Here is a 50,459-nt window from a genome sequence, read left to right on the forward strand (position 1 = left end):
CCCGCCGCCACGGAAAGCGCCGCGCCCCCGCGCCGCTGGCGCCCCGGCCGCCAGCACCTGGCGTGGCTGCTGGCGTGGCCGGTGCCGCTGGCGCTGCTGCTGGGCTGGTACGTGGCGGCGCGCTTCGAGTGGATCCCGCCGCAGGTGCTGCCCGCGCCCGACGCGGTATGGCACACGCTCTCCGACCTCTACCAGAGCGGCGAGCTGCAGGCCAACCTCGCCGTCAGCGCGATGCGCGTGGCCGGCGGTTTTGCCGTGGGCCTGGCCGGCGGCCTCGCGCTCGGCGTGGGCATGGGCCTGTCGCCGAATTTCCGCGACTACGTCTACCCCACCTTCAAGGCCTTCAGCCAGGTGCCGGTGCTGGGCTGGCTGCCGCTGCTGATGCTGCTGGTGGGCATCGACGAAGCGCTCAAGATCATCCTGATCGCCAAGGCCTCGCTGGTGCCGATCGCGCTCAACACCTACAAGGGCATCCAGAACGTGCCCACGCGCTACATCGAGGTGGCGCGCGTGCTGCGCTTCACGCGCTGGCAGATGCTGTCGCGCGTGGTGTTCCCGGCCGCCGCCGCGCCGATCTGGAACGGCATCCGCTACGGCCTCACGCATGCGTGGCTGGCGCTGGTGGTGGTGGAGCTGCTGGCCTCGTCGGAGGGGCTGGGCTACATGATCGTGTACGGCCGCCAGCTGTTCCAGCTCGACATGGTGATCGCCGCGGTGATCGTGGTCGGCGCGGTCGGCTTCGCGCTGGACAAGGCGCTGGCGCTGGCCGAGGCGGCGGTGCTGCGCTGGCGCAAGCCCGGCCTGTGATCGCCCTTCCTGGCCGCACGACGAACCGATAGCGAAGGAACCAAGATGGCGGAATCATCCAAACGCGCCCTGCGCATTCCCCGGTCGCTGCGCGGCTGGGTCCTGCCGATCGCCCTGGTGGTGCTGTGGTGGGCCGCGGTGCGCTTCGGCTGGAGCACCTCGCCGCTGCTGGTGCCGGTCTCCAAGGTGTGGGACACGGCGGTGCAGCAGGTGCGCAGCGGCGCCCTGTTCGAGGCGCTGCGCGCCAGCCTGTGGCGCGACCTGGCCGGCTTCGCGCTGGGCGCCAGCGTGGGGCTGGCGTTCGGCGCGGCGCTGGGGCTGTCGCGCCTGTTCGAGCAGCTGGCCGGGCCCACTTTCCACACCATCAAGCAGATCTCGCTGTTCGCGTGGATCCCGCTGATCTCGGTGTGGTTCGGCCTCGGCGACACCGCCAAGGTGGTGTTCCTCTCGCTGGCGGCGTTCTTCCCGGTGGTGCTCAACACCTTCGAGGGCATCCGCGGCGTGCCGGCCGACCTGCTGGAGGTCGCGCGCGTGCTGAAGTATTCGCGCTGGCAGGTGCTGCTGCGCGTGGTACTGCCGGCGGCCTCGCCGTCGATCTTCGCCGGCATCCACCTGGCGCTGATCTATGCGTGGCTGGCCACGCTCGGCGCCGAATACCTGCTGGTGGCCGGCAAGGGCATCGGCAACACCATGATCGACGGCCGCGAGAATTTCTGGATGGACCTGGTGATCTTCGGCGTGATCGTGGTCGGGCTGGTCGGCTTCACGCTGAACTGGATCGCCAGCCGCATCGAAGGCCGCCTGCTGGCCTGGCGCGGCCGCTCGGTCGCCGCCTTCTAGGATGCCAGGAGGCACGATCAAAGAGATCCTGGCGTCGTCGCGCGGCCTTGCCGTACCGCTTGTACTGTCTGCGGCCGCGCGCCTGGCCAGGACCGCTTCGCTTCTCTTTGACCGCACCTCCCTTTCCCTTTTCTTCGCACTGCCTCATCTTTTCCGGAGAACCACATGGCGCACGCCGGCACGCTCAGCATCGAGCACCTGCGCAAGCAATACCAGGTCAAGGGCGCGGCCCTGCCTGTGCTGGAGGACATCACGCTGTCGATCGCCCCGGGCGAGTTCGTCAGCATCGTCGGCGCCAGCGGCTGCGGCAAGTCCACCCTGCTGCGGCTGGTGGTCGGGCTGGAAGAAGACTACAAGGGCGAGATCCTGCTCGACGGCAAGCGCGTGGCGGGCACCAGCCTGGACCGCGGCATCGTGTTCCAGGAGCACCGGCTGTTCCCGTGGCTGACGGTGGAGCAGAACATCCGCATGGCGCTGCTCAACGCCAACATCACCGAGACCGACAAGCGCCGCACGGTGCGCGAGCACATCGAGCTGGTCGGGCTGGCCGGCTTCGAGACCGCGTTTCCGCACCAGTTGTCCGGCGGCATGTCGCAGCGCGTGGCGATCGCGCGCGCGCTGGTCACGCGCCCGGAAATCCTGCTGCTCGACGAGCCGTTCGGCGCGCTCGACGCGCTCACGCGCGCCTACCTGCAGCAGGAGCTGCACCGCATCTGGCAGGCCGAGGGCATCACCATGATCCTGGTCACGCACGACGTGGAGGAAGCCGTCTACCTGGGCGACCGCGTGGTGGTGATGGAGCCGCGCCCGGGCCGCATCCGCCGCATCCTGCCGGTGCCGCTGCCGCACCCGCGCGAGCGCGCCTCGGCCGCCTTCGCGCGCGTCAAGGACGACGTGCTGCAGGAATTCACCGGGCGCCTGGCCGAGCTGGCCGAGGCGCCGGTCAAGCGCGAGCCGGACGCGGACGCCACGCGGCTGCCGCCCAATATCCGCTTCGCCATCTGAAATCTGAAGCGCGCCGGCAGGCGCCGGACACCAACGCAGGACTAGACCCACGGGAGAACGCCATGACCCAGCAGCACGCCGCATCGCAAGTCGAACTCGACATCCACCCGGTAGCCGGGCGCATCGGCGCGGAGATCCGCGGCGTGCGGCTCTCGCCGCAGCTCGACGCCGCCACCTTTGCCGCCGTGCGCGCGGCGCTGCTGCGCCACAAGGTGCTGTTCTTCCGCGGCCAGGACCATCTCGACGACGCCGCGCAGGAAGGCTTCGCCAGCCTGTTCGGCACGCCGGTGCCCCACCCCACCGTGCCCTCGCGCGACGGCACGCGCTTCCTGCTGGAGCTCGACTCCGAGCACGGCGGGCGCGCCAACTCCTGGCATACCGACGTCACCTTCGACCTGGCCTACCCGCAGGTCTCGGTGCTGCGCGGCGTGACCATCCCGGCCGCCGGCGGCGACACCGTGTGGGCCAACACCGCCACCGCCTACCAGGACCTGCCCGAGGGCCTGCGCGAGCTGGCCGACCGCCTGTGGGCGCTGCACACCAACGACTACGACTACGCCGCCACGCGCGCCACGGTCAGCACCGACGCCATCAAGCGCTACCGCGAGGTCTTCACCTCGGCCATCTACGAGACCGAGCACCCGGTGGTGCGCGTGCACCCGGAAACCGGCGAGCGCACGCTGGTGCTCGGGCATTTCGTCAAGAAGCTGCTCGGCTATTCGGGCTCGGACTCGCAGCACCTCGTGGCCGTGCTGCAGGACCACGTGCACCGCCTGGAGAACACCGTGCGCTGGCGCTGGCGCGCCGGCGACGTGGCGATCTGGGACAACCGCGCCACCCAGCACTACGCCATCAACGACTACGGCGACGCCAAGCGTGTGGTGCGGCGCGTGACCATCGCCGGCGACGTGCCGGTCGGCGTGGACGGCCGGCGCAGCGTCGCGGTCAAGTCCGGCGCGCCCAAGGCGGGCGAGCCGGCCAACCACGCGGCGCACGCGCGCGCGGCGGCATAGGCAGCCGGACTCCGGAAACGACAAAGGCGGCCCGCGGGCCGCCTTTGTCGTTACGCCGGAGGAAGATCCTCAGTGCACCATCATGTTCTGGTTCATGTTGTGCATGATCCACAGCGAACCTGCGATCACGATCAGCAGGATCAGCGCGGTGAAGGCCAGCGCCATCACGTTCCAGCGCTGCTCCGAGGAACGGTCCATGTGCAGGAAGTACACCAGGTGCACCACGATCTGCACCACGGCCAGGCCGAGGATGACGGCCAGCGTGGTGCCGGCGGCGACCGTGCCGCCGCCGCCCATCACCAGGCGGAACGGGATGACGGTCAGGATGACCGCCAGCACGAAGCCAATCACGTAGTTCTTGACGCTGCTGTGGCTGGCGCCGCCGGCGCTGGTGCCGTGCGCGCCGTGGCCGGCGGTCGAGACGTTGCTGTGTTCCATTACATCGCTCCCATCAGGTAGACCACGGTGAACACGCCGATCCAGACGATGTCCAGAAAGTGCCAGAACAGCGCGAAGCACGCCAGGCGCTTGCCCACGGTCGGCGTCAGGCCCTTGCGGGCGATCTGCCAGATCAGCACGGCCATCCACAGCAGGCCGCTGGCCACGTGCAGGCCGTGGGTGCCGACCAGCGTGAAGAACGACGACAGGAAGGCGCTGCGGTTCGGGCCCGCGCCTTCGGCGATCATGTGATGGAACTCGTTGATTTCCATGCCGATGAAGGCCACGCCGAACAGGAAGGTGATGGCCAGCCAGAACTGCAGGCGGGACTTCTGGCCGTTGTGCAGGGCCACCATCGCCATGCCCGAGGTCAGGCTCGAGAACAGCAGCAGGAAGGTCTCGACCAGGACGTAGTTCAGTTCGAACAGTTCCTTGCCCGAGGGGCCGCCCGCCACTTCGCCGCGCAGCACCGCGAAAGCGGCGAACAGACCGGCGAAGATGATGCAGTCGCTCATCAGGTAGACCCAGAAGCCGAACACGGTGTTGGCGCTGGTGTCGTGATGGGCGTGGTCGTGCGAATGGTCATGGGCATGCCCTGCGGCATGCGCGGAATGACGGTCTAGGACTTGTGTGGACATAGGTTTCAGGCCTGCGACGCGACGCGCTGGAAGTGGGTCTTTTCGACTGCCTCGACTTCGCGTGCGGGCACGTAGTAGTCGATGTGGTCGTCGTTGCTGCGGAAGATGAAGGACACGATCATGCCCACCAGGCCCACGATCGCCAGCCACCAGATGTGCCAGGTCGCGGCGAAGCCCAGCACGAAGCTGAACGCGCCCATGTAGAAGCCGGCGCCGGTGTTCTTCGGCATGTGGATCTGCTCGTAGTGCGCTTCCTGCTTGGGCGCTTCGCCGCGGGCCTTCATGTCGGCGAAGGCGTCCAGGTCACGCACCACCGGGGTGTGCGCGAAGTTGTAGAACGGCGGCGGCGACGAGGTGGACCACTCCAGCGTGCGGCCGTTCCACGGATCGCCCGTGACGTCGGCCAGCGCCTTGCGGTTGCGCACGCTCACCACGATCTGCAGCACCTGGAACACCACGCCCAGGCCGATCAGCGCGGCGCCGCACACGGCCACGTACAGGAACGGGTTCCAGGCCGGGTTGTCGGTGTGGTTCAGGCGGCGGGTCATGCCCATGAAGCCGAGCACGTACAGCGGCATGAAGGCCAGGTAGAAGCCGACCAGCCAGCACCAGAAGGCGCACTTGCCCAGGCGCTCGTCGAGCTTGAAGCCGAACGCCTTCGGGAACCAGTAGGTGATGCCGGCCAGGTAGCCGAACAGCACGCCGCCGATGATCACGTTGTGGAAGTGGGCGATCAGGAACAGGCTGTTGTGCAGCACGAAGTCAGCGGCGGGCACGGCCATCAGCACGCCGGTCATGCCGCCGATCACGAACGTGACCATGAAGCCCAGCGTCCACATCACCGGCGTGGTCATGCGCACGCGGCCGCGGTACATGGTGAACAGCCAGTTGAAGATCTTCACCCCGGTCGGGATGGAGATGATCATGGTGGTGATGCCGAAGAACGCGTTCACGCTGGCGCCGGAGCCCATCGTGAAGAAGTGGTGCAGCCAGACCAGGAACGACAGCACCATGATGGCGCAGGTCGCGTAGACCATGCCCTTGTAGCCGAACAGCTTCTTGCCCGAGAAGGTCGAGATGACTTCGGAGAAGATGCCGAATGCCGGCAGCACCAGGATGTACACCTCGGGGTGGCCCCAGATCCAGATCAGGTTCACGTACATCATGGCGTTGCCGCCCATTTCGTTCGTGAAGAAGTGCATGTCGAAGTAGCGGTCCAGGCCCAGCAGCGCCAGCGAGACCGTCAGCACCGGGAACGAGGCGATGATCAGCACGTTGGTGCACAGCGCGGTCCAGGTAAACACCGGCATGCGCATCAGGGTCATGCCCGGAGCGCGCATCTTGAGGATGGTGACCAGGAAGTTCACGCCGGTGAGCAAGGTGCCCAGGCCGGAGATCTGCAGGCTCCACAGGTAGTAGTCCACGCCCACGCCGGGGCTGAACTGCAGGCCCGACAGCGGCGGGTAGGCCAGCCAGCCGGTGCGCGCGAACTCGCCGACGCCCAGCGAGACGTTGACCAGCATCGCGCCGGCCACGAACAGCCAGAAGCTCAGCGTGTTGAGGAACGGGAAGGCCACGTCGCGCGCGCCGATCTGCAGCGGCACGACCAGGTTCATCAGGCCCGTCATCAGCGGCATCGCCACGAAGAAGATCATGATCACGCCGTGGGCGGTGAAGATCTGGTCGTAGTGCTCGGGCGGCAGGATGCCCGGCGAGCCGTTGGTGGACAGCGCCAGCTGCGTGCGCATCATGATCGCGTCGGCGAAGCCGCGCAGCAGCATGACCATCGCCACGGCCGAATACATGATGCCGATCTTCTTGTGGTCGACCGAGGTGAACCACTCATTCCACAGCCAGCCCCACTTGCGGGTGTAGGTGATCAGCGCGAACACCGCCAGCGCGCCCAGGGCCACCACCGACAACGTGCCCATGACGATGGGCTCGTGGAACGGGATGGCATCCAAACTCAATTTGCCAAACATCATTACTCCTAGGAATTCGAGCCCGGCGCCGACTTAGCGGGCGCGGCCAGGGACACCTGGCTCTCGCCGAGGGTGTTGCGCGAGGTGCAGACAGGACCGAACGAGGTGCCGTTGCCGGCGATCGCGCCGCCGGCGCCGTCCATGTACTTGTGCAGGATGCCGTGGTACAGCTGCGGATCGACCTTGGCGAACAGCGTCACGGGTTCCTTCTCGCTGGGCTTGGCCAGTTGTTCGTAGTCGGCCAGGTTCAGCTCGCGCGACGAGGCGCGGACCTGCTTGACCCACTGTTCGAAGTCGAAGTTCGACACGGCCTTGGCCTTGAACTTCATGCCCGAGAAGCCGCCGCCGCTGTAGTTCGCCGACATGCCGTCATAGCTGCCGGCTTCGTTGGCGATCAGGTGCAGCTTGGTCTCCATCCCCGCCATCGCGTAGATCTGGCTGCCCAGCTGCGGGATGAAGAAGGAGTTCATGATCGAATCGGACGTGATCTTGAAGTTCACCGGCGTGTTGACCGGGAACGCGATCTCGTTGACGGTGGCGATGTGCAGTTCGGGATAGATGAACAGCCACTTCCAGTTCAGCGCCACGGCCTCGATCGTGATCGGCTTGACGTCCGACTCGATGGGCTTGTACGGGTCCAGGTCGTGCGAGGACTTCCAGGTGATGATGCCCAGCACCAGGATGATCAGGCACGGGATCAGCCACACCACCACCTCGATCCCGGTCGAGTGCGACCAGTCCGGCTCGTAGCGGGCGTTCTTGTTGCTTGCGCGGTACTTCCAGGCAAAGGTGAACACCAGGATGATCACCGGCACCACCACCAGCAGCATCAGCCAGGTCGCGATCAGGATGATGTTCTTTTCGTCGGCGCCGATCTGGCCCTTCGGATCTAGCACGGTCATGTTGCAGCCGGCCAGCAGCAGCAGGGCGCCACCGGGCAGGAACCGCGTCCAACGCGGAAGTTCGGGTATCTTCATGTCACGACTGGTTGAGTAAGCCACGGAACGACGGCGCGGCGTGGTTTTGCCGCCCGATGCGCAAGCAAGAGGCAGACGACTTAAGGCTTGGGGGAAACTCGGTTCAGGCGGCCTGCCGGCCCGGAGAAGCGCCAATCAGCGGCGGACTGGCCTGGTCCTTGTGGGACGGGTTGGGCAGGATGGCCCGGTCCTTGCTGGACAGAGCGTTGCGGGACTGCGGCGGTCCACACAGGAGGATGTTGCGGTGACGATGCTCGACACGCCTGCCGGTGCGGCAAACGTGGTTTATTGATGAGAATCGGGGGCCGTCAGACATCGTGGCGCGAATCTACCGCATCGCAACAACGAGGGTAAACCCGGTAACAGGAACACACTGTCCGCCAAACAGGACAATACGGCATCTCGCGCGATCGTGCGGTGAACGGTGCGCTTGTTCAGAAACATCCTGACTGCGGCAAGGTGTCGCAGGGTGCGCACCCTTGAAAGCAGTTGCACAAATTGCAACGCGCAGGCGCGGCCCGCGCGGCGGTCTTCCGCCGTCCGCGCATCGCCTGCGCGCCGCGCCGGCGGCCTCCGGTCTGACCTCGGGCAGCCCGCCCGGTTCTATCCAAATGCGATAAGCTTCCTTCCCCTGCCACCGCGATTTCGCAACCATAGGGCCCAGCCGGATCTTCCCGATCCCCGCCACCCTTCCGGAGAAATCGCATGACCCTGTTGCGCAACTGGCCCCGCCGCCTCGGCCTTGCCCTGTCCTTCGCCGTGCTGGCCTGGTCCGCCAGCGCCGCCGCCGCCGACCAGGCCGTGCGCGTGGGCTACCAGAAGGCCGGCCTGCTCGCCGTGCTCAAGGCCCAGGGCTCGCTCGAGAAGAAGCTCGCGCCGCTGGGCTTCAAGGTCGAGTGGAAGGAATTCCCGGCCGGCCCGCAACTGCTGGAGGCGCTCAACGCCGGCAGCATCGACTTCGGCTACACCGGCGCGCCGCCGGCCGTGTTCGCCCAGGCCGCGCGCGCCAGCTTCGTCTACGTCGGCGCCGAGCCCGGCGGCAAGGCCAACGAGGCCCTGTTCGTGCTCGACAAGTCCCCGGTGCGCGCGGTGGCCGACCTCAAGGGCAGGCGCGTCGCGCTGCAAAAGGGCTCCAGCTCCAACTACCTGCTGGTGCAACTGCTCAAGAAAAACGGCCTGAGCCTGCAGGACATCCAGCCGATCTACCTGCCGCCGGCCGACGCCCGCGCCGCCTTCGAGAGCGGCAACGTGGACGCCTGGGTGGTGTGGGACCCCTACTACGCGCTGGCGCAGAAGGCCCTCAAGGTGCGCACCATCGCCGACTACGAAAACGTGCCCTCGCCGTTCAACTTCTACGAAGCCGCCGGCGCCTTCGTCAAGGCGCACCCGCAGGCGGTCAACGCCATCCTCGAGCAACTGCGCGCCAGCGGCCTGTGGGTGGTGAAGAACCCCGGCGAGACCGCCGCCCTGCTCGCGCCCGCGGTCGGCCTCGAAGTGCAGGTGGTGGAAGCCTGGCTCCGGCGCGTGCCCTACGGCGCCACCCCGGTCACGCCAGACGTGGTGGCCGCCCAGCAGCAGGTGGCCGACCTGTTTTACCAGCAGAAGCTGATCCCGGCCCCGATCCAGGTCAAGGACAACGTCTGGCAGGCCAGTTTCCCGCTCGCCAGCCAGTGACCGGGCGGCGGGCAGCGCCGGTCAGCGCCGGTCAGCGCCGGCACGGGCCGCGCGCGGCCCGGTGCGATCACCGGCCACCGCCTTGGCGGGCGCCGGCCCGCGCTGCTACCATGCCCGCTCCCGGCAGGCTTCCCATCACCATAGATCCAGCAACCACAACATGAAACTCGAGACGATTGCAGTCCACGGCGGCTACTCCCCCGATCCCACCACCCGCGCGGTGGCCGTGCCGATCTACCAGACCGTGGCCTACGCCTTCGACAACGCGCAGCACGGCGCCGACCTGTTCGACCTCAAGGTGCCCGGCAATATCTACAGCCGCATCATGAACCCGACCAACGACGTGCTCGAGCAGCGCCTGGCCGCGCTCGAGGGCGGCGTGGGCGCGCTGGCGCTGGCGTCCGGCATGGCGGCCATCACCTACGCGATCCAGACCATCGCCGAGGCCGGCGACAACATCGTCTCGGCCAGCCAGCTCTACGGCGGCACCTACAACCTGTTCGCGCACACGCTGCCGCTGTCCGGCATCGAGACGCGCTTCGCCGACGGCCGCAACCCGGCCGCCTTCGGCGACCTGATCGACGAGCGCACCAAGGCCATCTTCGTCGAGTCGGTCGGCAACCCGCTCGGCAACATCGTCGACATCGCCGCCATCGCCAAGGTCGCGCACAGCCACGGCATCCCGCTGATCGTCGACAACACCGTGCCCTCGCCCTACCTGTGCCGGCCGTTCGAGCACGGCGCGGACATCGTGGTGCACTCGCTGACCAAGTACCTGGGCGGCCACGGCAACAGCGTGGGCGGCGCCATCGTCGACAGCGGCAAGTTCCCGTGGGCCGAGCACAAGGCCCGCTTCAGGCGCCTGAACGAACCCGACGTGTCCTACCACGGCGTGGTCTACACCGAAGCGCTGGGCCCGGCCGCCTACATCGGCCGCGCGCGCGTGGTGCCGCTGCGCAATACCGGCGCGGCGCTGTCGCCGTTCAACGCCTTCCTGATCCTGCAAGGCATCGAGACCCTGGCGCTGCGCCTGGACCGCATCACCGAGAACGCGCTGGCCGTGGCGCGCCACCTCAAGGCCAGCCCCAAGGTCGAGTGGGTCAACTTCGCCGGCCTGCCCGAGCACCCGGACCACGCGCTGGTGCAGCGCTACCTCGGCGGCCGCGGCCCCGGCATCCTGTCGTTCGGCCTCAAGAGCGGCGGCCGCGAGGCCGGCGCGCGCTTCCTCGACGCGCTGCAGCTGTTCACGCGCCTGGTCAACATCGGCGACGCCAAGTCGCTGGCCACGCACCCGGCCTCCACCACCCACCGCCAGCTCGACGCCGCCGAACTGAAGGCCGCCGGCGTGAGCGAGGACATGGTGCGCCTGTCGATCGGCATCGAGCATATCGACGACCTGCTCGAAGACCTCGACCGGGCGCTGGCGGCGGCCTGAGGCCGGCGCTGCCCGTCCTGCCTGTCGTTTCCCTCCGGTTTGCTCCCCTCTCCCGCCCGCGGGAGCGGGACCGCGGGAGAAGGCAGGCGCATCGCACGCCACCCAGCCAGACCCATCCGCCTTATTCGTCCGAGTTATATGTCCATGCATATTTACTCGTTCCTTGCGCATAGGTAGCCCCCTACAATGGCTCCCTCGCCCGCCGCTGAAAACGCGCGCGGGCACGCCACACACACCAACGACACGGGGAGCTTTGATGAAAATGGGTTTCGGGATTCGACTGATTGCCGCGGTGCTTGCCCTCGGCGTGATCCAGACGGCCGGCGCGGCCGATCCGGACAAGAAGGAAATCCGCTTCGGCGCCACCGCCGGCCCGTACTCCGACCAGATCCGCTACGGCATCAAGCCGCTGCTGGAGAAGAAGGGCTACAAGGTCACCATCGTCGAGTTCAGCGACTACGTGCAGCCCAACCTGGCGCTGGCTGATGGCGCCATCGACGCCAACGCCTTCCAGCACGTGGCCTACCTGAAGAAGTTCGCCGGCGACCGCAAGCTGCAACTGTCCGAGGTGCTGCAGGTGCCGACCGCGCCGATCGGCATCTACAGCCACAAGCACAAGACCCTGGCCGAAGTGAAGCCGGGCGCCACCGTCTCGCTGCCCAACGATCCGTCCAACCTGGCGCGCGCCATCGCGATCCTGCAGCAGATCGGCTGGGTCACGCTCAAGCCCGGCACCGACACGATCCGCGCCAGCGAGCGCGACATCGAGACCAACCCGAACAAGCTCAAGCTGATCCAGCTCGAAGCCGCGCAGCTGCCGCGCTCGCTCGACGACGTGGACTACGCCTTCGTCAACGGCAACTTCGCGCTGTCCTCCGGCCTGAAGCTGACCGAGGCGCTGTCGCTGGAGAAGATTCCCGACTACTACATGAACCTGGTGGCCGTGCGCACCGTCGACCTCGGCAAGCCGTTCGTCAAGGACATCCGCGACGCCTACCAGTCGCCGGAATTCAAGGCGACCACGCAGCAGCGCTTCGCGGGCTTCCTGCCGCCGGCATACCAGCGCTGAACCAGCGCTGAGGCAGCGCGGCCCTTCGGGGCCTTGGAAGCAAAAAGCGCCCGGCTTGGTCCGGGCGCTTTTTTTCCGGGGCAACGTGCCAGGGCAATGAACGAAGCCACCAGATACGCCCAAGCCGCCAGAGCTAGCCCAGGCAAGGTGTTCTCCCGCTCCCGCACGCGGGAGAGGGGAGCGAACCAGCGGTATGTCGAGGTTCGCGCCAGGGCTGATGACGCGAGCAATCTGCTTGCGTGCAAACCTTCGGCATGGCCAGCCACGCCGCCGGACCCACCCGCTATTTCGCCGCCACCTGCTTCATCCCCTTCATCGCCTTCGCCCCGCCATCGGCCAGCGTCGAGGCGCCGCCCCAGTCGCCGCCCAGCGCCTTGACCAGGAACACCGCGGTCAGCATCTGCTGGCCGCGCAGTTGCGCCGCCGTGCGCTCGGCGCCGAGCAGGCCCTGCTGGGCCGTGATCACGTCGAGGTAGCCGGTGGCGCCGCCTTCGTAGCGCGCGGTGGCCATGTCGAGCACCTGGCGCGCGCTGCCCACGGCGCGCCGCTGCTGGTCGTTGGCGCGCGACAGCGCGGACAGGCCGGTGATGCCGTCTTCCACTTCCTGCATCGCGGTCAGCACCACGCGGCGGTAGTTGGCCACGGTGCCGTCGTAACCGGCCTGCGCGAACGACAGGTTGGCGCGCAGCTTGCCGCCGTCGAACAGCGTCACCGCCGCCGTGGCGCCGACCGACCACACCAGGCTGGGCAGGTTGAACAGCGAGCCGAACGCGCCGCTCTCGCCGCCGATCGCCGAGCCGAGTATCACGCTCGGATAGAACGCGGACTTGGCCACGCCGATCTGCGCGTTGGCCGCGGCCATCGCGCGTTCGGCCGAGGCCACGTCGGGCCGGCGCTCCAGCACGTCGGACGGCACGCCGAGCGGCACCGCGGGCGGCACCAGCTCGGCCACCTCGGGCGCCAGCGCGAACAGCGGCGCGGCGGTGCCGGTGAGCGTGGCGATGGCGTGCTCGAACTGGCTGCGCTGCTTGGCCAGCACGTCCACCTGAGTGAGCGTCGCGTCGAGCAGCGCCTGCTGCTGCGCCAGATCCAGCCCGGACGCGGCGCCGAGGTCGTGGCGCGCGCTGACCAGATCGAGCGCGCGGCGCTGCAGCGCGATGGAGCGCTGCAGCACGTCGATCTCGATGTCGAGCGCGCGCAGGTTGTAGTAGTTGGCGGCGAGGTCGGTGGTCAGCAGCAGCCGCACGTTCTCGAAATCGGCCTGCGACTGCTGCGCCGAGGCCTCGGCGCTTTCGATGGTGCGCCGCACGCGGCCGGCCAGGTCGAGCTCGTAGCCCACCGTGAACGAGGGCGTGAGGTCGTTCTGCACGGTGCCGAAGTTCGGCGCCGCATAGTTGGTCAGCGGGCGGTTGGCGGAGATGGCCGCGCGCTGCGCGCGCGCATTGATGCCGATCTGCGGGAACAGCCCGGCATTGGCCGCGTTGGCCTGCGCGCGGGCCTGCGCCAGGCGGGCATTGGCCACGGCCAGCGTGGGGTTGGCCGCGAGCGCCTGCTGCTCGAGCGCATCGAGGCGGGCGTCGCCGAAGCGTTCCCACCAGGTGCCCTTGGCCACGCTGTCGCCGGGCGTGCTTTCGCGCCACGGCGGCTCGATCTTCCATGCCGCGGGCAGCTCGGAATCCGGCTTGCGGTAGTCGGGGCCGGCCGCGCAGCCGCCGAGCAGGATCGCCGCGGCGAGGGCCGCGGCAAGCGCCGGCGCGAGGACCGGCGACGGGCGCCGCAGCCTCATCGCTTGGCCTCCGCCGCCGGCGCGGCGCTTTGTCCCGCGCTTTGTTGTCCTGCGCCCTGCCTGGCACCCTCCGCGCCGTTCTTCGCGCCGTTCTGCGCCACCGGCGCCAGCACCACGCGGTCGCCGTTGGCGATCGAGTCGGAGGGGTTGAGCACCAGCCGGTCCTGCAGGCCGAGCCCGTCCAGCACTTCCACCGTGGTGCCGTAGTAGCGCCCGAGGTTGACCGGGCGCAGCGTCACCTTGCCCTGCGCGTCCACCACGGCCACGCGCGTGCCTTCGCCGCGGAACAGCAGCGCGTTGCTCGGCGCCAGCAGCGCCTGGCTGTTCTTGAGCGGCAGCGAGACGGTGACGTAGGCGCCGGGCAACAGCGCGCCTTCGCGGTTGGGCAGGTTGACTTCCACCTGCATGGTGCGGGTGGTGGTGTCGATCGAGGCGGCGGTGCGCGCCACCTCGCCCTTGAAGGCCTGGCCGCGCAGCTCGACCTGCGTCACCACCACTTCCTGGCCGGGCTTGACGAGGTTGGCATAGCTCTGCGGCACGTTGACGTAGACGCGCAGCGGATCGGTCTGCGAGAGCAGGAACAGCTGCCGGTTGCCGTCGATCAGGTCGCCCACGTCGACGCTGCGGCGCGTGATGATGCCGGAGAACGGCGCCACCACGCGCTTGAAGCCTTCGAGCTGGCGCAGGCGCTGCACGTTGGCGTCGGCCGCGGCCACGTTGGCCACGCCCTGCGTCACCGCGCTGCGGCGCTCGTCCAGTTCCTGCTGCGACACCACGTCCTTCTTGCGCAGCCCTTCCCAGCGCTCCACCGTGCTGCGCGCCAGCGCGAGGCTGGAGGCGGCCTGCTCGCGCGCGGCGATGGCCTGGCTCAACTGCTGGTCGATTTCCGGGGTCTCGATCTCGGCCAGCAGCTCGCCCTTCTCCACGCGCGCGCCGATGTCCTTGGTCCAGCGCTTCACGTAGCCGTTGGCGCGCGCGGCGATGGGCGCCTGCACGTAACCCTGCAGCGTGCCCGGCAGCGCCAGCGACTGGCTGCTGCCGGTCTGCGGCAGCGCCGTCTGCACGTACTGCATGGCGCGCTCCTCGGTGCCGGTCTTGAGCGCCTTGGCGTTGGCGTAGCGGCTGATCATGGTGCGCCCGGCGCCCACCACCAGCAGCGCCAGCACCACCAGCGCGGCGATGCGCGTGCGCCGCGCCACCTCGCGCCGCTTGAGCTGCTCGTGCGGGTCCTGCCCGCCGGCCTCGTCGTCAGCCAGGTGCAGACCCAGCTCTGCATGGCGTTGTTCGGTCATTGCTTCAACCCTCTTGATGTGTGGGAGCCAGCGGCGGATGGGCCGTGCCGCCGTGCGGCTTGCGCCCGGCCAGCCAGCGATGCACGGCGGCGAACACCACCGGCACGAAGAACAGCGTCGACACGGTGGCGAACAGCAGCCCGCCGATCACCGCGCGGCCCAGCGGCGCGTTCTGCTCGGCGCCTTCGCCCAGGCCCAGCGCCATCGGGATCATGCCGATGATCATGGCCAGCGCGGTCATCAGCACCGGGCGGATGCGGGTCGCGCCCGCCTCCAGCGCGGCCGACAGCGGCGGCACGCCTTCTTCCAGGCGCTGCCGCGCGAACGACACCAGCAGAATACTGTTGGCGGTGGCCACGCCCATCGTCATGATCGCCCCGGTCAGCGCCGGCACGCTCAAGGTGGTGCCGGTGATGAACAGCATCCACGCGATGCCGGCCAGCGCCGCGGGCAGCGCGGCGATGATGACCGCCGCGTCGATCCACGACTGGAAGTTCACCACCACCAGCAGGTACACCAGCACGATCGCCATCGCCAGCCCGACGCCCAGGCCGATGAACGACGACTGCATGGTCTGCACCTGCCCGCGCACCACGAGCTGCGAGCCGCGCGGCAGCTTGCCCGTCATCTGGTCCACCAGCTTCTGCACCTTGCCCGCCACGCTGGCGAGGTCGGTGCCCTGCACGCTGACGTAGATGTCGATGGCGGGCAGGATGTTGTAGCGCGACGCCACCGCCGGCTGGCGCGCGGTCGAGGCCTGCACCAGGTTGCCCAGCAGCTGCGAGCTGCCCGGGCTGGCCCCGGCCGCGGGCGCCGCGGCGTTCGCGGCGCTGCCGGCGCCGGCCACCGGCAGGTTGAGCAGCGTGTCGAGCGAGTCGATCTTGTACTGCGGCGTCTGCACCGCCACGCTGTAGACGATGCCGTTGGTCGGGTTGAGCCAGAACGCCGGGGCGGTCTGCGCGCTGCCCGACAGCGAGATCAGCACGTTCTGCCCGACGTTCTGCGCCGACAGCCCGAGCTGCTGCAGCCGCGTGCGGTCCATGTCGAGGTTGATGGCGGGATAGTCGTTGCGCTGGTGCACGTGCGCGTCGACCGCGCCGGGGATCTCGCGGATCTGCTTGACCAGCTCGCCGGCGAGCCGCGCGTTGCCCTGCAGGTCGTTGCCGGTGAACTGCACGTCGATCGCCGCCGGCAGGCCGAAGTTCAGGATCTGCGTGACGATGTCGGCCGGCTGGAAGAAGAACTCCACGCCGGGGAAGCGCTTGGGCAGCTCGGCGCGCAGCCGCGAGATGAACTCCTCGGTGGGCCGGTGGCCTTCGCGCAGCGACATCAGGATCTCGCCGTCGAGCGTGCCGATGGTGCCGGCGTTGCTGTAGGAGAGGTTGATGCCGCTGTTGGGCACGCCCAGGTTGTCGAGGATGGTCTCGAGCTGGTCGGGCGGGATCATCTCGCGGATGGCCGCCTCCACCTGGTCGGCCACGCGCGCGGTTTCCTCGATGCGGGTGCCGGTCGGCGTGCGCATGTGCAGGCGGATCTGGCCGGCGTCCACGGTGGGGAAGAAGTCGCGCCCGAGGAACGGGATCAGCGCGCACGACAGCACGCAGAAGCCGAGGAACACCGTGGCGAAGCGCTTGCGGTTGCCCAGCTGCGCCGACAGCGCCAGCGTGTAGACGCGCCGCACGTGCTCGAAGCGGCGGTCGAAGCCGCGGTACAGCCGCTGCAGCAGGCTGGGCTTGCCGCCGTCGGCGTGCGCGTGGGCGCCGCCCATCAGCAGCATCACCAGCGTCGGCACCAGCGTGCGCGACAGGATGTAGGAGGCCACCATCGCGAACACCACCGCCTCGGCCAGCGGCACGAACAGGAAGCGCGCCACGCCCTCGAGGAAGAACATCGGCACGAACACGATGCAGATGCACAGCGTGGAGACGAACGCGGCCACGCCGATCTCGCCGGCGCCGGCGTCGATCGCCTCCAGCAGCGGCTTGCCCAGGTGCATGTGCCGCTCGATGTTCTCGATGGTGACGATGGCCTGGTCCACCAGGATGCCGACCGAGAGCGCCAGGCCCCCCAGCGTCATCAGGTTCAGGGTCTCGCCGAGCGCGTGCAGCATCAGCACCGAGGCCAGGATCGAGAGCGGGATGGTCAGCCCGATGATCAGCGTGCTGCGCCAGTTGCCGAGGAACAGCAGCACCATCGCGGCGGTCAGGCCGGCGGCGATCAGCGCCTCGAACACCACGCCCTTGACCGCGGCCTTGACGAACACCGACTGGTCGAACAGCGGCGTGATCTTCACGTCGGACGGCATGATCTGCTGCGCGCGCGGCAGCATCGCGCGCAGGTTGCTGACGATGTCGAGCGTGGAGGCCGCGCCGTTCTTGAGCAGCGACAGCAGCACGCCGCGCTGGCCGTCCTGGCGCACGATGTTGGTCTGCGGCGAGAAGCCGTCGCGCACGTAGGCCACGTCGCGCAGGTACGTGGTGTTGCCGCCGATGGTGCGCACCGGCAGGTCGTTGAGCCCGGCGATCGCGTCGGGCGAGCCGTTCATCCGGACGTTGAACTCGGTCTCGCCGAGCTTGGCCGTGCCCGACGGCAGGATCAGGTTCTGCAGGTTGACGGCGTTGACCACGTCGGCCGGCGCGAGGCCGCGCGCCTGCAGCGCCTGCATGTCCAGGTCGACCGACACCAGCCGGTTCTTGCCGCCGTAGGGGAACGGCACCGCCACGCCGGGGATGGTGATGAGCTGCGGGCGCAGCAGGTTCACGGCCGCGTCGAACAGCGACTGCTCGGACAATGTGGGGCTGGACAGCCCGAGCTGCACCACCGGGATGCTGGAGGCCGAGTACTTGATCACCAGCGGCGGCGTGATGCCGGGCGGCAGCTGGCGCAGCTGCGACTGCTCCACCGCCACCACCTGCGCGATCGCGGTCTGGATGTTGGCGGTGGGCTGGAAGAAGATCTTGATGATCGCCACGCCGTTGAGCGACGTCGACTCGATGTGCTCGATGTCGGAGACGGTGGTGGTCAGGCTGCGCTCGTTCTGCGCCGAGATGCGCTGGCCCATCTCCTGCGGCGACAGGCCGTTGTAGTTCCAGATGATGCTGATGACCGGGATGTTGATCTCGGGGAAGATGTCGGTCGGCATCTTCAGCAGCGCGAAGGGTGTGGCGAGCACGATCAGCATCGCCATCACGATAAAAGTGTACGGGCGACGCAGCGCCAGCTGGACCATGGACACGGGGCGGGTCTCTTGTGGAAAGGACAGCGGGATTCCTGCAGGACGTCGACCCGGCACCTGACCAAGGCGCGCCGGCGGCATGCCCGCGGCGAGACTTTTGCCGCGCACTGACATGCGCCGTACTGTCGACGGTGAAGGAATATAGCACGCCATTTCGTATCGCGTGGACTGCCCCGGCAATCCCCCGCAAGCGGCATGCCAAGGTGTTGCGCGCGGTGCAAATACATTCACGCAGACATTTATCCGCACCCAGAATGCATGGACATTTGCCGCGCCGCGGCGGCCGGATGCCGGCCGAACGCATAAGCTTGTGCGGCATTCTTCGTTCCCTGCCGGCCCGCGCTCGCCTACCCTGCTGCGCTTGTGCACGGATAAGGCAGGAACGGCAATGACGCAAGCATTCGACAAAGGGCGGCGCACGGTGGTGAACGCGGTGCTGGCGGCGGGCGCCGCCGCCGCGCTCGGCGTGGCGGGGCCGGCGCGCGCGCAGGCGCAGAAGCACACGCTGCGCATCGGCTACCAGAAATCGTCCACGCTGATGATCCTGCTGAAGTCGCGCGAGACGCTGGAAAAGGCGCTGGCGCCGCTCGGCGCGTCGGTCCAGTGGTACGAGTTCACCTCCGGCCTGCCGCTGCTGGAGTCGCTCAACATCGGCAACCTCGACCTGAGCGCCGACGTGGCCGACGCGGTGCCGCCGTTCGCGCTCGCCGCCGGCGCCAACCTCACCTACTACGCCATCGAGACGCCCTCGCCCGAGGCGCAGGCCATCGTGGTGCGCCAGGACTCGCCGATCCGGGAGATCGCCCAGCTGAAGGGCCAGCGCGTGGCCTTCGCCAAGGGCGCCGGCGCGCACTACCTGCTGCTCGAGGCGCTCGCCGGCGCGGGCCTGAGCATCCGCGACATCGAGCCGGCCTACCTGAATCCGGCCGACGCGCGCGCCGCGTTCGAGCGCGGCAGCGTGGCCGCCTGGGTGATCTGGGACCCGTTCCTGGCCGCCGTGCAGCGCCAGGCCAACGCGCGCATCCTGCGCGACGGCAAGGGCCTGTCGAGCTACCGGCGCTTCTACCTCGCCGCCACGCCCTACGCGCAGAAGCACGCCGACGTGCTCGCGGTGGTCTACGACGAGCTGCGCCGCGCCGGCGAGTGGATCAAGCAGAACCCCGCCGCCGCCGCGCAGTGGCATGCGCCGCTGATCGGGCTGGACGCGCCCACGGTGGAGGCGGCCAACCGCCGCCGCACCTATCAGGTGCAGACCGTGGACGCGGCCTCGCTGGAAGAGCAGCAGCGCATCGCCGATGCCTTCACCAGCCAGAAGATCCTGCCGAAGAAGGTGGTGGTGGCGGACTCCCCGGTGTGGAAGCGGGCCTGAGCGCCGCGCCGCGGCGGCGCGTCAGTTCCGCGCCAGCCGCATCCTGAAACCTGGAACCACGCCTCAATCGCACCCGGCCGCCGCCACCGGGCTGCCGTCGGCCATCAGCGTCTCGCCGCGCCGCTCCACCAGCATGCGGTAGGCGTGCGGCTGCCGGTGCGCGTCGAAGTTGAAGGTGGTGCGCTTGTAGACCGCGCAGAAATCCAGGTCGCAGCGCGCGATGGCCACCTCGTCGCCCTTGGTCAGGCAGGCGCCGACCACCTCGCCCGACGGCGCGATCACGCAGCTGCCGCCGATGCTGTCCACGCCCTCCTCCACGCCGGCCTTGGCCACGCCCACCACCCACGACCCGTTCTGGTAGGCCCCGGCCTGCATCGACAGCTGGTTGTGGAACAGCGACAGGTCGTCGTGCTCGGGCGCGGGCGCGTTGTGCACCGGCGTGTTGTAGCCGATCAGCACCATCTCCGCGCCCTGCAGCCCCATGACGCGGTAGGTTTCGGCCCAGCGCCGGTCGTTGCAGATGGCCATGCCGATCTTGCCGCCGAACGCCTCGGTCACGCCGAACCCGCCGCCCGGCACGAAATAGCGTTTTTCCAGATGCTGGAAGCGGCGCCACGGCTCGTGCTCGCGATGCCCCGGCAGGTGGACCTTGCGGTACTTGCCGACGATGCGGCCCTGGCGGTCGACCAGGATCGAGGTGTTGTAGCGCGCCGGCTTGCCGGCCTCGGTCGCCAGCTCCGCGTACCCGAGGTAGAAACCCACGCCCAGCGCCCGCGCGAGATCGAACAGCGGCTGCGTCGCCGCGTTGGGCATCTCGCGCTCGAAGAAGCTGTCGATCTCGTCCTGGTCCTCGATGTACCAGCGCGGGAAAAACGTGGTGAGCGCGAGTTCCGGGTAGACGATCAGGTGCGCGCCGCAGGCATGCGCCTCGCGCATCAGTTCGCACAGGCGCCCGACCACGCGCTGGCGGCTGTCCGCGCGCGCGATCGGCCCAAGCTGGCCAAGGGCCACATTCAGGATTCTGGACAAGGAAAGGCTCCGGGAAAAAGGGAACAGCGGAAAAAGGAAACCGGCCGGCCGCGCGGCGGCGGCCTTACGGTCGATTCATGGACGGTTCATGGTCGATTCATGGACAGGTCACGGACAGGTCACGGCCGGTCCGCCAGCTTCAGCACCACCTGCAGCAGCAGTTGCGCGCCGTTGACCAGGTCCGCCGGCTCGGTGAACTCGCGCACGTTGTGGCTCAACCCCTTGACGCTGGGCACGAAGATCATGCCGGCCGGGCACACCCGCGCCAGCATCTGGGCGTCGTGGCCGGCGCCGCTGGGCATGCGCAGCATGGACAGGCCCAGCGCCTCGCCCTCCTGCTGCACCAGCCCGGTCACCATCGGGTCGAACGCGACCGGCGCGAACCGCGCCAGCCGCGTATGCAGCAGCGACAAGCCCTGCGCCTCGCATACCTGCTCGGCGAAGGCCTGCACCTCGGCTTCCGCGCGCGCGAGCATCGCCTCGTCGGTGTTGCGCAGGTCCACCGTGAACACCGCGCGGTTGGGAATGACGTTGATCAGGTTGGGCTCGAAACGGATCGCGCCCACCGTGCCGATCTGCCGGCCGCCGTAGCGCAGCGCCAGCTCGCGCACGAACACGGCGACGCACGCCGCGGCGTGGCCGGCGTCGTGCCGCATCTCCATCGGCGTGGTGCCGGCGTGGTTGGACACGCCCTCGATGCGGTACTCGGTCCACGAGATGCCCTGCACGCCCTCCACCACGCCGATCTGCACGCCGCGCTGGTCCAGCACCGGCCCCTGCTCGATATGCAGCTCGACGAAGCTGTCGACGGCGGGCCGCCCGACCGGCGCGGTGCCGGCGTAGCCGATGCGGCGCAGCTCCTCGCCCACCGTGCTGCCGTCGATGCCGGCCGTGGCCAGCGCCTCCGGCAGCGGCAGGCCGCCCACGTAGACCAGCGAGCCCATCATGTCGGGCTGGAAGCGCGCGCCTTCCTCGTTGGTGAAGAAGGCCACCGCGAGCGGGCGGCGCGGGCGCAGGCCGGCATCGCGCAGGGTCGCCACGACCTCCAGCCCGGCCAGCACGCCGTAGTTGCCGTCATAGCGCCCGCCGGTGCGCACGGTGTCGATGTGCGAGCCGATCATCACCGGCGGCAGGTCGGCGCTGCCCGGATACACCGCGACGCCGTTGCCGATCGCGTCGATGGTGACGGTCATGCCGAGCTCGCGCATGCGGGCCACGGTCCAGTCGCGGCCGTGCCGGTCGGCATCGGTCAGGGCCAGCCGGCACACGCCGCCGCCGTCGATGGCGCCGTGCCGGGCGAGCGCATCGAGGCTGGCCAGCAGCCGCTCGCCGTCGATGCGGGGACAGGCGGGCGCGCTCATGCCGCATCCTCCGCGTTGTCCATGCCATCCGCGCCCTGGGCACGGCCGGCGCGCACGCTGTCCGCGCTGCGCCCGACCAGCCGCGCGTACAGCTCGGGATCGGTGTCCGCCTCGCTGCCGATCAGCAGCAGGCGGCTGCGCGCGTCGAGGCCCAGCGCCGCGCGCGCGGCCGGGTCCTGCATCGCCGCGATGGCCGCCGCCAGCCCCGCCACGGCGGACTCGCCGGCGACGATGGCCGGATCGCCGCCGGCCGGGCTGGCCAGCAGGCGCATGACCGCCACCGCGGCCTCGTCCTCGATGGTGCAGAAGGCGTCGGCGCCATTGGCCAGGATCTCCCACGCCAGCAGCGAGACCTCGCCGCAGGCCAGCCCGGCCATCAGCGTGTCGAGCTCGCCCGTCACCGCGGTGACGGCGCCGGCGCGCGCGCTGCGCATCAGGCAGTCGGCGCGGGCCGGCTCCACCACCACGAACACCGGCCGCGGGCCCGCGCCGCTGCCCTTCCCGCTGCCCTGCTCGCGCTCCCAGAAATACGCGCACACCGCCGCGGCGAAGCCGCCCACGCCGGCCTGGATGAACACATGCGTGGGCCATTGCGGCAGCGCCTCGACCGCTTCCGCCACCATCACCTGGTAGCCCTGCATGACGTCGCGCGGCACGTCCATGTAGCCGGGGTAAGAGGTGTCGGAAATCACGTGCCAGCCCTGCGCGCGGGCGTCGCGGTCCGCCTGCTGCACGGCCTGGTCGTAGTTGCCGTCGGTGCGCACCACCTCGGCGCCGAAGGCCTCGATGGCGGCCTTGCGGCCCGCGCTGACGGTCGCGTGGATATAGATCACGCACTGGCAGCCGAACAATTGCGCGCCCCACGCCACCGAGCGCCCGTGGTTGCCGTCGGTGGCGCAGGTCACGGTCAGTTCCGCGCAGAGCCCGCGCACGGCCGGATCGGCGAGCTCGGCGATGGACAGCGCGCGCCCCAGGCGCCGGCCCAGCTCGCGGCACAGCAGCCGGCCCACCGCGTAGGCGCCGCCGAGCGCCTTGAAGCTGCCCAGGCCGAAGCGCGAGCCCTCGTCCTTGTAGCGCACCTCGGCCACGCCCAGCGCGGCCGCCAGCGCCGGCAGCGCCGCCAGCGGCGTGGGCGCGTAGCCAGCCCAGGCGCCGATCTCGCGGCGCGCGTCGGCCAGCGCCGGCGCGCCGAGGATGGCCGCGCGGCGCGCGCCGTAGGGCTCGTCGCGGCGCAGGGCGGGGTTGGGAAGCAGGGCAAGCGAGAGGGAAGGAAGTGCGTTCATGCGTCTGAGGTTCCGGTCGGGATGGCGGTCCGCGCCGACGGATGCGGCGCGTCGCGCGAGGAAAAGAGGGACGAAAAGAGACGATAAAAGGAGCAATAAAGGGAGCAATAGAGAGAGCGACGTCAGGCTTCGAGGTCGGCCAGCACCTCGTGCGCGCGCTCCACGCGCGCCATGCGCGCCCGCGAGGACTTGCGCGCGCGCCCGGCCATCGCGCCGGCCAGGTAGTTCACCAGGCTGACCGCCGCCACGTAGGAATCGAACACCTGGCCGCCGTGGTGCGAGCAGCGCAGCAGCGCGTCGGCGTCCGGCGCCAGCGCCGACACCGGCGCGTCGCTGAGCAGGATCAGCTTCGCGCCGGCTTCGCGCGCGAGCGTCACCACGCCCTTGAGGCGCCGCGTGCGCCGGCGGAAATCCACCGCCAGCAGCACGTCCTTGCCGTCGATCTCGGCGATCAGCTCGGCATCCTTGCCGGCCTGCTCGTTGAGCAGGTAGACCTCGGGGCGCACCTGCGAGAGCAGCGCGTTGGCGTAGAAGGCCAGCATGAAGCTGTTGCGGTAGCCCACCACCCACACGCGCCGCGCGCCGGCCAGCTCGGTCATCGCCACCTCGAGCGCGCGCGCGCTGAGTTGTTCCGGCAGCGCCGCGAGCCGGCTGCTGTCGAGCGCCACGTGCGCCTGCAGCGCGGCCAGCGCCGTGCTGCCGCCCTTCGCCGCGCGCGGCAGCCCGGCGTGCTCCAGCAGGAACAGCGGCGACTGCTCGGACACCTGCTCGCGCAGCGAGCGCCGGAACGCGTTGAAGTCCGCATGGCCAAGGCGCCGGAAAAAACGCGCCGCGCTGGCCTTGGACACGCCGGCCAGCTCGGCCAGCTCGGTGGCGGAATAGCTCAGCAGGTCCTTGCGCCGCGCCACCAGCACGTCGGCGAGTTTCTTCTCGGCGGCGGACAGCTCGCCGTAGCACTGCCGGATCTGGGTTTCGAGGGCGTCGCTCATGTCTGTTGGCTGCCTGGTGCCGCGCCGCGCACCAAACTGGCCGCGAGCGCACTGTTATGAAACACGAATTTCATGTTGTGGTGCATATGAAACCGTAGTTTCTTCGATGCCAGAGCCATGAGCAAATGCGATGCCAGGGCCGGGCCGGACGCGGGCCGATGCCCCGGAAGCGCCGCCCGGCGCGGCCGCGCGGCCGCCCGCGCGGTCCCGGCCGCCGCGCCGGGCGCGCGTGGCACGCTCTTTGCCTACAGAGCCTGCCATCCCTCCCACCGACTGATGAAAGGTGTCGTAATGAAACGCAGACAGTTCACCGCCGTTGCCGGCCTGATCGCAGGCGCGGTCCTCGTGGCATCCATGCCGGCGCGCGCCGACGATTCCCTGAACGCCGTGCTCGGCAAGAAGTCGATCGCCATCGGCATCCCCACCGACTTCGCGCCCTACGGCTTCGTCGGCCCGGACCTCAAGCCGCAGGGCCTCGACGTCGCGGTGGCGCAGCTGATCGCCGACAAGCTCGGCGTCAAGGCGGAGCTGGTGCCGGTGAGCACGCCCAACCGCATCCCCTATCTGCAGACCAGGAAGATCGACCTGATCGTGTCGGCGCTCGGCAAGAACGCCGAGCGCGCCAAGGTGATCGACTTCACGGTCGCCTACGCGCCCTTCTACCAGGCCGTGTTCGGGCCGAAGTCGCTGAGCATCAAGAGTTTCGCCGACCTCGGCGGCAAGACCATCGCGGTCACGCGCGGCACCATCCAGGACGACGTGCTGCAGCAGGTCGCGCCGCCGACGCTGAAGATCCAGCGCTTCGACGACGACAACGCCACGGTGACCGCCTTCGTGACGCAGCAGACCCAGCTGCTGGCCACCGGCGCGGCCGTGGCGGCCGCCGCCATCGCCAAGAACCCGAAGGCGGACGCGGAATACAAGCTGCTGCTCAAGGACTCGCCGAACTTCGTCGGCGTGCGCAAGGGCGAGACCGCGCTGCGCGAGAAGGTCAACCAGATCCTGAGCGCCGCCAAGACCGACGGCACGCTGAACGCCTACGCCCAGCGCTGGCTCGGCCGCGGCACCGGCGAGCTGCCGGAATAAGCCTTCCGCCAGCCGCCGCCCCGCCCGCGCGCCGCCACCGCCGCGCGGGCATCGCCAACCCTTGCCGCCCGACCGCATGATCTCCCTCGACTTCGCCACCGTCCTCGCCCAGTGGCCGATGCTGCTGCACGGGCTCTGGCTCACGCTGCTCCTCACGGCCTTCTCCGCGGCCTGCGGCACGGTGCTGGGCATCGGCTGCGCGTGGACCCGCATCCACGGCACGCGCGCGCCGCGCCTGCTGGTGGCTGCCTACGTGGAGTCCGTGCGCAACACGCCTTACATCGTCCAGCTGTTCTTCATCTTCTTCGGCCTGCCCGCGGCCGGCGTGCGGCTGCCCGTCGAGCTGGCCTGCGTGCTGTCGATGACGCTCAACCTCGGCGCCTACGCCTGCGAGATCATCCGCGCCGGCCTCGAGGCCACGCCGCGCGGCCAGATCGAGGCGGCGCAGAGCCTCGCGCTGGACCGCTGGCAGACCTTCACGCGCGTGGTGCTGCCGCCCTCGCTGGCGCGGGTGTGGCCGGCACTGGTGAGCCAGGTGGTCATCGTCATGCTGGGATCGTCGGTATGCAGCCAGATCTCCGCCGAGGAGCTCTCCTACGCCGCCAACCTGATCGCCAGCCGCACCTACCGCAGCTTCGAGGCGTACATCGTCGCGGCGGCGGCCTACTTCGCGCTCGCCGTGCTGGTGCGCGAGGCGCTCAACCGCATCGGCGCGCGCCTGATCTTTGGCCGCTGAGCCCCGGAGACACGCATGGTTGAATTTTCCTTGTGGGACGTGCTGCGCAACCTGCTGCTGGCGCTGCGCTGGACCGCGGGCCTGTCGCTGATCGCGTTCGCCGGCGGCGGCGTGGTCGGGCTGCTGTTGCTGGTCGCGCGCTTCACGCGGCTGCCGGGCGCGGCCACCGGCATCGCCGGCTACGTGCAGGTGTTCCAGGGCGTGCCGCTGCTGATGCAACTGTTCCTGACCTACTTCGGGCTCGCGCTGCTGGGCATCGACACCTCGGCGCTGCTGGCCGCCGCGCTGTGCCTGACGCTGTACACCAGCGCCTACCTGACCGAGATCTGGCGCGGCTGCGTCGAGGCCATCCCGCGCGGGCAATGGGAAGCCTCGGCCAGCCTCGCCATGACGCCGTGGCAGCAGCTGCGCCACGTGATCCTGCCACAGGCCGCGCGCATCACCGTGGCGCCGACCGTGGGCATGCTGGTGCAGGTGGTGAAAGGCACCGCGCTGGCCTCGGTGATCGGCTTCGTCGAAGTCACCAAGGCCGGGCAGATGATCGCCAACGCCACCTTCCAGCCGTTCGTGGCCTACGGCGGCGTGGCGCTGCTCTACTTCGCGCTGTGCTTTCCGCTGTCGGCCTGGAGCCGGCACCTGGAGCGGCGCCTGAAAACCAACGCATGAGCCGAGCGCACACGATGCCGACACCTGACGAATCCACCACCGCCGCGCCCCCTTCCACCCCTTCCGCACCGTTCGCCCTGGTCGACATCCGCGGCCTGCGCAAGCGCTTCGGCGAGCACGAAGTCCTCAAGGGCATCGACCTGCAGATCGGCCGCCGCGAGGTGATCTGCATCATCGGCCGCAGCGGCTCGGGCAAGAGCACGCTGCTACGCTGCATCAACGGCCTGGAGAGCTTCCAGGACGGCACCGTCAGCGTGGACGGCCAGCCGCTGCGCCAGGGCGACCCCAGGGCCATGCGCGAGCTGCGGCAGAACGTGGGCATGATCTTCCAGGGCTTCAACCTGTTCCCGCACCTGAGCGCCGGGCAGAACGTGATGCTCGCGCCCACGCTGGTCGCCGATGTGCCGAAGGCCGAAGCCCGCCGGCGCGCCCGGGCCCTGCTCGAGCGCGTCGGGCTGGGCGAGAAGTTCGACAGCCATCCGGACCGGCTCTCCGGCGGCCAGCAGCAGCGCGTGGCGATCGCGCGCGCGCTGGCGATGGAGCCCGAGGTCCTGCTGTGCGACGAAATCACCTCCGCGCTCGACCCGGAGCTGGTCGGCGAAGTGCTCGGCGTGGTCGAGGCGCTGGCCGCCGACGGCATGACCCTGGTCATGGTCACGCATGAAATGCAGTTCGCGCGCAAGGTCAGCGACCGCGTGGTCTTCATGCACGACGGCAAGGTGCACGAGATGGGCCCGCCGCAGGCGATCTTCGGCGAGCCCCGCACGCCCGAGCTCAGGCAGTTCCTGTCGGCGTCGCACGGCGCCTGAACGGCGCCGCCTCAGGCCGCCGCGGCCTTGAAGCGCGCCGCCGGCTCGCTGCGCGACAGGTTCGGCCCCAGCGCCGCGCGCGCCGCCTCGAAGGCCTGCCAGTCGGCCGCCTCCGGCAGCGACGGTATCGTGACCACTTCGCCCTGGTCGAAGCCGGACAGCGATGCGTCGACCATGTCCGCGGCGCTCATCACCCACGCTTGCGGCAGGTTGTCCACCGAATGGCCCGCGACTTCCCAGAAGTCGGTGCGGGTGGCGCCGGGCAGCACCGCCTGCACGCGCACGCCGCTGGCGGCCAGCTCATGCTGGAGCGACTGCGTGAAGGCCAGCACGAACGCCTTCGAGCCGCCGTACACGCCGTTGAGCAGTTCGGGCGCCACCGCCACGATGGAGGCGATGTTGATGATGGCGCCGGTGCCGCGCGCCACGAAGGCCGGCGCCACGGCGTAGGTCAGGCGCGTGAGCGCGGTCACGTTGAGCGCGATCATGGCTTCCATCTTGTCGACGTCCGACTGCAGCAGCGGAGCCGCCGCGCCGATGCCGGCGTTGTTGACCAGCAGGGTGATGCTGGCGTCCTCGCGCAGCAGCGTTTCCAGCCGGCGCACGTCGGCGTCGCGGGCCAGGTCCGCCGCGACCACTTCGACCGAGCGGCCGGTCTCGCTGGTCAGGCGCCCGGCCAGCGTGTCGAGCCGCTCGCGGTTGCGCGCCACCAGGATCAGGTCGTAGCCGCGCCGGGCGAGCCGGTCCGCGTAGATCGCGCCGATGCCGGAAGAGGCGCCGGTGATGAGGGCCGTGCCCCGGTGGGATTGGTCTGCGGTGGTTTGGGTGGTTGCCATGAGGGCTCTCCGTTGTCGCTGCCGGCCCGATTGCCGGTCATCACGGAAGCAAGATTAGGCGTATAGTCCGATGGCGCCAATGTCATAGATGCCACCTTTCATGCCATCGCCCACCTTGCTGGCCGGCCGCGCCCCGCTGCGCACCGGCATCGTCGTCTATCCCGGCTTCCAGGCCATGAACCTGGCCGTCACCACGGTGCTGGAATTCGCCAACATCACCGCCGGCCGCGCGCTCTACGAGGTCGTGCTGCTGTCCGAGCACGGCGGCCCGGTGCCCACCTCGGGCGGCTTTTCCGTCACCACGATGCCGCTCGACGACCAGCCGTTCGATACCGTGCTGGTGGTCGGCGACAACGACGTCCAGCCCACGCCGCCGGCGCTGACCGCGTTCCTGCGGCGGGCCGCGCCGGCCGCGCGCCGCATCGGCGCCACCTGCACGGGCGCCTTCAACCTCGCCGAGGCCGGCCTGCTCGACGGCCGCCGCGCCACCACCCACTGGTTCTACGCCGCGCGCTTCCGCCGCGCCTACCCCCGCGTCAAGATGGAGGAAGACCGCATCTTCATCATCGACGGCCCGGTCTGGACCTCGGCCGGCATGAGCGCCTGCATCGACCTCGCGCTGGCGCTGGTGGAAAAGGACGCGGGCGCCGAGATCGCGCGCCAGGTGGCGCGCAAGCTGGTGGTCTACCACCGCCGCGCGGGCGGCCAGTCGCAGTTCTCCGCGCTGCTCGAGCTGGAGCCCAGGTCCGACCGCATCCAGTCCGCGCTGGACTACGCGCGCCAGCACCTGCACGAGGAACTGTCGGTGGAGCAGCTGGCGCAGGCCGCGCATCTCAGCCCGCGCCAGTTCAGCCGGGCCTTCCGCGAGGAAACCGGCCAGACCCCGGCCAAGGCGGTGGAACACCTGCGCGTGGAGGCCGCGCGGCTGATGATGGAGTCCGGGCGCCACCCGATCGACGTGGTGGCGCGCGACACCGGCTTCGGCGACCGCGAGCGCATGCGGCGCGCGTTCCTGCGCGCGTTCGGCCAGCCGCCGCAGGCGATCCGGCGCATGAACCGCGCGGAGGCCGAGGCGCAAACCGAAGCGCAAGCCGCCTGACCGGTTCGCCGCCGGCGCTAGCCGCGGCTGGCGGCGAACCGGTCCGTGGCCGCCACCAGCTGGTCGAGGATGCCCGGCTCCGACCACGCGTGGCCGGCCCCTTCGACCAGATGGAAATCGGCGCCGGGCCAGGCCCGGTGCAGCGCGTAGGCATGGCGCGCCGGGCACGGCATGTCGTAGCGGCCATGCACGATCACGCCGGGAATGCCGGCCAGCCGGTGCGCGTCGCGCAGCAGCTGCCCTTCTTCCAGCCAGCCGCCGTGCACGAAGTAGTGCGTCTCGATGCGGGCGAAGGCCAGCGCGAAATGCCCGTCGCCATGCGTGGCGGAGAACGCCGGATCGGGCAGCAGCGTGATGGTCTCACCCTCCCACAGACTCCACGCCCTGGCGGCCTCGATCTGCTTGTCGCGGTCGCTGCCGGTCAGCAGCTTGCGGTAGGCGCCCAGCATGTCGCCGCGCGCGGCCTCCGGCACCAGCGCCTGGAAGCGCTCCCACTTCTCCGGGAACATCTCCGACACGCCGAACTGGTAATACCAGTTCAGCTCCGCCTTGCTGAGCGTGTAGATCCCGCGCAGCACCAGTTCGCTGACCCGCTCCGGGTGGCGCTGCGCGTAGGCCAGCGCCAGCGTCGAGCCCCACGAGCCGCCGAACACCAGCCAGCGCTCGGCGCCGGCCAGCCGGCGCAGCCGCTCGATGTCCTCGACCAGGTGCCAGGTGGTGTTGGCCTCCAGGCCCGCGTGCGGCGTGGAGCGGCCGCAGCCGCGCTGGTCGAACAGCAGCACGTCGTAGCGCGCGGGGTCGAACAGCCGCCGGTGCTCGGCCGAGATGCCGCCGCCGGGCCCGCCGTGCAGGAACACCGCGGGCTTGCCGCCCGGCGTGCCGACCCGCTCGTAGTAGATGACGTGGCCGTCGCCGACGTCGAGCGTGCCGCTCGCGTAGGGTTCGATCGGCGGGTAGAGCGTGCGCAGTGCGGTCATGTCGGGTTCGTCGAGGTTCAAAGGTTGCCTGCACGGGATTGTAGACCGCCGCCCCGCCCTCCGCCCTCCGGCCCTCCGGGGTCAGGCCGCCGCGCGCGCGCCCCGCCCGTCGCGGCGCGCCGCCAGGTCCAGCGCCACGTCGACGATCATGTCTTCCTGGCCGCCCACCATGCGGCGCCGGCCCAGCTCCACCAGGATGTCGACGGTCTTCAGCGCATAGCGCGCGGCGGCGGCCTCGGCGTGGCGCAGAAAGCTCGAATACACCCCCGCGTAGCCCAGCGCCAGCGTCTCGCGGTCCACCCGCACCGGCCGGTCCTGCAGCGGCCGCACGATGTCGTCGGCGGCATCCATCAGCGTGTACAGGTCGCAGCCGTGGTCCCAGCCGAGCCGGCTGGCCGCGGCGATGAACACTTCCAGCGGCGCGTTGCCGGCGCCGGCGCCCATGCCGGCGAGGCTGGCGTCGACGCGGTCGCAGCCCTCCTCCACCGCGACGATGGAGTTGGCCACGCCCAGGCCCAGGTTGTGGTGCGCGTGCATGCCGGTCCGCGTCTCGGGCCTGAGCACGTCCTTGAACGCGCGGAAGCGCTCGCGCACGTCGTTCATGCCGAGCGCGCCGCCCGAGTCGACCACGTACACGGTCTGCGCGCCGTAGCTTTCCATCAGCCGGGCCTGCTGCGCCAGCGCGGCAGGCGTGGTCATGTGGCTCATCATCAGGAAGCCCACGGTGTCCATGCCGAGCCCGCGCGCGTACTCGATGTGCTGGCGCGAGACATCCGCCTCGGTGCAGTGGGTGGCCACGCGCACCACGCGCGCGCCGGCGTCGAAGGCCGCGCGCAGGTCGTGCACGGTGCCCACGCCGGGCAGCAGCAGGGTGGCGATCTTCGCGTGGCGCACGGTCTCCGCCGCCGCGGCGATCCATTCGAGGTCGGTATGCGCGCCGAAGCCGTAGTTGAAGCTGGAGCCGGCCAGGCCGTCGCCGTGCGCGACCTCGATCGAGTCCACCCGCGCGGCGTCCAGCGCGGCGGCGATGCGGCGCACGTCGCCGAGGCCGTACTGGTGGCGGATGGCGTGGCTGCCGTCGCGCAGCGTGACGTCCGAGATGTAGAGCTTCTTCCCGCCGGCCGGCGTGGATGGCGTGGCTTGCTGGTCCATGTCTGTCTCCGTGGGCGCGGCGCTCATGCCGCCAGCCGCGTCTGCGCCAGGCGCTCGGCGCAGGCAAGCGCGGCGCTGGTCATGATGTCGAGATTGCCGGCATAGGCCGGCAGGTAGTGCGCGGCGCCCTCCACCTCGAGGAAGATCGAGGTCTTGAGCCCGCTCGTCGGGCCCAGGCCCGGGATGTTGAGCGGCGCGGCGGGGTCGATGCGTTCGAACTGCACGCGCTGCTTGAGGCGGTAGCCCGGCACGTAGGCCCGCACGGCGGCGGCCATCGCCTCGATGCTGGCCTCGATCGCAGCCGGGTCGCCGTCCTCCGACAGCGTGAATACCGTGTCGCGCATCATCAGCGGCGGCTCGGCCGGGTTCAGCACGATGATGGCCTTGCCGCGCGCGGCGCCGCCCACCGAGCAGATCGCCCGGCTGGTGGTCTCGGTAAACTCGTCGATGTTGGCGCGCGTGCCCGGCCCGGCCGAGCGGCTGGAGATCGACGCCACGATCTCCGCGTAGTGCACGCGCGCCACGCGCGACACCGCCGCCACCATCGGGATGGTGGCCTGCCCGCCGCACGTCACCATGTTGATGTTGCGCGCCTCAAGCTGCTGGTCGAGGTTGACCACCGGCACCACATAGGGCCCCAGCGCGGCCGGCGTGAGGTCGATCACCTGCACGCCGTGCGCGCGCAGGACCGCGTCGTGGCGCGCGTGGGCGCCGGCCGAGGTGGCGTCGAAGACGATGCGGATGTCGCCGAAGCCCGCCATCCCCACCAGCCCCTCGATGCCCTCGGCGGTGGTGGGCACGCCCAGGCGGGCGGCCCGCGCCAGCCCGTCCGAGGCCGCGTCGATGCCGGCCATCGCGCCCATCTCCAGGTGCCTGGCCTGGCGCATCACCTTGATCATGAGGTCGGTGCCGATGTTGCCCGAGCCGAGGATGGCAACCTTGTGCCTGCCGCTGGCTTTCGTGTCCATGCCGGTTCTCCTTCGCCGCCTCAGCGGCCCAGTTCCTTCGCGGTCTTGCCGGCGATGCCGAACTGCGTGTTCGGCACCTCGGTGATCATCACGCGCACGCTTTCGACGGGCGCGCCGATCGATTCCACCGCGGCATCGGTGAGCGCGCGGATGAGGCGCGCCTTCTGTTCTTCGGTCCGGCCTTCGATCAGGAAGACTTGCATGATGGGCATGGTGCTTGGCTCCGGTTGGATGTTGGATGTTGGATGTTGAATGTCGTGTGTCGTACGTCGGGTGCGGGACGCGGGCGCCGCCCGCGGCCGGGCATGGCCGCGCGCCCCGCCGTGCTCAGGCGAAGCGCATCGATACCGTGCCCAGGTGCTGGTAGCGCGCCGTGATGCAGTCCCCCGGCGCCACCGCGATGGCCTCGGTCACGCCGCCGGTCATGATAAAGGTGCCGGCCGGCAGCGCGCGTCCGCGCGCGCCCAGCATGTTGGCCAGCATCGCCACGCTGCTGGCCGGATGCCCCAGCACCGCCGCGCCGGCGGCGGTGGCCACCACCTCGCCGTTCTTCTCCAGCACCACGCCGAGGTTCTTCAGATCCAGCCCCCCGGCGCGGCGGTGCGTGCCGCCGGCGACGAAGCGCGCCGACGAGGTGTTGTCGGCGATCACGCTCTTGAGGTCGAAGCGGAACTGCTCGTAGCGCGAATCGATCACCTCCACCGCCGGCAGCACGAAGTCGGTGGCGGCCAGCACGTCGCCGATATGGCAGCCGGGCCCGCGCAGCGGCCGCCGCAGCACGAAGGCGATCTCCGCCTCCACCTTGGGGTGGATCAGCGCGGCGGTGTCGATGACGCCGCCGTCCATGCACGCGCCATAGTCGGTGAGAAAGCCGTAGACCGGCTCGGTCACGCCCATCTGGCGCATCTTGGCGAACGAGGTCAGGCCCATCTTGAGCCCGGCCACGCGGGTGCCGCGCGCCTCCTTGCGCGCGCGGATCGCGTCCTGGATGGCGTAGGCGTCGTCCCAGTCCATGCCGGGATGGGCATCGGTGATCTTGCGTACCGGCTCGCGCTTGAGCTCGGCGTCTTCCAGCAGCCCGGCGAGCTGCGCGATGGTGTCTTGGGTCAGGTTCATGGCGGATTCCGGAACGGCAGGCAAACGGGGTTCACACGAAGCGCACACCGGCCGAGCCGATGCCGCCCAGGCTGATGCGAAGCTGGTCGCCGGCCTTGACCGGCACCATCGCGGCCAGCGAGCCGGACAGGATCACCTCGCCCTGCTTCAGGCCCAGACCCAGGCGCCCGAGCGTGTTGGCCAGCCACGCCACCGCGTTGGCCGGATGGCCCAGCGCGGCCGCGCCGGCGCCGGTGGCGACGATCTCGCCGTTCTTCTCCAGCGTCATGCCCACGGTGCCCAGGTCCAGCCCGCACGGGTCCACCGCCGCGTCGCCGAGCACGAACACCCCGGACGAAGCGTTGTCCGCCACGGTGTCCTGGATGCGGATCTTCCAGTCGCGGATGCGCGAGTCGACGATCTCGAAGCACGGCAGCACGCAGGCGGTGGCGCGCAGCACGTCGGCATTGGTCACGCCCGGCCCTTCCAGGTCCGCCTTGAGCACGAAGGCGATCTCGCCCTCGGCCTTGGGCGCGATCAGCGTATCGGCGGCGATCGCCGCGCCGTCGCCGTGGACCATGCCCGACAGCAGGTGGCCGAAGTCCGGCTGGCGCACGTCGAGCATGTCCATCACCACGCGGCTGGTCACGCCGATCTTCTTGCCCACCACGCGCTCGCCGGCGTCGATGCGATGCCGCACCATCGCGAGCTGGATGCGGTAGGCGTCGTCGATGGACAGGCCCGGCCAGGTTTCGGTCAGCGGCGCCAGCGGCGCGCGCGCGCGCAGCGCCCGGTGCAGGCTGGCGCCGGTCTCGCGGATCTGCGCCTCGGTGAGCTTGTCCTTCATCGTCTCGTCTGGTTTGTCGTTGCGCATGGCCGGCCTCACAGCTTCACGCAGATATTGCGCAGTTCGGTGTAGAACTCCAGCGAATGCACCCCGCCCTCGCGGCCGATGCCGGATTGCTTGGCGCCGCCGAAGGCGGTGCGCAGGTCGCGCAGGAACCATGCGTTGATCCAGCAGATGCCCACGTTGAGCGCGCGGCCCATGCGGTGCGCGGTGCCGAGGTCGGACGTCCACACCGTGGCGGCCAGCCCGTAGGGCGTATCGTTGGCCAGGCGCACCGCCTCTTCCTCCGTGTCGAACGGCGCGATATGGCAGCACGGCCCGAAGATCTCCTCGCGGATCACGGCGGCGTCCTCGGGCAGGCCGGTCCAGATGGTGGGCTGCACCCAGGCGCCCTCGGCCAGCGCGCCCGGCATCGGCGGCACGCCGCCGCAGGTTACCACGGTGGCGCCGGCCTCGGCCGCCTTGCGGTAGTACGACAGCACCTTGGCCTGGTGCTCCTTCGATACCAGCGGGCCCATGCCCACGCCCTCGTCGGCGGGCCGGCCCAGCCGGAGCGCCTCCGCGCGGGCCTTGAGCGCGCCGACGAAGCGCGCGAAGACCGGCCGCTGCACGTAGACCCGCTCGGTGCCCAGGCAGACCTGGCCGCTGTTCTCGAAGGCCGCGCGCGCGATGCCGGCCACCGCCTTGTCGAAGTCCGCGTCGGCGAACACGATGCCGGCGTTCTTGCCGCCCAGCTCGAACGAGACCGGGCGCACGCCGCTGGCCGCCGCCTTCATGATGGCCTCGCCGGTGCGCGTCTCGCCGGTGAAGGTGATGCCGTCGACGTGCGGGTGCGCGGTCAGGAAGGCGCCCGCCGAATCGGGTCCGAAGCCGTGCACCACGTTGTAGACGCCCGGCGGCACGCCGGCCTCGTTCATCACCTCGCCGAGCAGCGTGGCGGTGGCGGGCGTCTCCTCCGACGGCTTGACCACCACGGTGTTGCCGCAGGCCAGCGCCGGGCCGACCTTCCACGTCATCAGCAGCAGCGGCAGGTTCCACGGGCACACCACGCCGATCACGCCGCGCGGCGCGCGCACCGCGTAGTTGACGGCCTCGCCGCCGTCCGGCGTGGACATGGCGAAGCTCTCCGTGGGCACGTTCCGGATGAGGTCGGCGAACACCTTGAAGTTGGCCGCGCCGCGCGGGATGTCCACGTGGCTGGCCAGCGCGAGCGGCTTGCCGGTGTCGGCGATCTCGGCCTGCAGGAAATCGTCGAAGCGGCGCTCGATGCCGTCGGCCACGGCGTGCAGCAGCGCCACGCGCCGCGCCGCGTCCATGCGGCCCCACGGCCCGCGCAGCGCCTGCCGCGCCGCCGCCACGGCGGCATCCACCTCCGCCTGTCCGGCCTCGTGCACGTGGCCGATCAGGCTGTTGTCGACCGGGTTGCGGTCCTCGAACCGGCGCGCGGTGCCGACCCACTCGCCGTTGATGAAGTTCTTGAATTCTTTCATGTTGGTCTCGATGGTTGTGGCCTCGGATGCGTGGGCGGGCAGCCGGTCTGCTCAGGTCAGCACGTTCAGGAACGCATCGTTCAGCTTGCGGTCGTGGTAGAAGATCGCGCGCCCGAGCTCGTTGTCGGTCCAGGTGATCGTGGGCTTGTCCGGGTAGTGGATGTAGCCGCCCGAGAACACTTCGTTGCGGTTGCCGGAGGGGTCGAAGAAGTAGATGGTGGCGCCGCGCGTGATGCCGTGGCGCGTGGGGCCGATGTCGAGCGAGACGTCTTTCTTGGAGATGATGTCGGCGGCCTTGAGCACCTCGCCCCAGTTGTCGAGGGTGAACGACGCGTGGTGGAACTTGTTCTTCTCCGGGTGGCGGATGAAGGCGATGTCGTGCGCCTTGTTGGAGCAGGTCAGGAACGCGCCGATCATGGTCCGGTCCGGCCCCGCCACCACTTCCTCGGCCAGCGCGAAACCGAGCACGTCGCGGAACAGGCGCACGGTGCCGTCGAGGTCGTCGCCGTACAGCAGGCAGTGGTCGAAGCGGCTCGGCGCCATGCCGCGCAGGTCGTCGGGCCACGGGTCGGGGTTGCGGTCGCCGGTCAGGCAGCCGAGCTTGTCCTTGTCGGCGAACAGCTCGATCGCGTGGCCGGTGGGAATGGTGAAGCGAAAGCGCGCGCCGGTGCGCGGATGCTCGCCGGCGGCGATCCACTCGCAGCCGGTGGCCAGACCGGAGCGCTCGACGTCCCGCGCCAGGCGCTCCAGCGAGTGGCCGCTGTCGACGCGGAAGCCCATGTAGTCCATGCCCGGGCTGTCGGCCTCGCGCAGCACCACGCTGTGGTGGTCGTGCTCGTCCCACGCCTTGAGGAAAACGCGCCCCTGGCCGTCGCGCGCGGTTTCGATCAGCCCGAGTACATCGATGTAGTGCCTGAGCGCCGGCTCCAGCTCCAGCACGCGCAATGCCACGTGCCCCGGGCGCAATACGCCTGTCAATGCCATGTCTGTCTCCTTGATGATGGGTCCGTCTTCGTCCTGCCGCGTTTGACCGCCGCGGCTGCGTCTTCAGCCGCGCCGCGCCAGGCAGCGCGCCAGCAGCGCCACCGGCCGCAGGCGGATGTCGCTGTCCGGGTAGGTCTTGCAGGCCAGCACCAGCCCGCTGCCCTGCTCCGCTTCCGACAGGCAGGCGCGGCTCATCTTGCCGGTGCGGTAGCGGCCCGATTCGATGCGCACCTTGCACACCCCGCAGCCGCCGCCGCGGCAGCCGGACGGGATGCCGCGCCGGCCCAGCGCTTCCATCGCGCGCAGCAGGTTCTGTTCCGGCGCGCACGGGTAGCACTGCCCGCTGCCGGCGATCTCCACGTTGTGCATGGCCGCGCCTTTCGTCAGATCCTGAACAGCGGGCTGCGCGCGCTGTCCCGCGCGTCGCCCGCCGAGAGGAATGTCTCGGTGTGGATGTCCGCCTCGAACAGCCGCCCCTGCATCAGCGTGCGGATGCAGGCTTCGATCATCGGCGGCGGCCCGCACAGGTAGGCCTTGTGGCCGCGGAAGTCGGCGTGCTCCGCGGAACCGGCGTACAGGCCGCGCAGCACCTCGTGCACGTAGCCGCGCGCGCCGTCCCAGCCGCTGCCGGCCGGCTCGTCGGACAGCGCCGGCACGTAGCGGAAGTTGGGATGCGCCCGCGCCAGCGCGTGGAACTCGTCGTGGTAGTACAGCTCGGCCCGGTCGCGCGCGCCCTGCACCAGCGTGAGTGGCAGCGTCTCGCCGGCGGCCAGCAGGTCGAGGATCATGGCGCGCGGGCTGGACAGGCCGGAGCCGCCGGCCAGAAAGATCATCGGCGCGCGCGCCGAGCCGCGCACGAAGAAGCGGCCGTAGGGCGCGGAGAAGCGCAGCTCGTCGCCCACCGCCAGCCGCTCGTGCAGGTAGCCGGTGGCCTGCCCGCCCGGCACGCGCCGCACGTGCAGCTCGACCAGCTCGTCGCCGGGCCGGCTGGCCAGCGAGAACGCGCGCGGCTGGTCGCAGCCGGGCACGTGCAGGTTGAGGTATTGCCCGGCCTGGAAGGCGGCGGCGCCACCGTCCTTCACGCGCAGCCAGATGCCGCGGATGGTGGGCGTGAGCGCGCGTGTCGCCACCACCTCGGCGCGGTAGTCGGCCAGCGGCAGGCCGAGCGAGTCGGCGTCTTCCTCGATGTCGGCCTCGATCACCAGGTCGGACTGCGCGGTGGCGCAGCACGCCAGGCACTGGCCGTTGTCGCGCTCGAAATCCATCAGCGCGAAGCCCGAGGCCGCGCCGTGCTCGAACTCGCCGTCCACCACCTGCACCTTGCAGGTGGCGCACAGGCCGTGGCAGCACGCATGCGGCAGCCACACGCCGCCGCGCAGGCAGGCGTCGAGCACGGTCTGCCCGGGCGCGATGGGGATGGTCTGGCCGATCGGCTCGATGGTCAGTGCATACATGTCGGTTCTCCTCGCGGCCCGCGCCGCTCAACTGCCGCTGCCGCCGATACCGTCCAGCCCCGGCGTGCGGAAGCGGATCACGTCCTTGTGGCCGAGGCCGTTCTCTTCCAGCGTGCGGTCCAGGTCCGGCTCCCACGGCACGCCGCCGCGCAGCCACTCCACGCGGCGCCAGTCGATGCGGGCGAAGTCGGGGTGGTAGCCGTAGATGCCCGGCAGCACGTTCTCCACCACGTCGCGCAGGCGCGTGGCGGGCGGGAACGGCAGGCAGTGCGGCGCGCAGAACAGCAGGTGGCGGTCCCAGCCGACATAGAGCAGCCGGTTGCCGTGGAAGGCGGCGGCGCGGTCGGCGGGCTCGAATTTATAGGGGCCGATGGATACGACGGGCATGGTGGTCTCCTCGCTGTGTTCGTTCTTGCCGGCGGCGCGCTCAGGCGGCCGCGCCCGGCACGCCCTTCCAGGCGTTCCAGTTCCGCTGGTCCTGCGAGCCCTCGAAGTCGAGGTTGTCCGCGCCGGCGTCGAGGCGATACCACTTGAGCACGTCCCCGAGCGCGGCGCCGCCGCAGTTGCCCTGGTAGATCTGGTGCACCGGCAGCCAGGCCTGCGCGTATTTCTCCGGCTCGCCGTCGAAGATGTCCTTGCAGCCGTCCGAGCAGAAGTGGAACTTCATGCCGTGGTAGCTGCTCTCGCGGTAGCAGGTCTGGGTGGGGTCGTCCGGCTCGGAGAACACCATCGGGATCTGGCAGGTCTGGCACAGCATCGGCAGCGTGCCGTTGTAGAAGCGCTCGCCGGCCTGCTGGCGCTCGCGCCAGTGGTCCAGGCGCGGCTTGTAGTAGCGCTCGAAGGTGTCGGGGTACTTCTGCGCCAGCCACGCCATCTCGTCGGGCTTGGGGATCCACGTATGGAAGCCGGCGGCGGCGGCGTAGTTGTAGAAGGTGCCCCACGCTTCGTGCGTGATGCGGTCCTTGGTGCGGGTGGCGGCCTCGTGGTGCTTCGGCATGCGCAGGCCGTAGCGCTCCAGATCGCGGAACAGCGCGCCGCCGGCCTGCTCGAAGTACATCTCCCAGGCCTCGGCCCACGACATCACGCGGCGCGGCAGCATGTAGTCCATCATCATGCCGACCAGCGTGAGCAGGCGGAAGCCGCGCCAGAACCATTTGTCCAGCCACTTCTGCAGGATGGGGATGTTGCCGGGGTCCTGCTGGCACAGGAACTTCACCACTTCCAGGCCCAGCGTCATGTGGCGCGACTCGTCCGACTGCGCCGAGAAGCCGAACGTCACCGTGGCCATGTCGCCGTTGTAGGCCGCGCCCGACATGAAGGGCATGAACAGCAGGTTGGTCAGCACGTACTCGAACGAGAACGAGATCGCGGTGATGAACTCGAACGGCCCCGCGCTCATGGCGTCCTCGAAATACGACTTGGGCACCGACAGGTACCAGACCCGGTCATGCATGTGGCGCCATTCGCCGAAGCCGTGGAAATACTTGTTGTAGACCGACATCGTGTGCAGTTGCGTCTGCGCGTGGCGCAGCTCGTCGACGGACTGCATCTGCGCCGCCACGCGCGCGCCGGCGCCGCGGAAATGGCGCCCGAGATGGGCGTAGCCGCGGTGCGCGGCGTACTCCAGCGGCGTCACGCCGGTCAGGAACAGGCGCAGCGCGTTCAGGTAGCGCGGGTCGGAGACGTTGAGGTGGCCGTTGTTCTGCACGAAGGAGTCGATGATCGCGTACAGCTTGCGCTCCTTCTCCGACTGGTATTTCCAGTAGGCGTCCATCGTCATGCGGAACGGGTCTTCCCACTGGTCCCAGTCGTGGATCTTGATGCCCTCGTACTTGTCGTAGGGAAAGACCTTGTCCATCGGCTCGTAGGTGGTCTCCCAGCCGAGGTCGCGCGTCATCGTCGCGTATTTCTCGCGCAGGTTGAGCTTCTTGCGTGCGTCCATGATGTCTCCGTTATGCTTGCCCGCCGCCGGCGCGGCGGTGAATTCAGTCGTTCCAGCGCAGCGTGAAGGCGTCGTCGTCCTCGTCGATGTTGCCGCACAGCGAGATCAGGTTGAGGTGGATCTCCTGCAGGTCCCAGTCGCGGCCGAGCTTGTCCGAGACCAGCGCGCGCACGATGGTGAGGTGCCCCGGCGCGTCGATCTTCACCATCGCGGGAAAGCGCGACACCACGGCGTGCGGGTTGGCCTCGGTGATGGCGTCGATGATGGGGCGGGTGTCGTCGTTGCTCTGCAGCGCGATGTAGACGTTGGAGACGTTCGAGACGTTCGAGACGTCGGCAGTGTTGGCGGTCATGGCGCGCTCCTCAGTCCAGGCCGAGCTTGCGCAGGCGCACGTCGAACTGCTCCAGGCACAGCGCCACGGCCTGCTCGCCGCCGGCGCCCAGCAGCGTGTCCGCCACCGGCACCAGCGCGGCGCCGGCCTGCGCGCGCGCGCCGCGCGCCCAGCCCGCCAGCAGCGCGCGGTTGGCCTCCGACTCGGCCGCCGCGGTCTGCACCACGGCGTCGACCCAGCGCGCGTGTTCCTCGCGCCAGTCGTTCATGAACTCGGTCAGCACCGCCAGCCCGGTGCCGCAGGCGCGCGCGATGGCGGCGTCGGCGTGCTGGTACACCAGCGGATAGAGCAGGCCGTCGAGCACCAGGTTCTGGGTGACGAAGGTCTCGAACCAGTCCTCGATCACGAAGCTGTGCTCGACCATGCGGCGCAGCGGCTGCCACGCCGGGCTGTCCAGCCAGGCCACCCTGGCGCGCTCCAGCGCCGCGCCGGTATTGCCGTCGAGCAGCATGCCGATGCGCGACAGGTACTGCGCGATGCCGAGCCGGTCCATCGCGCAATAGGTGCAGGCCTGCGTGATGGCGGTGCCCCAGCCGTAGTCGGCGCAATAGAAATTGTTCATGTTGGCGCCCCACTCCACGTGGCGCAGCGGCAGCAGGCCGTCGGCCAGGCGCTCCCGCCACTCGGCCGGCAGCGCCTGCAGCAGGCCGCGCTTTTCCACGAAGGCGAAGCTTTTCTCGGTGGCGTCCTGCTGGCGGCCGCGCGCGCCGACGTAGGCGCCGTAGTAGTACTGGCGCGGGTCCTTGAGCGCGTACCAGTCCGCCATGACGATGGCGGTGCGGCTCTTGTCGTAGAGCGCGTGGCCCGGGTCCCAGGTGGGGCGGTAGTGGAAGTTGACCTCCGACTGCACGTCGTAGGTGGCCTCCTGGTAGCGCGACGCGGGCTTGTCGCCGAAGCGGCGCGCCACGTGGCCGTAGGTCTGGCGCAGCGGCTCGATCTGCCGGGTCTTGATGTCGACTTGCATGGCTGGGTCTCCTGGGTCCTGCTGTTCTCGATGTTCCTGGTGTTCCGGTTTCGGGCGGGCGCTCAGGCGTCCGGTTCAGGTGGGAGGAAGCGCACGCGGTTGACGCTGCAGAACGCCTCGAACATCGGCTCGGGCATGATCAGCTCGACGTTGAGCTCGGGGTCCGCCACGCAGAAGGCGAACTGCACGAAGCCCGCCGGCGTGCGGCCGTCCACGCGCACGTAGCGCGGCACGGCTTCGAACAGGGGGACCGACTGGTTGATCATGGCGCGCTCCTCGGGTTGGCTGGCACGGAGCTCCATTGCGAAGAGCGTGCCAGCCGGCGCGAAGCACGGCGGCGCAAGGGCCGGCGGCCCGGAGCGCGGCGTTGCCCGCGCGTTTACCCGCACGGGAGCGGCGGCGGCGCGTCGATGAATTGATCAAGCCCGCGGCCGGGCTTGATCAAATGGTGAAAAGCCGCGTGGGGCGGGCGTTTGCGGGCGGCGCGCGCGGGCTGTGCGCCGCAACAGGCGGCGCCGCGCGGGACAGCGCGAACGGTGGCGCGAACGGGGAGGAACGCGGCATGCGCCGCAGCAAGCCGCGCCGGGCGGCCGCGCGGCGCGCCGCGGGGGATGGATCAAATGGTGAAAGCGCGGCCGGGCACGTGGCAAGGCACGCGCCGGCCACGTGGACCGGCCCGTCTCAGTTGCCGCGGCCGCCGCGGTTCTTCCAGCGGTAGGCCAGTTGCGGCCGGGTGATGCCGAGCAGGCGCGCGGCCTGGCTCAGGTTGCCGTCGGCGCGCGCCATCGCGGCCTCCATCAGCACGGTCTCCACGTCGCCCAGCGCGAGCTGCTGCTCGGCCATGTGGTCGAGCAGGCCGTGCACCGCCGCTTCGCGCAGGGCCGGCAGCGTGCCGCCGGCGCCCAGGCGCGGCGCGGTGTCCATGCCGGCCTGCGCGCCCGCGGGCAGGAACAGGTGGTCGGCGGAGATCAGGCCGCCGTTGCCGGCCAGGATCACGCCGCGCTCGATCACGTTCTCCAGCTCGCGCACGTTGCCGGGCCAGTCGTGGCGGCGCAGTTCGGCCAGCGCGCGGTCGGTGATGCCGACGATCTTCTTGCCGTGGCGCGCGCCGCAGCGGGCCACGAAGCGCTCCGCCAGCAGGCGGATGTCGTCGAGCCGCTCGCGCAGCGGCGGGATGGTGACGGGATAGACGTTGAGACGGTAGTACAGGTCCTTGCGGAAGGTGCCGGCCTTGACCGCCTCGGCCAGGTCCACGTTGGTGGCGGCCACCAGCCGCACGTCCACGCGGCGCGGCGCGGCGCCGCCCACGCGCTCCACCTCGCCTTCCTGCAGCACGCGCAGCAGCTTGGACTGCGCCGGCAGCGACAGCTCGCCCAGCTCGTCGAGGAACAAGGTGCCGCCGTGCGCGCGCTCGAAGCGGCCCGGGCGCGACTGGTGCGCGCCGGTGAAGGCGCCCTTGTCCACGCCGAACAGCTCGGACTCGACCAGCTCGTCGGGGATCGCCGCGCAGTTGACCGCCACGAAGGGCTTGTCGGCGCGCGCGCTCACGCTGTGCAGCGCCTGCGCGAAGCGCTCCTTGCCGACCCCGGTCTCGCCCAGCAGCAGCACCGTCACGTTGCTGGCCGCGGCGCGCTGCAGCAGGCCCCAGGCGGCGCGGAACCCGGGCGAGCAGCCCACCAGGTCGGCGGGCTTGCCGTCGCCGCGCTGGAGCGCGCGCAGGTGCTCGACCTCGCTCTGCAGCTCCAGGATGGTCTCGATCACCGGATCGGGCTGGTACAGCGCCAGCACCGCGGCGCCGTCCTCCCACGCTTCCAGCGGCTTGCCGACGATGCGGCAGTGCGCATGGCCGCAGGCCACGCACTCCACCTCGCGGTAGAGAATGGTGCGGCCCATCAGCGCCGAGGTGTAGCCGGTGGCGTAGCCGATCTGCATCCAGCACGCGGGCGCGTCGACGATGCCGAACAGCTGCCGGTGCACGTCGCCCTCGAACGAGTCTTCCCACAGGAACTCGCCGTCGTAGATGCCGGCGGCGATGTCGATGTCCACCTTGACCGGCGTCACCCGCACCACGCCTTCGATGGTGTGCAGGCAGGGCCCGATCTCCAGCAGCCCGAAGTCGCTCTGGTTGGGCCGCAGCTTCTTGGCCAGCTCGGCGTCGCGCAGGCCGGAATGGAAGCCCATGCGCATGAACAGGCCGCGCGCGCGCTCCATGCCCAGCGTATCCACCAATTCCTTGCGCAGCGCGCCCAGCGACGCGGTGTGCAGCAGGATCATGCGCTGCTCGTCCAGCCAGATGGAGCCCTCCTCCATCGCGAAACGCAGGCGGCGGGCGAGATTGGCCAGGCCATCGCGCATGGTGGCCGAGAATTTGTCGGTCGAACTGCTCATCGTCTCCTCTCCTGGCGGCCGGAAAAGCAGGCGCGCCCGTGCTTTTTCCGGCACGGTACGCACATTATGTGCCATCGCTGCCGCCCGCCGCGCGCGACGGCTGTCCAGCCGGCCCGATGTCGCCTATGCTGTCCATTGCAGGCGTGCCGGGCCGGTCCCGGCCTGATTCCCGATTCCCGGTTGCCTCTTCCCGATTCCCGGCGTTGTTGCTCTGCACCACGAGACATGGAAAAAACCGCATTCGTCTTTGCCGGCGGCGGCAGCCTCGGCGCTATCGAGGCCGGCATGCTGCGCGAGCTGGTGGCCTGGGGCATCAAGCCCGACATGGTCATCGGCGCCTCGGCCGGCGCCATCAACGGCGCCTATTACGCCTGCAACCCGCACGCGGCGGGCACCACCAGGCTCGAATCGCTGTGGCGCGGCCTGCGCCGCGCGGAGGTGATGCCGTGGTCGTGGCGCAGCCTGTTCGGCATGCTGCGCGGCCAGCGCGGCCATCTGGTGGAGTCGCACGCGCTGCAGCGCCTGCTGTCGCGCCATTTCGGCGACATGCCGCTGGAGCAGGCCGAGCTGCCGCTGTACGTGGTCGCCACCGACATGCAGGACGGCGCGGAGGTGGTGCTGTCCTCGGGCAGCCTGGTGCAGGCGGTGCTGGCCAGCGCCGCCATCCCCGGCGTGTTTCCGCCGGTGCGGCTGGGCGGGCGCACGCTGATCGACGGCGGCGTGGCCAACAACACGCCGGTCTCCACCGCCATCCGGCTGGGCGCCACGCGCGTGGTGGTGCTGCCGGCCGGCTTCGCCTGCGCGGCCCGGCGCGAGCCGCGCGGCCCCATCGACCATGCCTTCAACGCGCTGTCGCTGCTGGTGGCGCGCCAGCTGGTGCAGGACCTGGAGCGCTGGGCCGGGCACGCGCACATCTCGGTGGTGCCGCCGCTGTGCCCGCTCGACGTCTCGCCCTACGACTACACCCAGTGCGGCACGCTGATCGACCGCGCCGCGGCGGCCACGCGCGCGTGGCTCAACGCGGACGGCCTCAACAGCCGCCACATCCCCGGCGCGCTGACGCCGCACTCGCACGACGAGGCCAACCCGAGCTGCGATTTCGATCCGCGGCAGGCGGCCATGCACGTGCACGAGGCCGCGCCCGGCCACGCGCCCCACTCGCACGCCTCCGCGCCGCCGTGATCCGGCTTCGGTATCGGTGAACTGCCCGGACGGCGCGCCGCGCGGCGCTCAGGCCGGGGCTGACGTGGCGGGGCTGCGGGAAAGCGGCATCCCGCGGCCCGTCGCGGCGCCGGGCGGCATCAGGCGATGCCGAAGCCCCCGTCCACCGGCAGGATCACCCCGGTCACGTAGCCGGCGTCCTCCGAGCACAGGAAGCGCACCACGCGCGCCACGTCGCGCGGCAGGCCCCAGCGGCGCATCGGCAGGCGCGCCATGATGGCGGCGCTGCGCTCGGGGTTGTCGAGCGCGCCGGCCGACAGGCGCGTGCGGATCCAGCCCGGCGCCACCGCGTTGACGCGCACGCCCTGCGGCGCCAGCGCCGCGGCATAGGAGCGCGTCAGGCCGAGGATACCGGCCTTGCTGGCGGCATAGGCCGGGTTGTTGGCCGAGCCGAAGTAGCTCCACATCGAGGCGATGTTGACCACCGCGCCGCGCGCGCGCACCAGCCGCTCCTGCAGCACGCTGGTCAGGATCTGCGAGCCGTTCAGGTTCACGTCGACCACCGCGCGGAAGCCCTCGGGCGTGAACTCCCGGCCCTCGTGGCGGATGATGCCGGCGGCGTTCACCAGCACCGCCACCGCGTCCAGGTCCGCCGTGGCGGCGCGCGCGGCCTCGGCCGAGGTCACGTCGAGCTGGCGGAAGGCCAGCCCGTGCGGCAGGTCCGCGTCGGCGTCCATGCCGAGGCAGACCACGCGCATGCCCGCCGCGTGCAGTTCCTCGGCGATGGCGCGGCCAATGCCGGTGCCGCCGCCCGTCACCACTGCTACAGCTTGTTCCATCTTTCCTGACTCCTCTTGGTTCTCGTGCTGGTTCTTGTGTTGGTTCCCGGTGCGGCCGTCCATGCGCTAGACGCCGAGATAGGTTGCCCGCAGATGCGGATTGGCCAGCAGTTCCCTGCCGGTGCCCGCCAGCGCGATCGCGCCGCTCTCGATCACGTAGCCGTAGTCCGCCATGTCCAGCACCTGGTTGACGTTCTGCTCGATGACCAGGATGGCGAGGTCGCGCTCCTTGAGGCGGCGGATGCTGTCGAACAGCCGGTCGACCATGATCGGCGCCAGCCCCAGCGACGGCTCGTCGAGCGCCAGCACGCGCGGCATCGCCATCAGCGCGCGCCCGACCGCGAGCATCTGCTGCTGCCCGCCCGACAGCGTGGAGGCGGCCAGCTTCTGGCGCTCCTCCAGGATCGGGAACAGTTCGAACACCTCGCGCAGGGTCTGCGCGCGGCGCGAGCGCGCGCGCGGGTTGCTGGCGCCGACCAGCAGGTTCTCCAGGATCGACATGCCGAGGAACAGCTGCTTGCCCTCGGGCGACTGCACGAAGCCTTCCAGCACCACCTCGTGCGGCGCGAGGCCGCCGAGGTCCTTGCCGTTCAGGCGCACGGTGCCGCGCTTGCGGCGCAGCAGGCCCGAGACCGTGCGCAGGAAGGTGGTCTTGCCGGCGCCGTTGGCGCCGATCAGCGCCGTGATCGAGCGCGGCGCGAGCGACAGGCTCACGCCGCGCAGGATCTGCTGCTCGCCGTAGCCCGACCAGATATCGCTGACTTCAAGCACTGGCGCCGACATAACCGTCTCCGAAATAAGCCTTGAGCACCTCGGGCATCTTCACCACCTCGGCCGGCACGCCGTCGGCGATCAGCCGGCCCTGCTCCATCACGATCACGCGGTCCGACAAACCCATGATCACCTTCATCACGTGCTCGACGATCAGCACCGTGATGCCGCGGTCGCGCACCTTGCGCACCAGCTCCACCATCTCGCCCGCCTCGCTCGGCGTGGCCCCGGCCACCACTTCGTCCATCAGCAGCAGGCGCGGCTGGGTGGCCAGCGCGCGGCCCAGTTCGAGCTTGCGCTTGTCGAACGCGGTGAGGTCGTTGGCGTCGGTGTCGGCGCGCTGGGCCAGGCCCAGGAACTCCAGGCAGGCATAGGCTTCGTCGCGCACGCGCGCGCGCCGGGCGCCGCGCGCGAAGCCGCCGACCATGACGTTCTCCAGCGCGCTCAGCCCGCCGAACGGCTTGGACAACTGGAACGTGCGGGCGATGCCGCTGGCGCAGATCTGGTACGGCTCGCAGCCGCGGATCTGCTTGCCGCCGAACAGGATCTCGCCTTCGTCGGCCTTGATGAAGCCGGCGATCAGGTTGAAGGCGGTGGTCTTGCCGGCGCCGTTGGGGCCCAGCAGGCCCAGGATCTCGCCGCCGCGCACGGAGAACGACAGGCGGTCCACCGCCTGCAGGCCGCCGAAGCGCTTGGAGATGGATTTCACTTCCAGCAGGTTGCTCATCTCTTGGTCCTCCCTAGGCCTTGCGCGCCGCGGGCGCGTCCACCGTGGCGGCGCGCCGCGCGCGCGGCCGCAGCAGGCGTTCGAGCGCGCCGACGATGCCCTTGGGGAAATACAGCACCGCGCCGATCAGCACCAGGCCGTAGATCACCAGGTCCAGCCCGAGGAAGCGCCCCGCGAAGTAGGTCCGCGCGAGCTCGGAGACCGGATGCAGCACGAACGCGCCGAGCACCGGGCCGATGATGGTGCCCTGCCCGCCGACGATGGCCATCACGGCGGCGTCGATCGACAGGTCCAGGCCCATGTTCCGCTCCGGGTTGATGTAGCGGAAGAACTGCGCGTAGAAGGCGCCGCCCAGGCCGGTCATGAAGGCGCTGATCGCCAGCGCGATGAGCGGATACCGCGTGGTGCTCACGCCCACCGCCTGCGCGGCCGCCTCGTCGCCGCGGATGGCCTTGAGGTAATAGCCCAGGCGCGAGCGCTCCAGCGCCAGCGTGGCCAGCAGCATCGCCACCAGCATGGCCAGGATGATGTAGTAGTACGGCACCTTGCCGTCGAACTGGAACGCCGCCCAGCCGCCGGCCGACGGCGGGATCACCAGCCCCTGCGCGCCCTTGAGCGGGATGCCGAGGAACTCGTCGGTGTTCTCCACCCAGATCCGCACGATCTCGGCGAAGGCGATGGTGGTCAGCGTGAAATACGGCCCCTTGAGCTTGAACGTGGGGTAGCCGATGCACACCGCCAGCAGCGCCGCGGCCAGCCCGCCGGCGCACATGCCGAGCCACGGCGACAGGCCCAGCCCGGTAAACAGCAGCACCGTGACGTAGCCCGCGCTGCCGGCGAACACCGAATGCCCGAGCGAGAGCTGGCCGACGTAGCCGCACACGAAATTCCACGCCGACGCCATGTAGGCGAAGTACAGCACCATGACCAGCGAGTGCAGCACGTAGCTGTCCTTGACGAACAGCGGCAGCACCAGCGCGGCGCACAGCAGCGGCATGCCCAGCACCAGGTTGATATTGGTCCTTGACGACTTCATGCGGTGGCCTCCTTCATTTGCGGCCGAGCAGGCCGTTGGGCCGGACCAGCAGGACGACGATGAACAGGCAGAACGAGAACACCGACGCGGAGGTCGCGGTCACGAACTGCGAAGCGAACGATTCGAAGATGCCCAGCACGAGGCCGCCGAGCAGCGAGCCGGGGATCGAGCCGATGCCGCCCAGCACCACCACCAGGAAGGACTTGATGCCGAAGCCCAGGCCGGTGGACGGCGACACCGACAGGAACGGCACCAGCAGCGCGCCGAACAGCCCGAGGATGCCGGCGCCGATGCCGAAGGTCACGTTGTAGACCCGCCCGACGTTGATGCCCGACAGCGCCGCCGCCTCGCGGTTCTGCGCGGTGGCGCGGATCTTGCGCCCGGTGTCGGTGCAGCGCAGCCAGTAGGCCAGCCCGGCCGACACGGCCACCGCCGCCGCGCACGCGATCAGGCGCGGCACGTTGACCGGCAGCCCGCCGATGTCGACCGAGCCGCTCAGGGTGTCGGTGGTCACCGTGCGCACATCGGGGCCGAAGCTCATCAGGATGGCGTTGTCGATCACCAGGAAGATGCCGGTGGTGAGCAGCAGGGCGCCGAGCGGCTCGACCACCATCGTGGTCTCGCGCCGGAACAGCGGCGCGATGACCACGGCCTGCGTGAAATAGCCGAGCAGGAACAGCACCGGCACCGTCACCAGCGCCGTGGCATACGGATGGATGCCGAACACCGACCAGATCAGGTAACTGAGATACATGGCGAGCATCAGGAAGGAGCCATGCGCGAAATTGATCACCCTCAGCACGCCGAAGATGAGGCTCAGGCCCAGCGCGATGCCCCCGTAGATCCCGCCGAGCAATACGCCGTTGACCACGGCGTAGGCCAGAATGATTGGGTCCATATACCTACCTCGATTGGGCACGGCCGGCCGCGGCCGCCGTGCGGGATGTGACGGTCCGGCAGCCACGCCGGACCGTGCGACTGCGTGCCCGCCTCAGCGCGCCGCCGGCGCCGGCAGCGGCCACACCGGCTTGACGCCGGCCAGCCGGTTCTCCATCGGCCAGATGGTGCGGCGCTCGCCGTTGAGGTTCTGCGAGATCACGCCGTGGGCGTAGGTGTTCTGGCCCTGGTCGTCGAACTTGATGCGCTGGTAGCCCGTCACCAGCGCGGGGCCGCTGGTGATGTCGGTGGCGGCCAGCGCGGCGCGCAGCTTCTCGCGGTCGGCGGAGGCGGCGCGCTCGAGCGCGTCCTTGACGATGTAGACGTTGGACATGCCCTGCGAGCCGTAGGAATTCATGCCGTAGCCGAGCGCCGCCTTGAACTTGGCGTCCGCGGCGACGATGGCCGGGTCCTTGGCCGCGCGCATGATGTCGACCTGGAAGTCATCCTGCACGAACATGTACTCGACGGCCTTGGGCGACACCGCCTTGTAGAAGTTCGGGTCCTCCGAGCCGCCGCCCACCGAATGCACGCCATAGGGAATGTAGAGGCGGCTCTCCGCGAGCTGGCGCGTGAACAGGATGTGGTCGGGCGTGTAGGCCACCACGATCAGCGCGTCCGGCTTCGCGCTGCGGATCTTCAGCAGCTGCGCCGAGAGATCGGTCTGGTTGGGCGGATACGACTCGTCGAGCGAGATCGCGTAGCCGCGCTCCTTGACCAGCTTCTTGATGTTGGCCGCGTGCGAGCGGCCCCAGTCGGTGCCCTCGTAGAACAGCCCGATGTTCTTCGGCCCCTTGCCGGTTTCCTTCTTGAGCAGGTCGAGCGCGTCGATCTGCTCGCGCGCGTCGTAGATGGCCTTGTTGTTGGGGCGGAACACGTACTT

48 protein-coding genes are annotated in these 50,459 nt (G+C 69.9%); 14 read left to right on the plus strand and 34 right to left on the minus strand.

The features are described from left to right. The 4 genes from K206_RS0116245 to K206_RS0116260 form a co-directional block, all read left to right on the plus strand. The coding region (locus tag K206_RS0116245) for an ABC transporter permease (protein ID WP_020203447.1) at positions 1 to 807 on the plus strand (807 nt) is incomplete at its 5' end. Between the two features lie 45 nt (positions 808 to 852). Continuing rightward, entirely contained in the window at positions 853 to 1,647 is a 795-nt protein-coding gene (locus K206_RS0116250; RefSeq protein ID WP_020203448.1) for an ABC transporter permease, read from the plus strand. 165 nt (positions 1,648 to 1,812) lie between these two features. Beyond that, positions 1,813 to 2,652 (plus strand): ABC transporter ATP-binding protein, encoded by an 840-nt coding sequence (locus tag K206_RS0116255; RefSeq protein WP_020203449.1) that lies wholly within the window; start codon positions 1,813 to 1,815, stop codon positions 2,650 to 2,652. Between the two features lie 62 nt (positions 2,653 to 2,714). Further along, the gene (locus K206_RS0116260) at positions 2,715 to 3,665 is read left to right on the plus strand and encodes a TauD/TfdA family dioxygenase (protein WP_020203450.1); all 951 of its coding nucleotides are present in this window, start codon (positions 2,715 to 2,717) and stop codon (positions 3,663 to 3,665) included. Positions 3,666 to 3,734: 69 nt separating this feature from the next. Here K206_RS0116260 and K206_RS0116265 read toward each other — a convergent pair whose 3' ends face one another. Genes K206_RS0116265 through cyoA form a run of 4 tightly spaced genes read right to left on the minus strand, consistent with a single transcriptional unit; the run spans position 3,735 to position 7,700 of the window. Beyond that, entirely contained in the window at positions 3,735 to 4,103 is a 369-nt protein-coding gene (locus tag K206_RS0116265) for a cytochrome o ubiquinol oxidase subunit IV (RefSeq protein ID WP_020203451.1), read from the minus strand. Further along, entirely contained in the window at positions 4,103 to 4,741 is a 639-nt protein-coding gene (gene cyoC, locus K206_RS0116270) for a cytochrome o ubiquinol oxidase subunit III (RefSeq protein ID WP_020203452.1), read from the minus strand. The genes K206_RS0116265 and cyoC overlap by 1 nt, the downstream gene beginning before the upstream one ends. A gap of 5 nt (positions 4,742 to 4,746) precedes the next feature. After that, positions 4,747 to 6,723: a cytochrome o ubiquinol oxidase subunit I gene (gene cyoB / locus K206_RS0116275; protein ID WP_029043706.1), complete on the minus strand. Its 1,977-nt coding sequence runs from the start codon at positions 6,721 to 6,723 to the stop codon at positions 4,747 to 4,749. 8 nt (positions 6,724 to 6,731) lie between these two features. Continuing rightward, the gene (gene cyoA / locus K206_RS0116280) at positions 6,732 to 7,700 is read right to left on the minus strand and encodes a ubiquinol oxidase subunit II (protein WP_020203454.1); all 969 of its coding nucleotides are present in this window, start codon (positions 7,698 to 7,700) and stop codon (positions 6,732 to 6,734) included. Positions 7,701 to 8,405: 705 nt separating this feature from the next. On the opposite strand from cyoA, the gene K206_RS0116285 reads away from it, so the two are divergent. From K206_RS0116285 to K206_RS0116295, 3 genes are all read left to right on the plus strand, one after another. Beyond that, complete coding sequence (locus tag K206_RS0116285) at positions 8,406 to 9,374, plus strand: aliphatic sulfonate ABC transporter substrate-binding protein (protein WP_020203455.1); 969 nt, start codon at positions 8,406 to 8,408, stop codon at positions 9,372 to 9,374. A gap of 160 nt (positions 9,375 to 9,534) precedes the next feature. After that, the gene (locus tag K206_RS0116290; RefSeq protein ID WP_020203456.1) at positions 9,535 to 10,809 is read left to right on the plus strand and encodes an O-acetylhomoserine aminocarboxypropyltransferase/cysteine synthase family protein; all 1,275 of its coding nucleotides are present in this window, start codon (positions 9,535 to 9,537) and stop codon (positions 10,807 to 10,809) included. A 256-nt stretch (positions 10,810 to 11,065) separates the two neighbouring features. Beyond that, positions 11,066 to 11,878 carry a MetQ/NlpA family ABC transporter substrate-binding protein gene (locus K206_RS0116295; protein ID WP_029043707.1) on the plus strand — a complete coding sequence of 271 codons (813 nt, stop codon included), beginning with the start codon at positions 11,066 to 11,068 and terminating at the stop codon, positions 11,876 to 11,878. A gap of 283 nt (positions 11,879 to 12,161) precedes the next feature. On the opposite strand, the gene K206_RS0116300 is transcribed toward K206_RS0116295, so the two are convergent. From K206_RS0116300 to K206_RS0116310, 3 genes are read right to left on the minus strand one after another with little or no spacing between them, the layout of a single operon-like run. Then, the gene (locus tag K206_RS0116300; protein ID WP_020203458.1) at positions 12,162 to 13,664 is read right to left on the minus strand and encodes an efflux transporter outer membrane subunit; all 1,503 of its coding nucleotides are present in this window, start codon (positions 13,662 to 13,664) and stop codon (positions 12,162 to 12,164) included. After that, positions 13,661 to 14,956, minus strand: a complete 1,296-nt coding sequence (locus K206_RS0116305; protein ID WP_020203459.1) for an efflux RND transporter periplasmic adaptor subunit — start codon at positions 14,954 to 14,956, stop codon at positions 13,661 to 13,663. The genes K206_RS0116300 and K206_RS0116305 overlap by 4 nt, the downstream gene beginning before the upstream one ends. A gap of 4 nt (positions 14,957 to 14,960) precedes the next feature. Beyond that, entirely contained in the window at positions 14,961 to 18,191 is a 3,231-nt protein-coding gene (locus K206_RS0116310; protein ID WP_020203460.1) for an efflux RND transporter permease subunit, read from the minus strand. A gap of 388 nt (positions 18,192 to 18,579) precedes the next feature. Between K206_RS0116310 and K206_RS0116315 the strand changes: the two genes are divergently transcribed. After that, positions 18,580 to 19,560, plus strand: coding sequence for an aliphatic sulfonate ABC transporter substrate-binding protein (locus K206_RS0116315; RefSeq protein WP_020203461.1), 981 nt, complete (start codon positions 18,580 to 18,582; stop codon positions 19,558 to 19,560). Positions 19,561 to 19,623: 63 nt separating this feature from the next. On the opposite strand, the gene K206_RS0116320 is transcribed toward K206_RS0116315, so the two are convergent. The 4 genes from K206_RS0116320 to K206_RS0116335 all read right to left on the minus strand — a co-directional run bounded on the left by K206_RS0116320 (position 19,624) and on the right by K206_RS0116335 (position 24,222). After that, positions 19,624 to 20,589: an N-carbamoyl-D-amino-acid hydrolase gene (locus K206_RS0116320; RefSeq protein WP_043366811.1), complete on the minus strand. Its 966-nt coding sequence runs from the start codon at positions 20,587 to 20,589 to the stop codon at positions 19,624 to 19,626. 119 nt (positions 20,590 to 20,708) lie between these two features. Continuing rightward, positions 20,709 to 21,950, minus strand: a complete 1,242-nt coding sequence (locus K206_RS0116325; RefSeq protein WP_020203463.1) for a Zn-dependent hydrolase — start codon at positions 21,948 to 21,950, stop codon at positions 20,709 to 20,711. Continuing rightward, a complete protein-coding gene (locus tag K206_RS0116330) occupies positions 21,947 to 23,233 on the minus strand; it encodes a diaminopropionate ammonia-lyase (RefSeq protein ID WP_020203464.1) in 1,287 nt (428 codons plus the stop codon). The genes K206_RS0116325 and K206_RS0116330 overlap by 4 nt, the downstream gene beginning before the upstream one ends. A 122-nt stretch (positions 23,234 to 23,355) precedes the next feature. Continuing rightward, positions 23,356 to 24,222 carry a MurR/RpiR family transcriptional regulator gene (locus K206_RS0116335; RefSeq protein ID WP_020203465.1) on the minus strand — a complete coding sequence of 289 codons (867 nt, stop codon included), beginning with the start codon at positions 24,220 to 24,222 and terminating at the stop codon, positions 23,356 to 23,358. Between the two features lie 291 nt (positions 24,223 to 24,513). Between K206_RS0116335 and K206_RS0116340 the strand changes: the two genes are divergently transcribed. The 4 genes from K206_RS0116340 to K206_RS0116355 all read left to right on the plus strand — a co-directional run bounded on the left by K206_RS0116340 (position 24,514) and on the right by K206_RS0116355 (position 27,519). Continuing rightward, positions 24,514 to 25,308 carry a transporter substrate-binding domain-containing protein gene (locus K206_RS0116340; protein WP_020203466.1) on the plus strand — a complete coding sequence of 265 codons (795 nt, stop codon included), beginning with the start codon at positions 24,514 to 24,516 and terminating at the stop codon, positions 25,306 to 25,308. Between the two features lie 76 nt (positions 25,309 to 25,384). After that, entirely contained in the window at positions 25,385 to 26,044 is a 660-nt protein-coding gene (locus K206_RS0116345; protein WP_029043708.1) for an amino acid ABC transporter permease, read from the plus strand. Positions 26,045 to 26,059: 15 nt separating this feature from the next. Further along, positions 26,060 to 26,710, plus strand: coding sequence for an amino acid ABC transporter permease (locus K206_RS0116350; protein ID WP_020203468.1), 651 nt, complete (start codon positions 26,060 to 26,062; stop codon positions 26,708 to 26,710). A 14-nt stretch (positions 26,711 to 26,724) separates the two neighbouring features. Further along, positions 26,725 to 27,519: an amino acid ABC transporter ATP-binding protein gene (locus K206_RS0116355; RefSeq protein ID WP_020203469.1), complete on the plus strand. Its 795-nt coding sequence runs from the start codon at positions 26,725 to 26,727 to the stop codon at positions 27,517 to 27,519. A gap of 11 nt (positions 27,520 to 27,530) precedes the next feature. Here the strand turns inward: K206_RS0116355 and K206_RS0116360 are convergent, their stop codons facing one another. Beyond that, positions 27,531 to 28,355, minus strand: coding sequence for an SDR family oxidoreductase (locus K206_RS0116360; RefSeq protein ID WP_020203470.1), 825 nt, complete (start codon positions 28,353 to 28,355; stop codon positions 27,531 to 27,533). A gap of 100 nt (positions 28,356 to 28,455) precedes the next feature. On the opposite strand from K206_RS0116360, the gene K206_RS0116365 reads away from it, so the two are divergent. Beyond that, positions 28,456 to 29,454, plus strand: a complete 999-nt coding sequence (locus K206_RS0116365) for a GlxA family transcriptional regulator (RefSeq protein WP_020203471.1) — start codon at positions 28,456 to 28,458, stop codon at positions 29,452 to 29,454. A gap of 17 nt (positions 29,455 to 29,471) precedes the next feature. On the opposite strand, the gene pip is transcribed toward K206_RS0116365, so the two are convergent. The 16 genes from pip to poxR form a co-directional block, all read right to left on the minus strand. Next, positions 29,472 to 30,431, minus strand: a complete 960-nt coding sequence (pip, locus tag K206_RS0116370) for a prolyl aminopeptidase (protein WP_029043711.1) — start codon at positions 30,429 to 30,431, stop codon at positions 29,472 to 29,474. An 81-nt stretch (positions 30,432 to 30,512) separates the two neighbouring features. Next, a complete protein-coding gene (dmpG, locus tag K206_RS0116375; RefSeq protein ID WP_020203473.1) occupies positions 30,513 to 31,583 on the minus strand; it encodes a 4-hydroxy-2-oxovalerate aldolase in 1,071 nt (356 codons plus the stop codon). A gap of 23 nt (positions 31,584 to 31,606) precedes the next feature. Then, the gene (locus K206_RS0116380; protein ID WP_020203474.1) at positions 31,607 to 32,551 is read right to left on the minus strand and encodes an acetaldehyde dehydrogenase (acetylating); all 945 of its coding nucleotides are present in this window, start codon (positions 32,549 to 32,551) and stop codon (positions 31,607 to 31,609) included. A gap of 20 nt (positions 32,552 to 32,571) precedes the next feature. Beyond that, the gene (locus K206_RS0116385; protein ID WP_020203475.1) at positions 32,572 to 32,763 is read right to left on the minus strand and encodes a 2-hydroxymuconate tautomerase; all 192 of its coding nucleotides are present in this window, start codon (positions 32,761 to 32,763) and stop codon (positions 32,572 to 32,574) included. 115 nt (positions 32,764 to 32,878) lie between these two features. Then, positions 32,879 to 33,667, minus strand: a complete 789-nt coding sequence (gene dmpH / locus K206_RS0116390) for a 2-oxo-3-hexenedioate decarboxylase (protein WP_020203476.1) — start codon at positions 33,665 to 33,667, stop codon at positions 32,879 to 32,881. Positions 33,668 to 33,698: 31 nt separating this feature from the next. Then, on the minus strand, positions 33,699 to 34,493 hold the full coding sequence (gene dmpE / locus K206_RS0116395) for a 2-oxopent-4-enoate hydratase (protein ID WP_020203477.1): 795 nt from the start codon (positions 34,491 to 34,493) through the stop codon (positions 33,699 to 33,701). Positions 34,494 to 34,528: 35 nt separating this feature from the next. After that, positions 34,529 to 35,983, minus strand: a complete 1,455-nt coding sequence (locus tag K206_RS0116400; protein WP_020203478.1) for a 2-hydroxymuconic semialdehyde dehydrogenase — start codon at positions 35,981 to 35,983, stop codon at positions 34,529 to 34,531. 51 nt (positions 35,984 to 36,034) lie between these two features. Beyond that, a complete protein-coding gene (locus tag K206_RS0116405) occupies positions 36,035 to 36,967 on the minus strand; it encodes a catechol 2,3-dioxygenase (protein WP_029043713.1) in 933 nt (310 codons plus the stop codon). Positions 36,968 to 37,030: 63 nt separating this feature from the next. Next, entirely contained in the window at positions 37,031 to 37,336 is a 306-nt protein-coding gene (locus K206_RS0116410; protein ID WP_020203480.1) for a 2Fe-2S iron-sulfur cluster binding domain-containing protein, read from the minus strand. Between the two features lie 14 nt (positions 37,337 to 37,350). Next, positions 37,351 to 38,421 (minus strand): NADH:ubiquinone reductase (Na(+)-transporting) subunit F, encoded by a 1,071-nt coding sequence (locus K206_RS0116415; protein WP_020203481.1) that lies wholly within the window; start codon positions 38,419 to 38,421, stop codon positions 37,351 to 37,353. 27 nt (positions 38,422 to 38,448) lie between these two features. Beyond that, a complete protein-coding gene (locus K206_RS0116420) occupies positions 38,449 to 38,808 on the minus strand; it encodes a phenol hydroxylase subunit P4 (RefSeq protein WP_020203482.1) in 360 nt (119 codons plus the stop codon). 40 nt (positions 38,809 to 38,848) lie between these two features. Then, complete coding sequence (locus K206_RS0116425) at positions 38,849 to 40,363, minus strand: aromatic/alkene/methane monooxygenase hydroxylase/oxygenase subunit alpha (RefSeq protein ID WP_020203483.1); 1,515 nt, start codon at positions 40,361 to 40,363, stop codon at positions 38,849 to 38,851. A gap of 43 nt (positions 40,364 to 40,406) precedes the next feature. Continuing rightward, positions 40,407 to 40,715: an MmoB/DmpM family protein gene (locus tag K206_RS0116430; protein ID WP_020203484.1), complete on the minus strand. Its 309-nt coding sequence runs from the start codon at positions 40,713 to 40,715 to the stop codon at positions 40,407 to 40,409. A 10-nt stretch (positions 40,716 to 40,725) separates the two neighbouring features. Further along, positions 40,726 to 41,718: an aromatic/alkene monooxygenase hydroxylase subunit beta gene (locus K206_RS0116435; RefSeq protein ID WP_020203485.1), complete on the minus strand. Its 993-nt coding sequence runs from the start codon at positions 41,716 to 41,718 to the stop codon at positions 40,726 to 40,728. A 62-nt stretch (positions 41,719 to 41,780) separates the two neighbouring features. Beyond that, positions 41,781 to 41,984 carry a phenol hydroxylase subunit gene (locus K206_RS0116440; protein ID WP_020203486.1) on the minus strand — a complete coding sequence of 68 codons (204 nt, stop codon included), beginning with the start codon at positions 41,982 to 41,984 and terminating at the stop codon, positions 41,781 to 41,783. Positions 41,985 to 42,399: 415 nt separating this feature from the next. Continuing rightward, positions 42,400 to 44,106: a phenol degradation transcriptional regulator PoxR gene (gene poxR, locus K206_RS0116445; protein WP_020203487.1), complete on the minus strand. Its 1,707-nt coding sequence runs from the start codon at positions 44,104 to 44,106 to the stop codon at positions 42,400 to 42,402. A gap of 225 nt (positions 44,107 to 44,331) precedes the next feature. On the opposite strand from poxR, the gene K206_RS0116450 reads away from it, so the two are divergent. Next, on the plus strand, positions 44,332 to 45,288 hold the full coding sequence (locus tag K206_RS0116450; protein WP_020203488.1) for a patatin-like phospholipase family protein: 957 nt from the start codon (positions 44,332 to 44,334) through the stop codon (positions 45,286 to 45,288). A gap of 119 nt (positions 45,289 to 45,407) precedes the next feature. On the opposite strand, the gene K206_RS0116455 is transcribed toward K206_RS0116450, so the two are convergent. From K206_RS0116455 to K206_RS0116480, 6 genes are all read right to left on the minus strand, one after another. Continuing rightward, a complete protein-coding gene (locus K206_RS0116455; protein ID WP_043366818.1) occupies positions 45,408 to 46,106 on the minus strand; it encodes an SDR family NAD(P)-dependent oxidoreductase in 699 nt (232 codons plus the stop codon). A gap of 66 nt (positions 46,107 to 46,172) precedes the next feature. Then, positions 46,173 to 46,889, minus strand: a complete 717-nt coding sequence (locus K206_RS0116460) for an ABC transporter ATP-binding protein (RefSeq protein WP_020203490.1) — start codon at positions 46,887 to 46,889, stop codon at positions 46,173 to 46,175. Beyond that, complete coding sequence (locus K206_RS0116465; protein ID WP_020203491.1) at positions 46,870 to 47,604, minus strand: ABC transporter ATP-binding protein; 735 nt, start codon at positions 47,602 to 47,604, stop codon at positions 46,870 to 46,872. The genes K206_RS0116460 and K206_RS0116465 overlap by 20 nt, the downstream gene beginning before the upstream one ends. A 13-nt stretch (positions 47,605 to 47,617) precedes the next feature. Then, positions 47,618 to 48,640 (minus strand): branched-chain amino acid ABC transporter permease, encoded by a 1,023-nt coding sequence (locus K206_RS0116470; protein ID WP_020203492.1) that lies wholly within the window; start codon positions 48,638 to 48,640, stop codon positions 47,618 to 47,620. A gap of 13 nt (positions 48,641 to 48,653) precedes the next feature. After that, positions 48,654 to 49,538, minus strand: coding sequence for a branched-chain amino acid ABC transporter permease (locus K206_RS0116475; RefSeq protein WP_020203493.1), 885 nt, complete (start codon positions 49,536 to 49,538; stop codon positions 48,654 to 48,656). Between the two features lie 93 nt (positions 49,539 to 49,631). Next, positions 49,632 to 50,459, minus strand: an 828-nt coding sequence (locus K206_RS0116480; RefSeq protein WP_020203494.1) for an ABC transporter substrate-binding protein, incomplete at its 5' end; no start/stop codon positions are given.

The organism is Cupriavidus sp. WS, from assembly GCF_000395345.1.
Lineage (GTDB): Bacteria > Pseudomonadota > Gammaproteobacteria > Burkholderiales > Burkholderiaceae > Cupriavidus > Cupriavidus basilensis_B.

Excerpts from the sequence above, each read along its gene's own strand:
- K206_RS0116250 (WP_020203448.1), top strand. The coding sequence starts at position 853 with ATGGCGGAATCATCCAAACGCGCCCTGCGCATTCCCCGGTCGCTGCGC.
- K206_RS0116255 (WP_020203449.1), top strand. The coding sequence starts at position 1,813 with ATGGCGCACGCCGGCACGCTCAGCATCGAGCACCTGCGCAAGCAATAC.
- K206_RS0116260 (WP_020203450.1), top strand. The coding sequence starts at position 2,715 with ATGACCCAGCAGCACGCCGCATCGCAAGTCGAACTCGACATCCACCCG.
- K206_RS0116265 (WP_020203451.1), bottom strand. The coding sequence starts at position 4,103 with ATGGAACACAGCAACGTCTCGACCGCCGGCCACGGCGCGCACGGCACC.
- cyoC (WP_020203452.1), bottom strand. The coding sequence starts at position 4,741 with ATGTCCACACAAGTCCTAGACCGTCATTCCGCGCATGCCGCAGGGCAT.
- cyoB (WP_029043706.1), bottom strand. The coding sequence starts at position 6,723 with ATGTTTGGCAAATTGAGTTTGGATGCCATCCCGTTCCACGAGCCCATC.
- cyoA (WP_020203454.1), bottom strand. The coding sequence starts at position 7,700 with ATGAAGATACCCGAACTTCCGCGTTGGACGCGGTTCCTGCCCGGTGGC.
- K206_RS0116285 (WP_020203455.1), top strand. The coding sequence starts at position 8,406 with ATGACCCTGTTGCGCAACTGGCCCCGCCGCCTCGGCCTTGCCCTGTCC.
- K206_RS0116290 (WP_020203456.1), top strand. The coding sequence starts at position 9,535 with ATGAAACTCGAGACGATTGCAGTCCACGGCGGCTACTCCCCCGATCCC.
- K206_RS0116295 (WP_029043707.1), top strand. The coding sequence starts at position 11,066 with ATGAAAATGGGTTTCGGGATTCGACTGATTGCCGCGGTGCTTGCCCTC.
- K206_RS0116300 (WP_020203458.1), bottom strand. The coding sequence starts at position 13,664 with ATGAGGCTGCGGCGCCCGTCGCCGGTCCTCGCGCCGGCGCTTGCCGCG.
- K206_RS0116305 (WP_020203459.1), bottom strand. The coding sequence starts at position 14,956 with ATGACCGAACAACGCCATGCAGAGCTGGGTCTGCACCTGGCTGACGAC.
- K206_RS0116315 (WP_020203461.1), top strand. The coding sequence starts at position 18,580 with ATGACGCAAGCATTCGACAAAGGGCGGCGCACGGTGGTGAACGCGGTG.
- K206_RS0116325 (WP_020203463.1), bottom strand. The coding sequence starts at position 21,950 with ATGAGCGCGCCCGCCTGTCCCCGCATCGACGGCGAGCGGCTGCTGGCC.
- K206_RS0116330 (WP_020203464.1), bottom strand. The coding sequence starts at position 23,233 with ATGAACGCACTTCCTTCCCTCTCGCTTGCCCTGCTTCCCAACCCCGCC.
- K206_RS0116335 (WP_020203465.1), bottom strand. The coding sequence starts at position 24,222 with ATGAGCGACGCCCTCGAAACCCAGATCCGGCAGTGCTACGGCGAGCTG.
- K206_RS0116340 (WP_020203466.1), top strand. The coding sequence starts at position 24,514 with ATGAAACGCAGACAGTTCACCGCCGTTGCCGGCCTGATCGCAGGCGCG.
- K206_RS0116345 (WP_029043708.1), top strand. The coding sequence starts at position 25,385 with ATGATCTCCCTCGACTTCGCCACCGTCCTCGCCCAGTGGCCGATGCTG.
- K206_RS0116350 (WP_020203468.1), top strand. The coding sequence starts at position 26,060 with ATGGTTGAATTTTCCTTGTGGGACGTGCTGCGCAACCTGCTGCTGGCG.
- K206_RS0116355 (WP_020203469.1), top strand. The coding sequence starts at position 26,725 with ATGCCGACACCTGACGAATCCACCACCGCCGCGCCCCCTTCCACCCCT.
- K206_RS0116360 (WP_020203470.1), bottom strand. The coding sequence starts at position 28,355 with ATGGCAACCACCCAAACCACCGCAGACCAATCCCACCGGGGCACGGCC.
- K206_RS0116365 (WP_020203471.1), top strand. The coding sequence starts at position 28,456 with ATGCCATCGCCCACCTTGCTGGCCGGCCGCGCCCCGCTGCGCACCGGC.
- pip (WP_029043711.1), bottom strand. The coding sequence starts at position 30,431 with ATGACCGCACTGCGCACGCTCTACCCGCCGATCGAACCCTACGCGAGC.
- dmpG (WP_020203473.1), bottom strand. The coding sequence starts at position 31,583 with ATGGACCAGCAAGCCACGCCATCCACGCCGGCCGGCGGGAAGAAGCTC.
- K206_RS0116380 (WP_020203474.1), bottom strand. The coding sequence starts at position 32,551 with ATGGACACGAAAGCCAGCGGCAGGCACAAGGTTGCCATCCTCGGCTCG.
- K206_RS0116385 (WP_020203475.1), bottom strand. The coding sequence starts at position 32,763 with ATGCCCATCATGCAAGTCTTCCTGATCGAAGGCCGGACCGAAGAACAG.
- dmpH (WP_020203476.1), bottom strand. The coding sequence starts at position 33,667 with ATGAACCTGACCCAAGACACCATCGCGCAGCTCGCCGGGCTGCTGGAA.
- dmpE (WP_020203477.1), bottom strand. The coding sequence starts at position 34,493 with ATGAAGGACAAGCTCACCGAGGCGCAGATCCGCGAGACCGGCGCCAGC.
- K206_RS0116400 (WP_020203478.1), bottom strand. The coding sequence starts at position 35,983 with ATGAAAGAATTCAAGAACTTCATCAACGGCGAGTGGGTCGGCACCGCG.
- K206_RS0116405 (WP_029043713.1), bottom strand. The coding sequence starts at position 36,967 with ATGGCATTGACAGGCGTATTGCGCCCGGGGCACGTGGCATTGCGCGTG.
- K206_RS0116410 (WP_020203480.1), bottom strand. The coding sequence starts at position 37,336 with ATGCACAACGTGGAGATCGCCGGCAGCGGGCAGTGCTACCCGTGCGCG.
- K206_RS0116415 (WP_020203481.1), bottom strand. The coding sequence starts at position 38,421 with ATGTATGCACTGACCATCGAGCCGATCGGCCAGACCATCCCCATCGCG.
- K206_RS0116420 (WP_020203482.1), bottom strand. The coding sequence starts at position 38,808 with ATGCCCGTCGTATCCATCGGCCCCTATAAATTCGAGCCCGCCGACCGC.
- K206_RS0116425 (WP_020203483.1), bottom strand. The coding sequence starts at position 40,363 with ATGGACGCACGCAAGAAGCTCAACCTGCGCGAGAAATACGCGACGATG.
- K206_RS0116430 (WP_020203484.1), bottom strand. The coding sequence starts at position 40,715 with ATGACCGCCAACACTGCCGACGTCTCGAACGTCTCGAACGTCTCCAAC.
- K206_RS0116435 (WP_020203485.1), bottom strand. The coding sequence starts at position 41,718 with ATGCAAGTCGACATCAAGACCCGGCAGATCGAGCCGCTGCGCCAGACC.
- K206_RS0116440 (WP_020203486.1), bottom strand. The coding sequence starts at position 41,984 with ATGATCAACCAGTCGGTCCCCCTGTTCGAAGCCGTGCCGCGCTACGTG.
- poxR (WP_020203487.1), bottom strand. The coding sequence starts at position 44,106 with ATGAGCAGTTCGACCGACAAATTCTCGGCCACCATGCGCGATGGCCTG.
- K206_RS0116450 (WP_020203488.1), top strand. The coding sequence starts at position 44,332 with ATGGAAAAAACCGCATTCGTCTTTGCCGGCGGCGGCAGCCTCGGCGCT.
- K206_RS0116455 (WP_043366818.1), bottom strand. The coding sequence starts at position 46,106 with ATGGAACAAGCTGTAGCAGTGGTGACGGGCGGCGGCACCGGCATTGGC.
- K206_RS0116460 (WP_020203490.1), bottom strand. The coding sequence starts at position 46,889 with ATGTCGGCGCCAGTGCTTGAAGTCAGCGATATCTGGTCGGGCTACGGC.
- K206_RS0116465 (WP_020203491.1), bottom strand. The coding sequence starts at position 47,604 with ATGAGCAACCTGCTGGAAGTGAAATCCATCTCCAAGCGCTTCGGCGGC.
- K206_RS0116470 (WP_020203492.1), bottom strand. The coding sequence starts at position 48,640 with ATGAAGTCGTCAAGGACCAATATCAACCTGGTGCTGGGCATGCCGCTG.
- K206_RS0116475 (WP_020203493.1), bottom strand. The coding sequence starts at position 49,538 with ATGGACCCAATCATTCTGGCCTACGCCGTGGTCAACGGCGTATTGCTC.